This is a genomic window from Sedimentitalea sp. (assembly GCF_039973035.1).
GTDB lineage: Bacteria > Pseudomonadota > Alphaproteobacteria > Rhodobacterales > Rhodobacteraceae > Sedimentitalea.
Genome location: NZ_JBDWLR010000094.1, coordinates 228,382 through 286,052, shown reverse-complemented (window position 1 = coordinate 286,052; position 57,671 = coordinate 228,382). Strand labels below are relative to the sequence as shown.

The 57,671-nt window shown below is 59.0% G+C and carries 50 protein-coding genes and 1 pseudogene (2 of these 51 only partly in view); 21 read left to right on the top strand and 30 right to left on the bottom strand.

What is annotated here, in order from left to right:
- The 7 genes in view from ABJO75_RS26325 to metA are tightly spaced (at most 54 nt apart) and all read right to left on the bottom strand, a layout consistent with a single transcriptional unit that may run on beyond the window.
- Positions 1-3,252: the 5' portion of an error-prone DNA polymerase gene (locus ABJO75_RS26325; protein WP_348125467.1), read on the bottom strand. Its footprint begins 93 nt before the window's first position; the window shows 3,252 of its 3,345 coding nt (coding positions 1-3,252); it begins with the start codon at positions 3,250-3,252; its stop codon lies beyond the left edge, outside the window.
- A complete protein-coding gene (locus ABJO75_RS26320; RefSeq protein WP_348125465.1) occupies positions 3,249-4,727 on the bottom strand; it encodes a DNA polymerase Y family protein in 1,479 nt (492 codons plus the stop codon). The genes ABJO75_RS26325 and ABJO75_RS26320 overlap by 4 nt, the downstream gene beginning before the upstream one ends.
- Positions 4,642-5,229 (bottom strand): hypothetical protein, encoded by a 588-nt coding sequence (locus tag ABJO75_RS26315; protein ID WP_348125702.1) that lies wholly within the window; start codon positions 5,227-5,229, stop codon positions 4,642-4,644. Before ABJO75_RS26315 ends, ABJO75_RS26320 begins: the two co-directional genes overlap by 86 nt.
- Before the next feature lie 54 nt (positions 5,230-5,283).
- Complete coding sequence (locus tag ABJO75_RS26310; RefSeq protein WP_348125463.1) at positions 5,284-5,901, bottom strand: TetR/AcrR family transcriptional regulator; 618 nt, start codon at positions 5,899-5,901, stop codon at positions 5,284-5,286.
- Positions 5,894-6,763, bottom strand: a complete 870-nt coding sequence (ppk2, locus tag ABJO75_RS26305; RefSeq protein ID WP_348125461.1) for a polyphosphate kinase 2 — start codon at positions 6,761-6,763, stop codon at positions 5,894-5,896. The genes ABJO75_RS26310 and ppk2 overlap by 8 nt, the downstream gene beginning before the upstream one ends.
- 49 nt (positions 6,764-6,812) lie before the next feature.
- Positions 6,813-7,766, bottom strand: coding sequence for an alpha/beta hydrolase (locus ABJO75_RS26300; protein WP_348125459.1), 954 nt, complete (start codon positions 7,764-7,766; stop codon positions 6,813-6,815).
- 8 nt (positions 7,767-7,774) lie between these two features.
- On the bottom strand, positions 7,775-8,713 hold the full coding sequence (gene metA, locus ABJO75_RS26295) for a homoserine O-succinyltransferase (RefSeq protein ID WP_348125457.1): 939 nt from the start codon (positions 8,711-8,713) through the stop codon (positions 7,775-7,777).
- Positions 8,714-8,878: 165 nt separating this feature from the next.
- Here metA and ABJO75_RS26290 point away from each other — a divergent pair, with 165 nt between their 5' ends.
- Positions 8,879-9,454: a hypothetical protein gene (locus ABJO75_RS26290; RefSeq protein WP_348125456.1), complete on the top strand. Its 576-nt coding sequence runs from the start codon at positions 8,879-8,881 to the stop codon at positions 9,452-9,454.
- On the opposite strand, the gene ABJO75_RS26285 is transcribed toward ABJO75_RS26290, so the two are convergent.
- The 7 genes from ABJO75_RS26285 to ABJO75_RS26255 all read right to left on the bottom strand — a co-directional run bounded on the left by ABJO75_RS26285 (position 9,451) and on the right by ABJO75_RS26255 (position 16,576).
- The gene (locus ABJO75_RS26285) at positions 9,451-10,311 is read right to left on the bottom strand and encodes an ATPase (protein WP_348125454.1); all 861 of its coding nucleotides are present in this window, start codon (positions 10,309-10,311) and stop codon (positions 9,451-9,453) included. The two genes, ABJO75_RS26290 and ABJO75_RS26285, sit on opposite strands and share 4 nt — an antisense overlap.
- A gap of 45 nt (positions 10,312-10,356) precedes the next feature.
- Entirely contained in the window at positions 10,357-11,259 is a 903-nt protein-coding gene (locus ABJO75_RS26280) for a DMT family transporter (protein WP_348125453.1), read from the bottom strand.
- Between the two features lie 18 nt (positions 11,260-11,277).
- Complete coding sequence (locus tag ABJO75_RS26275; protein ID WP_348125451.1) at positions 11,278-12,168, bottom strand: DMT family transporter; 891 nt, start codon at positions 12,166-12,168, stop codon at positions 11,278-11,280.
- Positions 12,169-12,268: 100 nt separating this feature from the next.
- The gene (locus ABJO75_RS26270; RefSeq protein ID WP_348125449.1) at positions 12,269-13,114 is read right to left on the bottom strand and encodes an FkbM family methyltransferase; all 846 of its coding nucleotides are present in this window, start codon (positions 13,112-13,114) and stop codon (positions 12,269-12,271) included.
- A 320-nt stretch (positions 13,115-13,434) separates the two neighbouring features.
- Positions 13,435-14,274 carry a hypothetical protein gene (locus ABJO75_RS26265; RefSeq protein WP_348125447.1) on the bottom strand — a complete coding sequence of 280 codons (840 nt, stop codon included), beginning with the start codon at positions 14,272-14,274 and terminating at the stop codon, positions 13,435-13,437.
- A complete protein-coding gene (gene guaA / locus ABJO75_RS26260; RefSeq protein ID WP_348125445.1) occupies positions 14,265-15,836 on the bottom strand; it encodes a glutamine-hydrolyzing GMP synthase in 1,572 nt (523 codons plus the stop codon). Before guaA ends, ABJO75_RS26265 begins: the two co-directional genes overlap by 10 nt.
- 59 nt (positions 15,837-15,895) lie before the next feature.
- Positions 15,896-16,576, bottom strand: a complete 681-nt coding sequence (locus ABJO75_RS26255) for a DUF2270 domain-containing protein (RefSeq protein ID WP_348125700.1) — start codon at positions 16,574-16,576, stop codon at positions 15,896-15,898.
- 177 nt (positions 16,577-16,753) lie between these two features.
- On the opposite strand from ABJO75_RS26255, the gene ABJO75_RS26250 reads away from it, so the two are divergent.
- Positions 16,754-18,298, top strand: coding sequence for a trimethylamine methyltransferase family protein (locus ABJO75_RS26250; protein ID WP_348125443.1), 1,545 nt, complete (start codon positions 16,754-16,756; stop codon positions 18,296-18,298).
- Here the strand turns inward: ABJO75_RS26250 and ABJO75_RS26245 are convergent.
- On the bottom strand, positions 18,291-18,590 hold the full coding sequence (locus ABJO75_RS26245) for a DUF6477 family protein (protein WP_348125441.1): 300 nt from the start codon (positions 18,588-18,590) through the stop codon (positions 18,291-18,293). The two genes, ABJO75_RS26250 and ABJO75_RS26245, sit on opposite strands and share 8 nt — an antisense overlap.
- A 235-nt stretch (positions 18,591-18,825) precedes the next feature.
- Here ABJO75_RS26245 and ABJO75_RS26240 point away from each other — a divergent pair, with 235 nt between their 5' ends.
- Positions 18,826-19,980, top strand: a complete 1,155-nt coding sequence (locus ABJO75_RS26240) for a DUF6456 domain-containing protein (RefSeq protein ID WP_348125439.1) — start codon at positions 18,826-18,828, stop codon at positions 19,978-19,980.
- Between the two features lie 67 nt (positions 19,981-20,047).
- Here the strand turns inward: ABJO75_RS26240 and ABJO75_RS26235 are convergent, their stop codons facing one another.
- On the bottom strand, positions 20,048-21,034 hold the full coding sequence (locus tag ABJO75_RS26235) for a hypothetical protein (protein ID WP_348125437.1): 987 nt from the start codon (positions 21,032-21,034) through the stop codon (positions 20,048-20,050).
- A 231-nt stretch (positions 21,035-21,265) separates the two neighbouring features.
- Between ABJO75_RS26235 and lipA the strand changes: the two genes are divergently transcribed.
- Complete coding sequence (gene lipA / locus ABJO75_RS26230) at positions 21,266-22,219, top strand: lipoyl synthase (protein WP_348125435.1); 954 nt, start codon at positions 21,266-21,268, stop codon at positions 22,217-22,219.
- Positions 22,220-22,242: 23 nt separating this feature from the next.
- Here lipA and ABJO75_RS26225 read toward each other — a convergent pair whose 3' ends face one another.
- Both ABJO75_RS26225 and ABJO75_RS26220 read right to left on the bottom strand, forming a co-directional pair.
- On the bottom strand, positions 22,243-23,130 hold the full coding sequence (locus ABJO75_RS26225; protein ID WP_348125698.1) for a cytochrome c: 888 nt from the start codon (positions 23,128-23,130) through the stop codon (positions 22,243-22,245).
- A gap of 59 nt (positions 23,131-23,189) precedes the next feature.
- The gene (locus ABJO75_RS26220) at positions 23,190-23,675 is read right to left on the bottom strand and encodes a cytochrome c (protein ID WP_348125434.1); all 486 of its coding nucleotides are present in this window, start codon (positions 23,673-23,675) and stop codon (positions 23,190-23,192) included.
- Between the two features lie 94 nt (positions 23,676-23,769).
- Here ABJO75_RS26220 and ABJO75_RS26215 point away from each other — a divergent pair, with 94 nt between their 5' ends.
- On the top strand, positions 23,770-24,642 hold the full coding sequence (locus ABJO75_RS26215; protein ID WP_348125432.1) for a LysR family transcriptional regulator: 873 nt from the start codon (positions 23,770-23,772) through the stop codon (positions 24,640-24,642).
- Here ABJO75_RS26215 and hpt read toward each other — a convergent pair.
- Positions 24,639-25,175 (bottom strand): hypoxanthine phosphoribosyltransferase, encoded by a 537-nt coding sequence (gene hpt / locus ABJO75_RS26210; RefSeq protein WP_348125430.1) that lies wholly within the window; start codon positions 25,173-25,175, stop codon positions 24,639-24,641. The genes ABJO75_RS26215 and hpt overlap by 4 nt on opposite strands.
- Positions 25,176-25,252: 77 nt before the next feature.
- On the opposite strand from hpt, the gene ABJO75_RS26205 reads away from it, so the two are divergent.
- Together ABJO75_RS26205 and ABJO75_RS26200 are read left to right on the top strand one after the other, a co-directional pair.
- Positions 25,253-25,705: a type II toxin-antitoxin system RatA family toxin gene (locus tag ABJO75_RS26205; RefSeq protein WP_348125428.1), complete on the top strand. Its 453-nt coding sequence runs from the start codon at positions 25,253-25,255 to the stop codon at positions 25,703-25,705.
- 103 nt (positions 25,706-25,808) lie between these two features.
- Complete coding sequence (locus ABJO75_RS26200) at positions 25,809-27,110, top strand: MmgE/PrpD family protein (RefSeq protein ID WP_348125427.1); 1,302 nt, start codon at positions 25,809-25,811, stop codon at positions 27,108-27,110.
- Between the two features lie 34 nt (positions 27,111-27,144).
- Here ABJO75_RS26200 and ABJO75_RS26195 read toward each other — a convergent pair whose 3' ends face one another.
- The 4 genes and pseudogenes from ABJO75_RS26195 to ispF all read right to left on the bottom strand — a co-directional run.
- Entirely contained in the window at positions 27,145-28,326 is a 1,182-nt protein-coding gene (locus ABJO75_RS26195) for an ammonium transporter (RefSeq protein ID WP_348125425.1), read from the bottom strand.
- Positions 28,327-28,488: 162 nt separating this feature from the next.
- Positions 28,489-28,959 carry a CinA family protein gene (locus ABJO75_RS26190; RefSeq protein WP_348125423.1) on the bottom strand — a complete coding sequence of 157 codons (471 nt, stop codon included), beginning with the start codon at positions 28,957-28,959 and terminating at the stop codon, positions 28,489-28,491.
- Positions 28,953-29,453: a phosphatidylglycerophosphatase A gene (locus tag ABJO75_RS26185; protein ID WP_348125422.1), complete on the bottom strand. Its 501-nt coding sequence runs from the start codon at positions 29,451-29,453 to the stop codon at positions 28,953-28,955. Before ABJO75_RS26185 ends, ABJO75_RS26190 begins: the two co-directional genes overlap by 7 nt.
- A pseudogene (ispF, locus tag ABJO75_RS26180) lies at positions 29,450-29,929 on the bottom strand (2-C-methyl-D-erythritol 2,4-cyclodiphosphate synthase); the annotation flags it as partial. The pseudogene ispF and the gene ABJO75_RS26185, both read right to left, overlap by 4 nt.
- A 269-nt stretch (positions 29,930-30,198) precedes the next feature.
- Here ispF and dusB point away from each other — a divergent pair.
- The 5 genes from dusB to ABJO75_RS26155 all read left to right on the top strand — a co-directional run bounded on the left by dusB (position 30,199) and on the right by ABJO75_RS26155 (position 37,382).
- Positions 30,199-31,131, top strand: a complete 933-nt coding sequence (dusB, locus tag ABJO75_RS26175) for a tRNA dihydrouridine synthase DusB (RefSeq protein WP_348125696.1) — start codon at positions 30,199-30,201, stop codon at positions 31,129-31,131.
- A complete protein-coding gene (locus tag ABJO75_RS26170) occupies positions 31,128-32,210 on the top strand; it encodes an ATP-binding protein (protein WP_348125420.1) in 1,083 nt (360 codons plus the stop codon). The genes dusB and ABJO75_RS26170 overlap by 4 nt, the downstream gene beginning before the upstream one ends.
- Complete coding sequence (locus tag ABJO75_RS26165; protein WP_348125418.1) at positions 32,210-33,580, top strand: sigma-54 dependent transcriptional regulator; 1,371 nt, start codon at positions 32,210-32,212, stop codon at positions 33,578-33,580. The genes ABJO75_RS26170 and ABJO75_RS26165 overlap by 1 nt, the downstream gene beginning before the upstream one ends.
- 140 nt (positions 33,581-33,720) lie before the next feature.
- Complete coding sequence (locus tag ABJO75_RS26160; protein ID WP_348125694.1) at positions 33,721-35,970, top strand: PAS domain-containing sensor histidine kinase; 2,250 nt, start codon at positions 33,721-33,723, stop codon at positions 35,968-35,970.
- On the top strand, positions 35,967-37,382 hold the full coding sequence (locus tag ABJO75_RS26155; protein WP_348125416.1) for a sigma-54 dependent transcriptional regulator: 1,416 nt from the start codon (positions 35,967-35,969) through the stop codon (positions 37,380-37,382). Before ABJO75_RS26160 ends, ABJO75_RS26155 begins: the two co-directional genes overlap by 4 nt.
- A 30-nt stretch (positions 37,383-37,412) precedes the next feature.
- Here the strand turns inward: ABJO75_RS26155 and ABJO75_RS26150 are convergent, their stop codons facing one another.
- The 3 genes from ABJO75_RS26150 to ABJO75_RS26140 all read right to left on the bottom strand — a co-directional run bounded on the left by ABJO75_RS26150 (position 37,413) and on the right by ABJO75_RS26140 (position 40,098).
- Positions 37,413-38,072, bottom strand: a complete 660-nt coding sequence (locus ABJO75_RS26150) for a hypothetical protein (protein ID WP_348125414.1) — start codon at positions 38,070-38,072, stop codon at positions 37,413-37,415.
- A 2-nt stretch (positions 38,073-38,074) separates the two neighbouring features.
- Positions 38,075-39,475 carry a selenium-binding protein SBP56-related protein gene (locus tag ABJO75_RS26145; RefSeq protein ID WP_348125412.1) on the bottom strand — a complete coding sequence of 467 codons (1,401 nt, stop codon included), beginning with the start codon at positions 39,473-39,475 and terminating at the stop codon, positions 38,075-38,077.
- Positions 39,476-39,612: 137 nt separating this feature from the next.
- Positions 39,613-40,098, bottom strand: coding sequence for a hypothetical protein (locus tag ABJO75_RS26140; RefSeq protein ID WP_348125410.1), 486 nt, complete (start codon positions 40,096-40,098; stop codon positions 39,613-39,615).
- A 105-nt stretch (positions 40,099-40,203) separates the two neighbouring features.
- Here ABJO75_RS26140 and trkA point away from each other — a divergent pair, with 105 nt between their 5' ends.
- The 4 genes from trkA to hflX all read left to right on the top strand — a co-directional run bounded on the left by trkA (position 40,204) and on the right by hflX (position 44,761).
- Positions 40,204-41,580 carry a Trk system potassium transporter TrkA gene (gene trkA / locus ABJO75_RS26135; RefSeq protein ID WP_348125408.1) on the top strand — a complete coding sequence of 459 codons (1,377 nt, stop codon included), beginning with the start codon at positions 40,204-40,206 and terminating at the stop codon, positions 41,578-41,580.
- A gap of 2 nt (positions 41,581-41,582) precedes the next feature.
- Positions 41,583-43,121, top strand: a complete 1,539-nt coding sequence (locus ABJO75_RS26130) for a potassium transporter TrkG (protein WP_348125406.1) — start codon at positions 41,583-41,585, stop codon at positions 43,119-43,121.
- A 129-nt stretch (positions 43,122-43,250) separates the two neighbouring features.
- A complete protein-coding gene (gene hfq, locus ABJO75_RS26125) occupies positions 43,251-43,490 on the top strand; it encodes an RNA chaperone Hfq (protein WP_027260655.1) in 240 nt (79 codons plus the stop codon).
- A complete protein-coding gene (gene hflX / locus ABJO75_RS26120; RefSeq protein ID WP_348125404.1) occupies positions 43,490-44,761 on the top strand; it encodes a GTPase HflX in 1,272 nt (423 codons plus the stop codon). The genes hfq and hflX overlap by 1 nt, the downstream gene beginning before the upstream one ends.
- A 23-nt stretch (positions 44,762-44,784) precedes the next feature.
- On the opposite strand, the gene ABJO75_RS26115 is transcribed toward hflX, so the two are convergent.
- Positions 44,785-47,253: a penicillin acylase family protein gene (locus ABJO75_RS26115; RefSeq protein WP_348125402.1), complete on the bottom strand. Its 2,469-nt coding sequence runs from the start codon at positions 47,251-47,253 to the stop codon at positions 44,785-44,787.
- A 113-nt stretch (positions 47,254-47,366) separates the two neighbouring features.
- On the opposite strand from ABJO75_RS26115, the gene ABJO75_RS26110 reads away from it, so the two are divergent.
- A complete protein-coding gene (locus tag ABJO75_RS26110; RefSeq protein ID WP_348125400.1) occupies positions 47,367-48,239 on the top strand; it encodes an NAD(P)-dependent oxidoreductase in 873 nt (290 codons plus the stop codon).
- A gap of 84 nt (positions 48,240-48,323) precedes the next feature.
- Here ABJO75_RS26110 and ABJO75_RS26105 read toward each other — a convergent pair whose 3' ends face one another.
- The 3 genes from ABJO75_RS26105 to hemB all read right to left on the bottom strand — a co-directional run bounded on the left by ABJO75_RS26105 (position 48,324) and on the right by hemB (position 51,940).
- Complete coding sequence (locus ABJO75_RS26105) at positions 48,324-48,914, bottom strand: YSC84-related protein (RefSeq protein WP_348125398.1); 591 nt, start codon at positions 48,912-48,914, stop codon at positions 48,324-48,326.
- Between the two features lie 179 nt (positions 48,915-49,093).
- Entirely contained in the window at positions 49,094-50,713 is a 1,620-nt protein-coding gene (locus ABJO75_RS26100; protein ID WP_348125396.1) for a M10 family metallopeptidase C-terminal domain-containing protein, read from the bottom strand.
- Between the two features lie 228 nt (positions 50,714-50,941).
- Entirely contained in the window at positions 50,942-51,940 is a 999-nt protein-coding gene (hemB, locus tag ABJO75_RS26095) for a porphobilinogen synthase (RefSeq protein WP_348125394.1), read from the bottom strand.
- A 112-nt stretch (positions 51,941-52,052) separates the two neighbouring features.
- Here hemB and ABJO75_RS26090 point away from each other — a divergent pair, with 112 nt between their 5' ends.
- The 4 genes from ABJO75_RS26090 to proB all read left to right on the top strand — a co-directional run.
- Positions 52,053-52,580: a component of SufBCD complex gene (locus ABJO75_RS26090; RefSeq protein WP_348125392.1), complete on the top strand. Its 528-nt coding sequence runs from the start codon at positions 52,053-52,055 to the stop codon at positions 52,578-52,580.
- Between the two features lie 28 nt (positions 52,581-52,608).
- Positions 52,609-56,058, top strand: a complete 3,450-nt coding sequence (mfd, locus tag ABJO75_RS26085; RefSeq protein WP_348125390.1) for a transcription-repair coupling factor — start codon at positions 52,609-52,611, stop codon at positions 56,056-56,058.
- 171 nt (positions 56,059-56,229) lie between these two features.
- Positions 56,230-57,264 carry a GTPase ObgE gene (gene obgE / locus ABJO75_RS26080; protein ID WP_348125388.1) on the top strand — a complete coding sequence of 345 codons (1,035 nt, stop codon included), beginning with the start codon at positions 56,230-56,232 and terminating at the stop codon, positions 57,262-57,264.
- Positions 57,252-57,671, top strand: partial view of a glutamate 5-kinase gene (gene proB / locus ABJO75_RS26075; protein WP_348125387.1) — the beginning only. The gene runs 687 nt beyond the window's last position; the window shows 420 of its 1,107 coding nt (coding positions 1-420); it begins with the start codon at positions 57,252-57,254; its stop codon lies beyond the right edge, outside the window. Before obgE ends, proB begins: the two co-directional genes overlap by 13 nt.

Genomic DNA, 57,671 nt, shown 5'->3' with positions numbered 1-57,671 from the left:
GGCCTGTGGTTGGGTGATGCCGATGGCCTCGTCCAGTGGATGGCCGAGATCGGTCAGACAGTGCGAGAGATCCTCGATTGTACCCGCGATCAGATGCACCACGATGCCTTCGCGCTGGATCTGTCCGGTCACGCGCAACAGACGCCCGCCCATGACGATACGGCGATAACGTTCGTAAACCTTGGGCCAGACCACCACATTGGACACCCCGGTTTCATCCTCAAGCGTCAGAAAGATCACGCCCGAGGCGGTGCCGGGGCGTTGCCGGGTGATCACCAGCCCGGCGACCGAGGCTTGCCCCAGAGGCACCTGTGCCAGATCGCTGTGCAAGGTCAGACCGGGCAGGTCGGGGCGCAACAACTCCATCGGGTGCGCTCGCAGCGACAGGCGCATGGCGACGTAATCCTCGACCACTTCCTCGCCCAGATGCATCACTGGCAGATCGACGGCAGGTTCGGTCAGCCCTTCGCCATCCAGCGGATCCGCAAACAGCGGCAGGGGCGCGGGCGCGCGGATGGCGCGGACCTGCCAGAGGGCATCCCTGCGGGTCAGGCCGAGGCCCGCAAAGGCATCCGCCTCGGCCAACCTGTCCAGAACCGGAGGGGCCATGCCCGCCCGCAACCACAGGCTCTCGGGATCGGTATAACCATTGCCGCGCGCCGCCGTGATCCACCCGGCATCCTCCTTGCGGAATCCCTTGACCTGGCGAAACCCCAGCCGCAAGGCCAGCGCCCCGTCTGCGCGCCGCTCCAGATGATTGTCCCAATCGCTGTGGTTCACACAGACGGGTCGGATTTCGATCTGGTGTTCACGCGCGTCGCGCACGATCTGGGCCGGGGCGTAAAATCCCATTGGCTGAGAATTGAGCAGCGCGCAGGCAAAGATCGCCGGGTGATGGCGTTTCAGCCAGGAGGACACATAGGTGAGCATGGCAAAGGCGGCCGCGTGGCTTTCGGGAAACCCGTAATCGGCAAAGCCTTCGATCTGGGAAAAGCATTTTTCGGCCACCTCGATGGTATAGCCTTTGGCCAGCATCCCGTTGACGAACCGTTCGCGATGCGCGCCGATGGTGCCCATGCGCCGGAACGACGCCAGCGAGCGACGCAACCGGTCGGCCTCTTCTGCAGTGTACCCTGCGCCCACAACGGCGATCTGCATGGCCTGTTCCTGAAACAGCGGCACACCAAGGGTCTTGCGGGTAACCTCGGCGAGGGCAGGGCCAAAGGGTTCGGCCTTTTCCAACCCCTGACGCCGCCGGATAAAGGGTTGCACCATGCCCCCTTGAATCGGGCCGGGCCGGACGATGGCGACCTCGATCACCAGATCGTAAAAGGTGCGGGGCCGCATCCGAGGCAGGAAATTCATCTGCGCGCGGCTTTCCACCTGAAACACCCCAACCGCATCGGCCACACACAGCATGTCATAGGTCGCCACGTCTTCCTGCGGAATGGTGTCGAGGGTCAGGGTCTTGCCTTCATGCTGTTCGATCAGGCCAAAGGCCTTGCGGATACAGGTGAGCATTCCAAGGCTCAGCACATCGACCTTGAGAATGCCCAGCGTGTCGATATCGTCCTTGTCCCATTCAATGACGGTGCGATCCTCCATCGCCGCGTTCTCAATAGGGCAAAGTTCGTCCAGCCGGCCCTTGGTGATGATGAACCCGCCCACATGCTGGCTGAGGTGGCGGGGAAAGCCGATGATCTCGCCGATCAGCCCGATGGTCTGGGCAAGCCGCCGGTCGTTCAGGTCCAGCCCTAGCTCACGGATGCGGTCGGGATCGGCACCACCATTGGACATGCCCCATATCTGCCCCGACAGGCTTGCGGTCACGTCTTGGGACAGGCCCATCACCTTGCCCACCTCACGGATCGCGGCGCGGCTGCGGAAATGGATGACGGTGGCACAGAGCCCGGCGCGGTGGCGGCCGTATTTCTTGTAGATCCACTGGATCACCTCTTCGCGCCGCTCATGTTCGAAATCGACGTCGATATCCGGTGGCTCGCCCCGATAGCGCGACACGAAACGTTCAAACACCATGCCGATCTGGTCGGGGCTGACATCGGTGATGCCAAGCGCCCAGCACAGGATCGAATTGGCGGCTGACCCGCGCCCCTGACACAGGATGCCAAGAGATCGCGCATAGGCCACGATGTCATGCACCGTGAGGAAATAGGCGGCAAACCCGAGTTCCTCGACCAACTGCAATTCCTTGTTCACCAACGCATGATAGCGGTCTGGAATGCCGTCAGGGCAGCGCCGCGCCAGCCCCTCATCAGTCAACCGCATCAACCGCTCTTGCGGGGTTTCGCCGCCCTCGGCGATCTCGTCCGGGTATTCATAGCTGAGTTCGCTCAGGCAAAAGCTGCACCGCGCGGCGATTTCCAGCGTCCGGCGCAGGGCGGCAGGGTGGTTGCGATAGAGCCGCGCCATGTCGCTGCCCGCCTTGAGACGCCGTTCGCCATTGGGCAGGGCGCGGGTGCCGATTTCGTCGATAGTACAGCCTTCGCGCAGGCAGGTCAGAACATCGGCCAACTGCCGTCGTGCGGCGCGGTGCATCAGCACGTCGCCCACCGCCACCATCGGGGTTCCGACCCGCAGGGCCAGCCGCGCACAGGTATCAAACCACGCCTGATCGGACCCGTCATAGCGCGGCGCTGCGCCAAGAAATACGGAGCCGGGATAGCGGCGTTTGACGCTCTGGACGATGCGCGCGGTGGCGGCCTGATCGCTGGCCATGTCCACCGGGGGGAGGGCGATCAGGATCATGCCCTGACAGCCGTCTGTCAGGTCGCGCAGGTCCAGATGACACGCGCCTTTTTCGGCCCGGCGCTTGCCGTTGGTCAACAGGCGGGACAGGCGATGATAGGCGGCGCGATCCGTGGGCAGAGCGATCCACTGCACTGGACAATCCCGCAGCACCAGACGGCAGCCGGTGATCAGGCGCGGCAGGGTAATGCCTGCGGGGCGGGCAATGTCTTCGGGGCTGCCAACCTCTTGACGCGAGCAACTGTCGGTGCGGTGTTGCGAGCGGATTTGCACGGCCTCTTCGGCCTCACGCCGCAGTTCGTTCAGCGCGCTATAGGCCCGCACCACCCCGGCCAGCGAATTGCGGTCGGTGATGGCAATGGCGTGCAGCCCCAGTTCGGCGGCGCGCACCACCAGTTCCTCGGGGTGCGATGCCCCGGTCAGAAAGGTGAAATTCGTGGTCACACCCAATTCGGCATAACCCGTCAGCTCAGGGCGCGCGGTCATGCGAATTCTCCCTGCACGAACCAACCGGGGTTCTGCGGGGTGAAAAACATCCATAACCGCCGACCCTGACGCGTATCGACCTGCCAGTAATCGCGCACGCCGCTGCGCCAGCCGTCGTCTTCCATCCACCATTCCGGGGCGATGCGTTCCGGGCCGGTGGCGCGGGCGGTGTCCAACGCCATTCGCCGCCAGCGCAGACGCCGGGGCGGGCGGGGGCCGACTCCGGCGATGGGTTCCGGTGGAAACAGCCGCACCGGACGTGGGCGCGGTGCATGCCACGGCCCTTCGGGGCGGGCATAGGCCGCAGGCGCAATCAGGAAACTGCGTTCGGGGATGTGGCTGTCGGCAGGCAGAAACCGCTGGATGTTCTCCAGCCCGATCCGTGTGCCGATCCGGGTGATCAGATCGTCCAACTGCTGGGTGCTGCCTTCGCTGACCGAACTGATCTGCTGCACCGGCAGTGGTTCGACCTGCACCGCCTCAAGCCGCATCTGGTCGATGCCGAACCCGGCCTCGACCCCGGCAACCCCGCGCTCAAACAGCGGCAGGATGCGTTTCGGATCACGCATGGCGCTGGCCAGTCGCAGTTCCACCTGCTGGTTGCTCTGATCAATCCGCCGCAGGGTCAGGCAAAGCCGCCGTGCGCCGGTTTCCTGTTCCTTCAACCGCTCGCACAACCGGTCCAGCAGGCGGGCGGTGCCGGCCATTACATCGTCTACCAGCCCGATCGGTTCTGGCAGGGTCAGGCGCACCGCGTAATGGGGTGGGGCGGCCATCGGAGTGATGGTTTCGGGTTGCTCGCCAAGTGCCTGATCCAACCGCATCAACACGCCCCGGCCAAAGCGGCGGGCCAGCGGTGCCCGCGGTGCCACCGCCAGATCGGATATCCGCCGCAGGCCCAGCCGTTGCAGGCCGGTGATGGTGTCTTCGGGCAGGCGCAGTGCTGTTACGGGCAACCCGCCCAGGGCCGCGAGCGGATCGCCGGGTTCGGCCACACCTTCGCCGTGATGCGCCAGCGCCCAGGCCGCGCCACGGGTATCGGCAAGACCAAGTTGCAATGTCAGCCCGGCGCGCGCCATCCGCCTGCGCATATCCGCCAGCAGATCGGCTTCGCCCCCCAGCAGATGCGCCGCGCCGGTGATGTCCAGAACCAGACCGTCCTCGCCTTCGGGGCCAACCCAGGGGCAATAGCGCGTGGCCCAGCGACACAGGGTCGCCAGAAACCGGGCGTCGCCGCGCGGATCGGCGGGCTGGCTCAGCAGATCAGGGCAAAAGGCACGGGCATCCGAGAACGGCATGCCGCGCGAAAGACCAAGCTGTTCCGCCTGTCTGTTCAGGCAATACAGCCGGTCCGTATTGTTCTGTTTCAGCGTCAGCGCAAAGGGCGCGTCAACCGGACGGGCCCGCAGCACCCGGTCGCAGGGCAGGCGGGGAAACCACATCGAGACGACGCGCCGGGTGATCCCATCGAACATCCCAGGCTCCTAATGTTCCTGATTTGTTCTTTATAAGTTTCCACCGCATCAGTGTCGAGTCCTGCGGCACCGGATCATAGAGCGCGGCGGCATGCCAGCGGGTCTCGGCGGCATTGCTGCCCATGTCCTCGGAAATCAGGCACAGCCCGGTCGATCTGCCTGCCTTGGCGGCCAGTTGTAGGCGTCGCCCGGCAGTCAGGCCAAGCGGTTGGCTGAGTTCGATGATCACCAGTGGCACGCTGCCATCGCGCAGCGCCTCTTCGGCAACGGCGAGCGCATTGGTCTGATCCTTGGCCTGCGCCATCAGCAGCCTGTCGGGATCAAAGAACCGACAAAGCCCGACAGGGCTGGGCGTTTCATTGTGCCAGTTTTCGCGAATCCACAGCAGAGTTCCCGACGCGCGTGCGCAGGCCATGGCGACAAAGCCAGTGGCACCGGGGCCGCAGACCTCGTGAACGCGGGTTTTGCGCAATGGGAAACAGGTGTGAAAGGCAACGGACATGCGACCAAAATAGACCGGAATTCCGACGATAGAAACCACCGTTGATCCGGTTCTTTAGCTATCCGGTTCAATCAAGCCGAGGCCCCGCAGGTAAATCCCGATACCGGATTCCAGCAGTTCTTCGGGCGGAAAGGGCGAGCGGTTGCCCGGCGTGGCACGGGCATAAAGTTCGACAACCCCGTGGCTGAGCGCCCAGATATGGGCGCTAAACATGGATGCGGGCGGGCGCTTTTCCGGTGGGATGTGTTCTGACAGATCCGCGGCGGCGCGTTCCAGTACATCGCGGGCACGCGCCGAGGCGGCTGCCAGTTCAGGGGTTCGGTTCACGGAAATCCCGCTTTCAAACATTGAGATATAGTGACCCGGATGCTTTCGGGCAAAGGCCAGATAGGCGCGGCCCGTGGCCTCAAATGCGGCCAGTGCCGAGGGCTGGCCCGACTCATAGGCGTATTGCATGAGGTCGGCGAACATCTCGAACCCTTGGCGTGCAGCCTCGGCGATCAGATCCTCGCGCCCTTCAAAGTGACGGTAGACGGCAGCCGGGGTGACACCCGCCTGTTTCGCGGCCTCTGACAAGGTGAAACCGGTCGGTCCCTTGACCTCGATCAACTCCAATGCGGCGTCGATCAGGGCCTGGCGCAGGTTGCCGTGATGGTACCCGCGTTTAGACATCCCAGATGTCCGGCCCACCGCAAATTTTGTCGTCGATACGGCCCAGGGCCTTGCTGCTCTTGCGCTTGTAATCGACGGCATCCAGCACCTTGCGGATCGCATTCAGGCGGGCACGGCGTTTGTCGTCTGAGCGGATGATGGTCCAAGGCGTTATCTTGTTGTGTGTGCGGCTCAGAGTTTCGCTGATCGCATCGGAATAGGCGTCCCATTTTTGCAGACCCTCGACATCAATCGGGCTCAGCTTCCATTGCTTCAGCGGATCCGATTCCCGCGACAGGAACCGGCGCAATTGTTCAGCACGGCCAACGTTGATCCAGAACTTGAAGAGCAGAATACCGTCATCGACCAGCGCCTGTTCAAACGGCGTGACCTGGTGAAAAAACCGTTCGCGTTCATCGTCAGTGCAAAAGCCGTGGACCTTTTCAACAACGGCGCGATTGTACCAGCTGCGATCAAAAAAGGTGATTTCACCGGCCGAAGGCAGGTGATCGATATAGCGCTGGAAATACCACTGGCTTTGTTCTGCGTCCGAGGGTTTGGACAGTGCGATCACTTTGGCCCCGCGCGGGTTAAGATTTTCGCGGAACCGCTTGATGGTGCCACCCTTGCCCGAGGCATCGCGGCCTTCAAAGACAATGACAAGACGCTGGCCGCTTGATTTCACCCAAGCCTGCATCTTTACCAGCTCGATCTGCAGTGCGCGCAGCTCCTTTTCATAGACCTTGCGGGCGAGCCGTTCGCTGTGCGGATAGCTGGGAGACAGGATATCGCCCTTGTCCGCACGCTTGATGGCGTTTCGGATCTCTTCGGGAGCGTCGTTCTTGAAGTAGGCACTGATCGCGCCGTCAAATGGCAGTTCCATCGACAAGTCCTTTTGTCTGTCTTTTCAGCAATATGGGATGTTAAGGGGCTTAACGCAAACCCGCACGCATCGCGGCGCGGTCGATTGCGGCGACAATCTCATCCTCGGACGTGTGCTGCGGCATGTGGCCGATCCCCTCAAGGCGCGTCAGAACAGCGCCCGGTATCTGGTGAACGAGTTTTTCAGAATGAATGGACAGGCCAACCGTATCATCCGCCGTGCCGTGGACGATTTCCGTGGGCACTGCGATCTGCGCGTAATCGTCGACCTGCGCTTTGATTTCGTCCAGCAGATTGGCGCGCTGATCGGCATTGGCGCGCATGGACACGCGGCGCAGGGTCAGGCTGGCGCCGATTTGATCCGCATAGCCATCGGGCGGATTTTGAGGCTCAAAAACCGCTGCGATGGCCCTGTTGACGCGCTCCTCGCTCACAAAAGCGGTGATTATCGGCACGACGATCCGGCTGCCCCACCAGGAAGAAGTCACGCGATAAAGCGGGTCCAGCGGTGTGGTCCATGGGTTGGACGGCGCTGCAATCGGAACCAGGGCTGCGAGGCGATCAGGATGGTACGCCGCCCAGGCCAGAGCCACCGCGCCGCCATAGCTGTGGCCCACCACGATCGGCGCCTTGGCACCGAGTTGCCGTGCGGCTTGGCTGAGCAGGTCAGCCTGTTGGCGCAGGGTGGCTCCGGTTGTGTTCAGTCTGTCGGTGTACCCCAGTCCGGGGCGATCAATGACGTAGACGCGGTAATCCTCGGCCAGACGTGGCGCGAGAGAAAACACCATGTCGCGCGTGCTGCCGCTGGCACCATGGATCAGGACCACATCGGGGCCGTTGCCCATCACCACGGCGTGAGCATCGGTTTCCCCGACACGGATGATCTGCCCTTGCGGGGGAAACCGGCTTTCGGCCCGCGCCTCTTGGCGATGGGCACGCAACAGAACAAAGGCCCAGAACAGGGCCAGTGCCACGAGGATCAGGATGATTGCCTTTAAAGCCATACCCCTAATCAAGCGCGCAGATCGGTCGTTTCCAGTCCAATCTTTTCAATATCGAAAGGCGTGGTCTCGTACACCTCGTTGATCCAGTTGCCATAGAGCAGATGCGCGTGGCTGCGCCAACGGTTCTGCGGAGCCTTTGATGGATCGTCACCGGGATAATAATTGATCGGCACATTGATCGCGGTGCCCTCGGCCACGTCGCGGTCATATTCCTGTTTCAGGGTATCGCTGTCATATTCGAAATGGTTAAAGATATAGAGCGCACGATGCCCTCGATCCTCGACCAGACAGGGGCCGACCTCGTCGCTGCCCAACAACGTCTTCAGCCCAGTCGCGGCGTCAATTTCATCCTGCCGCATCTCGGTCCAGCGCGACACCGGGATCACGCAAAGGTCTGAAAACCCGCGCAGATAGGGCGAGGCCGGGGCAAGATTGTTGTGCCCGAAACAGCCGAACGCCTTGTGGTGCAGCATGTGTTTCTTGACGCCATGAAAGTGGTTGATCATCGCCATACCGCCCCAGCACACACCAAGAGTGGAATGCACGTTGGTCTGGGTCCACTCAAAGATTTCGGAAATTTCATCCCAATAGGTCACCTGATCGAATTCCAGATGTTCGATCGGTGCGCCGGTGATGATCAGCCCGTCGAATTTCTTGTCGCGCAGTTCTGAAAACGGGCGATAGAAACTCTCCATATGATCGGCGGCAGTGGTCTTGGTCTGATGCTCGGACATGCGGATCAGGCTGAATTCGATCTGCAGCGGTGTCGCTCCGATCAGACGGGCGAACTGGGTCTCGGTCTGAATCTTTTTCGGCATCAGATTCAAGAGCCCGATGTGCAATGGCCGGATGTCCTGGCGCGCCGCCTGATCCTCGGACATGACCATGACGCCTTCTTGGGTCAGTACGTCATAGGCAGGAAGGTCGGCGGGTATCTTGATGGGCATTGGCTCTGCTTTCAGGGAAAGTGAACGGGTTAGATAGTACGGTGTTGATGTGCTGCCAAGGGGGCTTGGCAGAGCAGGGTCGTTGTCAGGGGAAGACAGCCAAAGAAGCCGCTGCTAGTTCTATAAAGACAGATGGAGAGTGTGCTGTATGGATCGGAACGAGCGATGAGAGTTTTCTGGCTGGCGCTGTTGGCTTGCCTTGGAGCGCAAACAGCACAGGCGCAATCCGGGGACCCGATGGATTTGCAGCGATGCATCTGGCGGTGTCTGGCGGATTCCCCCGGCGCCCAAAGCCCGCGTTATCATCAATGCGTCGAAAGACTCTGTGTCACGCAACCAGCACCTCAGTACACCGCGCCAGCCACTGCGTCCCGTTGGAAGAGCGGTGTTGCCGCAGACGGAATCACGCGATTTGCCGGTGTGGATGTGGCGCAGGAAGGCGGTCCGGGGTTTTATTACATGTGTGATCGTCAAGGGCAGAGCTATGTCATGCTGTTTCGTCATCACGGTCCGCCGGGCCTGTTGCGGTTTCGTATCGGCGCACAGAACTTTACGGTTCCGTTTGACCGCACGCGCGGGGAATTGACCATGAACGTCATACCGGGCGGTCAGTTTCTGAACGCGCTATCTTATGGCCAAACTGCCTGGATCAGCGACATGCAGGGACGTCATGTCATGAATGTAAACCTGCAGGGCGCCACTGCGGCCATGCGAGGCGCGATTGCGGCCTGCCGAGGCTAGGATCGTTCGGCAACTGCGTTGGCGATCAGGGTGTCAAAACCCTGTGCATCCTGCACCGATGCGATTTGGTCTGCCGTTACTGTTACGCCCCATCGCGCCATCGCCTCGTACCGGGGCTGGCGGTGTGCCAGGGCCTGCGCATAGGTCCAGCGGATAAAGGCGTCTGGATCAACATCATCTTCCAGGCAATTGTTATCGCTCAGATATGTGTCCCACATTCGCGAGAGAAATTCTGGCTGATAGGACATCGGTTTGGGGGCCTTGTCGAAGCGGCGGATCAGATCCTGAGTGTGCGCTTCGTCGCCTTTGATCCAGACCATCAATGTATGCTGTGACAATTCGGACAGGATCGGATCATCGGGATCATCTGCATTGACCCATTCGCAGATCGATCCGCCAGTGTCGCAGATAAAATTGGAATATCCATACAGTCGTTGGGCGCGGTCGATGAAATACTCCGTATCCAGAAGCGCATGAATTTCCGCTTGCCGGAACTGTTCCTGACGGCGGCGGTACTCTTCCATGCTGAGCCCGCCCTTATCGGGATTGCCGGGCTTTCCGAGATAGGCGGATACCGGCGTCAGGTTGGCAAAACTGATGTTTGATCCGATATAAATTGAGTCAGACAGCAGGAGGTCGCGCAGGAATGGGACCTTCATCGCCTCGGCCTTGGCGTTATCAGCGATGTATTCGCCCATGTAACGGGTGCCGATGCGATAATCGATGCTGTAGTGAAACCAACCGCCGGCATCGCGGAGCATCTGGCTGATGTGGGTCTTGCCGAGGCCGGACATGCCGAAGAACAGAATGCGCTTTGTCGGTGCCGCGCGCCAATCCTGCGCTGTTTTATAGATCATGAACCCGTCCCCTTTTCGCCTAGCTACTCAGCGGCGCGGGCGGGGTCAATTGCGCCGTTTTCCAATCGTTCCGTTCAGGATCAGCAAACCCAGGGCCAGTAAGGCAAAGCCGGCATATGCACGGGGGTGAAGCTCTTCGCCAAGGACAAGCGCCCCGAGAATGATGGCCACCGGCGGAATCAGCAGCGTAACCAGCATGAGATTGCCGCTGCCGGCCATCGTAAGCACCCGGTAATATAGCAGGTAGGCCCCGGCCGTGGCGATCAGTGCATAATAGGCGATGGCGGCCCATGTGACCGGTTGCAAATCAAAGGCGACAGGTCCGTCAAGGATCAAGGCGCCGGGCAGCAGGATCAGGGTCGAACCGGTCAGCATTCCGGCGGCGGCGACTTGCGGTGCCAGATGGCCAAGACGCGCCCGTGCCCAGGCACTCGCAAGGGCATAGCTGACCGTACCCGCGAGAACCGCAAGCTGCGCGGTGCTGCGCAGATCAAAGGTCGCGAGGTTCGTCAGGCCTATGGCCGTGGCAACTCCCAGAAAGCCCAGACCGACCCCGATGACCTTGCGCAACGTCAGGCGCTCGTCGGCAAAGACGAGGGCCGCCACAAGCACGCCAAAGATCGCGGTGGCCGCGTTCAGGATCGAGGTCAGGCCAGTTTCGATATAGAGTTGCCCCCAGCTCATCAGACCAAACGGGATCACGTTGTTCAGCAATCCCATGATCAGAAATGCGCCCCAGACGCGCGGTTCGCGCGGGATCGGCAATCGCGAGGCCAGAACCACAATCCACAAGACAAGCATCGCCCATCCGGTCCGGTGCAACACGGCAGTGACCACCGGAACTTCGTCAAGTGCGACGCGGATCGCCAGAAAGGAGCCGCCCCAAAAAAGACCCAGCAGCGAGAGTTCGGCCCAAGCCCGAGGGGATATGGTTTTTTGATCTGTCATGCGGCCATATGGCTGAGTTTAATTGCCCACGGCGACCCGGATCTTGCGGGTTTCCGAAAGTATGTTGAGATAGTTGGCCGCAAAGATCACCGCCGCCCCGACAAACACCCAGACATCCAGCGCTTCGTTATAGAGGAGCATGCCGACCACCGCGATGGTGGGCAGCCGGGCAAAGTCGATTGGCATGACCACGGTTGCGGGCGCGATGGCCAGTGCGTTGGTGATGCAGAAATGCGCGAGCAATCCGCCAAGTGCGATGACGATCAGCCACGGCGCAGTCTGCATGTCGGGCAGGGCGATATCGCCATCAAATCCGGCGGCCAGCAGGCCAAAGCCCAATTGCATCACTGTCAGCCAGAACATGATGCAGCCAACGCTGTCGGTGCGAGTCAGCCGCTTGGTGAACATCCCTGTGAAGGCAAAGAAGATTGCCGCGGCCGCCGCAGCCATGATGCCGACATTGATGGTCTCGGGGCTTGGCCGTGCGATGATGAGAATGCCCACAAAACCCATCGCCGCCGCAAAGACACGCATCGGTGTAAGCCGTTCGCCAAGCACCAGCGGCGACAGGATGATGATCCACAGAGGCGACGTGAATTCGAGCGCAAAGACCTGCGCCAGCGGGATGAGTGTGATCGCATAGAACCAGAGGTTCTGGCCGCTGAAATGAACGAGATTGCGCAGAAAATGCAGACCGATCCGCTGGCGCGAGATTTGGCCCATTTTGCCCGTCAGGGACAGGATCGCGACCACGATCACCACGCCAATGGCGCTGCGGTACATCATGATTTCGAACGTATCGAGCGCAAAGCTGACCTCGCGACCTGCCACTGCCATCGACGAGAACGAAGCAATCGCCCCGGTCATCCAGAGGGCGGCCTTTAAGGTTTGGGCGGGTTGTTCGCTCACAGATGGGCCAGATGTATGGGCCTGCGGCGCGAGCAGTTGTATCTCATGAAACCTCCACTAACCTTTCTCCCGATCGGTGTCGGTCACAAATTTCAAAATGTCAAAGTTGCAGCCACGGGTTTCCGCCTTTGCGCTCAAGGTCCGATATCAGATCGGCGCGCAGAAACACAAAGTTCGAGAACATGAAAATATTTGAAAGAGGGTCCTTGGGATCTCGTCGCGCCAACCCTCCGGGTACCAATTGGAAAACCTCATACCCCGGGATGGATGCCGCGAGCATTTGCAGTGAATGGCCACGGAACATGTGATGCCAGTTAAATTCCATATGGACGCCAACGGGCTTGTGCCGAGCGATCAGGTCTTGGGCGCCAGCCAGGACCTCGAACTCAAATCCTTCGGTGTCGATCTTGATGAAATCGACGGTCTCACTGCCAAGTCTCTCGTTGGCGAAAATGTCGAGAGTAATGACGTCAATCAGGTCCGTTTGGGTGTTTTTGACGTAGGGCACTTCGCTCGCTTCTGCCGCGAACGAGGCATGCGATGATGCGCTCTCTTCATAGTGAAGTTTGAGCTTTCCCAGTTGACTGCCAACGCCAACGTTAACTGGCGTAAAGCGATCTCCGTATTCCAGTGACAATTGGCTTAGCGTTGCAAAAGTCGTGCCAAGTGGCTCAAATGCATAGACTTTTTCATTAGGAAAGGACTTTAGAAACTTGCGGCTGTAGGTTCCGACATTCGCACCGACATCAAGCATGGTTTTCGGATCGAACTGTTTGAGGACATGTTCAAATAGAAAATTTTCGGCGGCATCGGTCGTATCTGGGTCGTTTTCATATCCATAGGCCCTGAGCGCACGAAGGATGTTTTTTCGGTTCTTCCGCTGCAATTCCGGTCGGCTGTAGCGTTCAATATATTTTTGGGTCAGGTAGTTGGACAGCCAGCTCATAAAACGTCATTCCAATTGTCACACAGGTGTTGATCTTGTTGGGGTAATACCGGGCGCGTGGAGATCATGATTCGCAATTCCACTCGATGAAATTTGGCGGAACCAACGCAAGGTCAATTTTGGCGCGCTCGCGCGCCGTTGGAGATACTTTCATAAATTGATTCAACCCAAAGCGCTCAGGTCGCCGATACTCTGTTTGGGTCCAAAGCTGCCACAAAACCCTCATATCATTGTTTCTTGATATCATGCGTAGGTGACAGCCTTGCCGAAATGTTTCTGCAGTGATGGCTCAAGTCGTTAAGAGCCTACTAACTGTACTCTCACAACGAGTCAGACGGAGCGTCAACGCTAATGTAGTCGGCCGGGTAACGATCTCTGAAATCGTCCGGCAGATAGCCATGTGCGACAGGTACGCCACCGATCATGGCCGCAACAAGACAGAATGAACTTGGAGCACCTGCAAGAAGGATGAGGCTGCAGCGCGATAATGCGAAGAGGTCGCGATATTCGTCTGGGACCAGATCACCGATGGCTGAATTAACGCTAGGGCGATGTTCTATCTTGGTAAAAGACTCTTGAGTGTCGAAGACAAGCTGAGGTTCGTCTGAAAAAAACATGACACTCATGTCTTGGATACTTTTCAGGTAAGCTAGGCACTTGCCGATATTTTCGGTCAGTTCGGAGCGCGACTTTAGAAAATGTGGTCCTGCATTCGGGTCGATCCGATCACTTGCCCGAATGTGAAAGCCGGCGATGGATTGATCCGGAAAGCTCTCAAAGTTGAATTTTGGCGTGATCTTGCGCGCGCTTGCTCTGACGTCATTTGAACTAACCATGCAGCGAAGCGAGGCCAGATCTTTCACGGTGAGGCAGTTCTTCAGGTCGAACCGACGACGGATATTGAAGAGCTTTATTGAACTGCTCCCCGCGACTTTCAACGTGACGCGCGGATTTTGTAGATCAAACAGGATCTCGTAGCTGCGATCTTCTCGTGCACCGACGTTATGGAAGAGATATGTGACGTCGCACCCGTATTTGGTGGCCAAGGCACTGAGAACAATGATCTCTTCCAGTCTGTTTCCCAGGCCGTCATTGCGGCCCAAATAAACAAACGAGTCAGGTGGCGTGGCAGGGTCGCGCGATTTCTTCTTTACTCCCATTCAATCGTGCCCGGGGGCTTGCTGGTCACATCATAGGTCACGCGGTTGATACCCTTGACCTCGTTAATGATCCGGGTGGCGGTTTCACCAAGGAAATCATGGCTGAACGGGTAATAGTCCGCTGTCATTCCATCTACCGAATTTACCGCACGTAGGGCGCAGGCATAATCATAGGTGCGCCCGTCGCCCATGACGCCGACCGTGCGCACAGGCAGGATCGCGACAAAGGCCTGCCAGATGTCGTCATAAAGGCCGTGCTTGCGGATCTGGTCGATATAGACGGCATCGGCTTTGCGCAGGATTTCCAGTTTTTCTCGGGTGATTTCACCGGGGCAGCGAATGGCAAGGCCAGGGCCGGGGAAGGGGTGCCGTCCGATGAAGCTGGCAGGCAGGCCAAGCTCATGACCCAATATACGCACTTCATCCTTGAAGAGTTCGCGCAGGGGTTCGACCAGCTTGAGACCCATCTTTTCCGGCAACCCGCCGACGTTGTGGTGGCTCTTGATGGTGACCGACGGTCCACCCGAGAACGACACCGATTCGATGACATCCGGATACAATGTTCCTTGGGCGAGGAATTCCGCACCCTCGATGGTGTCAGCGTATTTCTGGAACACGTCGATAAACAGCTTGCCGATGATCTTGCGCTTGGTTTCCGGGTCACTGACGCCGTCAAGCTCTCCGAGAAACAATTCGCTTTCATCCGCGTGGATCAGTTGCAGATTGTAGTGCTCGCGGAACATCGACACGACTTCCTGCGCCTCGTTCATCCGCAACAACCCGTGATCGACAAAGACGCAGGTTAGCTGATCGCCGATGGCCTCGTGAATCAGGACCGCCGCGACAGAACTATCGACACCTCCGGAAAGGGCGCAGATGACTTTTTTGTCACCGACTTGCTCGCGGATCTTGCGGATCATCTCTTCGCGATAGGCGCCCATCGTCCAGTCGCCGGTGAAACCAGCAGCGCGAACGAAGTTCTCGTAAAGCGTCTTGCCGTTGGGCGTGTGGTGAACTTCGGGGTGAAATTGCACCGCATAGAAATTCCGGTCCAGATCGGCCGTGATCGCAAAGGGCGCGCCGGGCGAAGTCCCGCAGACTTCGAAACCGGGGGCGATTTCAGAGACATGATCGCCATGGCTCATCCAGACCTGTTCACGGCCGGAGCCATCCATGAACCAACCGTTTAGAAACTCGCTGCGTTTGTCCGACGGCGTGACATAGGCGCGACCAAATTCGGCGGTGGCATTTTCGCCGGCTTCAACCTTGCCACCAAGATCGTGCATCATGACCTGTTGGCCATAACAGATGCCCAGAATCGGGACGCCGAGTTTGTAAACGGTTTGGGGGGGGCGTGGGCTTCCCTCGCGCATCACCGAATCCGGCCCGCCGGAGAGAATCACGGCTTTTGGGTCAAACTCGGTCAGAAACGCGTCGGAGACGTTCTGATAGGGGTGGATTTCGCAATAGACGTTCAGCTCTCGCAGGCGGCGGGCAATAAGCTGCGTCACCTGGCTGCCGAAGTCGATGATGAGGAGGCGGTCATGGCTGGTCTGGGTCATGTGCAGCCTTTAGGGCGACGCGGGCATCGTGGCAAGAGGGATGGCAGCAAGAGGTGGGGTTAGCCCATCGAATCCGAGCTTTGCTTGCCGCGTTGTGCGGCGCGGTTGGTATCGACCCGATAGCTCCAGAACGCGATGGCCGACCAAGTCAGAATGTAGAGTATGCCAACCCCGACAACGACGATACCGGGCAAGGGGCCGACATCTGCGCGGCTGAGCGCCTGATCCAGCGAGGTGACCGGGGTGGGATGTACGGCGAGCTTACCGGCAAAGGCGATAGACTGGATCAGCAGAATCCATAGATAGTTTCGGCGGATCCGCCGACCAACCGCGATCAATAGCCCGACATGATAGCGGGGATGCATGTAGTCCCGCGCCAGAATTTGTTGCCAATGATCCTCCATATGCAGGTCGCCGTCATAGAGCAGCGGTGCGTAGAAATGGGTCTCCAGCCACCGGGCACGGGCGCGCCAGACGCTGAAATAACGATAGCGACGCGCTTCGAGCATCAGGAAGAGAATGATCAGAACACCCACCAGAACCAACGGCAGAGGCGAAGCTTCGGGTGAGGCAAAAGAGATCGACAACGCCACGCCGAGTGTCACAACCGCCCAGTTGGTGGTTGTGTCGAGCCGGGTCCGCCAGATTGTGCTGCGATAGACCTCGCCCCGGTAGAGATGCGCGACCGCGCCAATCTCGGCAGCGTTCAGGGTTTTGCGTTCTGATTCTGTTTCTAAAATTGCGCCGCCCTCCCATGGCTGGCGATCATAATGCCCCGGCGACTTGCGCGGGTCAAAGTATTCGCCACAGCCCTATATGTCGCTTTTCCCCCGCATCCGCCGTAATCTTTCCCGGCAAGGTGACGCGGTTGCGATAAACCACAGACGCAGAAGCTGTTTTCAACAGGGAGCGCGGGCATGACCGAAGCAAATACAAAACGCAGGGCACGGGGTGGCGGCGGCGCAGCGCGGCGGGCCGAGCGGACCGCGGTGAGCGTTGAAACGGCCAAGTACATCGAGCGGAACATTCCGAATTTTGAGATTCTGACACCGGAAGCGCTCGAGATCATCGAGGCCAATGCCGAAAAGGTACTGGCGGAAATCGGCGTGAACTTTGTGAACAACCCGGTCGCATTGGAGCGCTGGCGCGAGGCCGGTGCCGAGATCGACGGGGAAAGGGTGCGCATTCCGCTGGGGCTGGCGCGCAAGCTCTGTGAAACGGCACCTTCAAGCTTTGTTCAGCATGCCCGCAACCCGGCCCGCAATGTTGAGATCGGCGGCAAGAATCTGGTTCTCGCGCCGGTGTATGGCCCGCCTTTCGTGCGTGATGCGCAGGGTGGCCGCCGCTACGCGACTATGGATGATTTCCGTAAATTCGTGAAGCTCGGGTACATGTCCAAATGGCTTCACCATTCCGGCGGCACCGTTTGCGAACCCACCGATGTGCCGGTGAACAAGCGCCATCTCGACATGCTGCTGGCCCATATGACACTGAGCGACAAGCCATTCATGGGCTCGGTGACAGAGCCAAGCCGCGCACAGGATTCCGTCGAGATGTGCGAGATCCTGTTCGGCAAGGAGTTCATTCAGCAGAACACTGTGATGACATCGCTGATCAACGTGAACTCGCCGCTGACTTTTGATGATGTGATGATGGGCGCTCTTGAGGTCTACGCCAAGAACAACCAAGCCTGCATCATTTCACCGTTCATCGTAGGTGGTGCGATGGCGCCGGTCTCGGTTGCAGGCACGCTGACTCAGGTGTTGGCCGAAGTACTGGCAGGGATTGCCTATTCGCAGCTAATCAGACCCGGCGCACCGGTTATCTTTGGCGCCTTTGTGACATCGATCGACATGAACAGCGGCGCGCCAACGTTCGGCACGCCCGAAGCCAGCCAGATTCTGTATGGGGCAGGGCAGCTTGCACGCCGCATGGGGCTGCCGTTCCGCTCTGGTGGCGGGCTGTGTGCGTCGAAACTGCCGGACGCGCAGGCCGCTTATGAGACTGCGAATACGTTGAATGCGGCGCTGTTGGGTGGGGTCAACTTCATGCTCCATGCCTGTGGTTGGCTGGAAGGCGGACTCGTCAGCAGTTTCGAGAAATTTGTCATGGATGCGGACCAGCTTGGCGTGTTGCACAAACTTGCCCAGGGCGTAACTGTTGACGAGGATGCGCAGGCGATGGGCGCCATCGCCGAGGTCGGGCCAGGCGGGCATTATCTGGGGTGTGAACATACACAAGCCAATTTCAAGAGCGCGTTCTGGCGTTCGGACGTTTTGGATTACAAGCCTTTCGAGACGTGGGAAGAAGAGGGTGCGCGTGATACGCAGACCCTTGCTTCAAACCGGGTTGCCCGCCTTTTGGAGACTTACCAGCAGCCGGCACTCGACCCGGAAATCCAGGCCGCGCTCGAGGCCTATGTCGCCGCCAAGAAAGAGTCGATGCCCGACGCCTTTATGTAGCGATCTCTGATCGCGCGGAGCGCAGCAACTGCGCTTCGCCCATCATGGCAATCAGAACATCGACATGCTGTGCCAACGCGTAACCGGCATCGTCGCTGTTGCGCTGATCATTGAGCGTACGTTCAATTTCAATCAGGCGCAGAACTGCCGCTGCCGGACGTGGCAATGCGCCGTACCCAAGCAAGCGTTGCAGATGCCTGTCGCGGCGGTACTCTCGTGCCCCAAACTGGGCGGCGCGGATCAAAATCTGTGGGCGGCGCAGTGCGCTCAACATGCTCATTACATCTTGCATTTTCCGAAATCCCTTTCCCTCGGTTTCCTGATGGGTTCGATCTATTGCACAACCTTTGCGGGTGTTGCGCTCTTACCGAAACCATCGTTCGCCGTTTTCACTACTGTTTATCATTTAAAAACAATGGTGAACGGGTGAGTGCTCCATTAACACTAGGGTAACAGAATCGTTCATAGGTTGTTGGTTAATGAATAGGTAACCGTAACTGCCCTGACGATTTTGAGGACAGATCAACATGCAAAATCAAGCGCTGGAGACCCTGCCAATCTGGGTTCCAGAGAGTGTTCAACGCTATCTGGCACATACCGAAGCGGGGCAACCGATCCGCGATCTAGCCCGAAGAGCGCAATGCCATGCTTCCACCATTCTACGGCAAATCCGCAAGGTAGAGACACGCCGCGACGATCCGCTTGTTGATGCAGCTTTGGCGATGCTTGCAGATATCCATTTCTCCATACCTCGGTGCTGCGCCACAGACGCCAGCGGCCCAAGTAACGCGACAAAGGACAATACATTAATGACCTATAGTGAAAAGTTAACAGTTCCCGCGCCCGACGCCGCCACACTGGAAAGCGAGGCGCGCCGTGTTCTACGACGCTTGTGCGAGGCTGGCGCTGTGCTGGCCGTGGCCGAAAATATGGACAAGGCCGTGATCGTTCGCGATGGAGAAGGTACGGCGAGCACGCGTACCGCTGTTGTGGACTGTGCCGTTGCTCAGGCCATGGCGTTAAAAGACTGGATCGCTTGCGCAAATCCAGGCCGTATCAGCCGCTATCGTATCACAGCGACGGGTCGCACTGCGTTGGGGCAGTTGTTGGCGGATCAGGAAAATCGTGCCCGCAAGGAAAAGGAGAACGGGTTTGCTGAGGCTCAAACCCCCTTTTGCGTAAGGGGCGAACCGGGTTCGTCAGAAGCCAGTGGGAAAGACGCTCCACCAAGACGGACACGCTATAACCTGTCGGAGAGTCCGTTGATCGCGTTAGCACGGCGCAAGGATCGCGACGGAAAGCCATTTCTCGAAGATGCTTTGGTACGCGCGGGCGAGCGGTTGCGTGAGGATTTTGAACTGGCCCAGATGGGACCGCGCGTGGCACAGAATTGGGATCATTTTCTGACTGGAGGCGGCGGTCACGGCGGAAATGATGCGGGTGTTGATATGGGGACGCGCTCTTGTAAAGCGCGAGACTGCGTGGCGCGGGCCTTGTCTGATCTTGGCCCCGGCCTCAGCGATGTGGCGCTGCGCTGCTGCTGCTATCTGGAGGGGCTTGAGACCGCAGAAAAGAAGATGGGCTGGTCCGCACGCTCGGGCAAGATCGTTCTGCGGATCGCGCTGCAGCGACTGAAACGCCATTACGACGGGTTGAATGAACCCGGCCGCATGATCGGGTGAACCGCAGGGCAGGTGGGTCGCGGCCCGATCTCTCTGTGCGAGCAGATCAAACAACAGGCGAACACGATCAGAGTTTGCTATCTGCCTCCTCGACAAGGTCTTCGACAGCATTGAACGCATCTTCTCCGGCCTTGTGCTGGTCGGCAACCGCCTTGATCAGGGCGTTCATCTTGCCTTGGTCATTGTGCGCCGCGATCAGTTTCGCCTGCTTTTTCTTCGCAGCCTGAAGGTCCTTGTTGAGACCTCCCAGATTTTTCAGATGCTCCGAGGCCTTTTTCAAACAGGCCTTGGCGTTCTGTACATCTTTTTCCAGTGCGTTCTTGCCCGGGACATCGGCGGGGATCGACGCGAACTTTTCCGGTGCGCAAAGCGACTTGGCATGCGTTGTGAATTTTTCGATATTCCGCCCCAGGCGTTTCGCCTTGGTGTCCGTTTGCTGACGCTTGGCATTTTCCAGAAGCATATCTGGCAATTCGTCGCCTTTGCCTTCCTTCAAGGCCTTGGTGACAACCACATCTCTTGATTTCTTGAGGTTCGCGCCAAAGTACGCTTCTTTTGCCGACAGCGTGCCGAATGCATCCTTAGACAGGGTGAGTTCGGACAGAATCGTCGAAGACTTGTCCATCCATTTCTTGACTGTCTTGTTAGACTTTTCCGTTTCGCCCGCCTTTTTCATCTCCTTGGCAAACTCATCTCGCGCGCGCTTGAACTCCTGAAACCGTTTTTTTGCGTTGTTGCTCAGATCCTCAAGTGACTTGACCAGATTTTGTTGTTCGGCCAGCGATGACTCCCAATCCGCCAATGCCTTCTTGAAGTCATTGTCACCAACAAAGTCTTTCCATTTCTTGCCGGTGACGCCTTTCTTGATCGCCGCAGGGATCGCTTCAGACAGTTTGTCTTCCCGGTCGTAGGCTATCTTTCGATTGGCCTTCATCTTTGCCTTGATCGCAGGCGAGTCTGCCGCTGGACAATGCTTGGCGACGTCCTTTTCCATCGCGATGCATTTCTTTTCAAAGATCTTGGCCTTCAATTCCCATGCTTCAATACTCGGCACAGCATCACCTCTCTATCGGTTCGCGCTGCCTTGGACATGTCGGCAGCCAGAAAAAAATTACAATCTGCGAATCAGTATCGCGGCAGAGCGGTATTCAAACAAGGATTTGGTTCACATAAGGAAATATGTGTGCGGGGCTTGGGCGCATACCACCCATGTGTCGCTGGTGGTTCTCATGACGCGGCGTTATGGTAGGGACTGACCCAATCTACCCAGCAGACCGGAACAGACATGACGCGTGACCTGAAAATCCCCGAAAAGCGCCATCCGGAAAAGGCGCACCGGCCCGACAACGTTCAGCCCAAGAAACCTTCGTGGATTCGCGTCAAGGCGCCGGGGGGCAAAGGATATGCCGATACCCGCAAGATCATGCGCGATAACAATCTCGTCACGGTTTGCGAAGAGGCGGGATGCCCCAATGTCGGCGAATGCTGGAGCCAGGGACACGCGACCATGATGATCATGGGCGAGATTTGCACGCGCGGCTGCACCTTTTGCAACATCGCTACCGGTCGCCCAGATACGCTGGATGCGTTCGAACCGGGGCGGGTGGCGCATGCGGTTGAAAAACTGGGGCTGAACCATGTGGTGATCACATCGGTGGATCGCGACGATCTGAATGATGGCGGTGCTGATCACTTTGCTCAGACCATCCGTGCGATTCGCCACCGCAGCCCGAAAACCACGATTGAAATCCTGACACCTGACTTTTTGAAATGCGATCCCTCTGTTCTGGAGGTCGTTGTCGAGGCGCGGCCCGATGTATTTAACCACAATCTGGAAACAGTACCGGGTCTCTATCCGACCGTGCGCCCCGGCGCGCGCTACTTTCATTCGCTGCGATTGTTGCAGCGGGTCAAGGATCTTGACCCCGGCGTCTTTACAAAATCCGGCATCATGGTGGGGCTGGGCGAAGACAGTCAGGCCGTGAAACAAGTGATGGACGACATGCGCGCGGCGGACGTGGATTTTCTGACGATTGGTCAGTACCTGCAACCGACGCCAAAACATCACCGCGTGGATCGTTTTGTGACGCCGGAGGAATTTGAGACTTATGAAAAGGCCGCCTTTGGCAAGGGGTTCCTGATGGTCTCCGCAACGCCTCTGACGCGGTCATCCTATCACGCAGGGGATGATTTTGCCCGCTTGCGCGACGCGCGGCAGGCCAAGCTGGGGCTTGTTTAACCCGTCGCGATCAGCACTGCACCTCAGTTGGTTTCGGGCAACGCCTTGAGATAGGCGGCAATCGCACTGCGATCTTCGGAGCTCAGATGCGCGATGCTCTCTACCACCTTCGTCATTTGGCCACCGGCGCTGTCATAGTCAGGCGTGAATCCGGTTTCCAGATAATAGGCGATATCCCCCGCGCTCCACTTAAGTGATTGCGGGTCAATCGCCGGTATCTTGCCTTTGCCTGACGGATTCGGTGCGCCCTGCATCCATTGGCTGCGATCCAGCCCACCGGTCACGTCGCGCGGCGTGTGGCATTCGCCACAGTGGCCGAGTGCCTCTACCAGATAGCGGCCACGTTCCACCTCCGGGCTGGGCGGATCGGTCAACACCCAATCCGGGGTCAGGTTGACCAGCTTCCACAGGCCAAGACCACGGCGGATATTAAAGGGAAAGCTCAGCTCATGGGTCAGGCTCGGCTGATCGGAGACCGGCAATGTGTCAAGAAACGATTTCAGGTCAGCGACATCCTGAAGCGACATTCGAATGTAGGTCGTATAGGGCAGAGACGGGTAAAGATGTGTATTCTCCGGCGACACGCCGGCCTTGAGCGCGTTCGCCAGATCCAGCGAGCTCCACCCAGCGAGGCCTGCAGGACCCGGAGATATATTGGGGGCAATGAATGTTCCGAACGGGCTGTCGATACGATAGCCGCCGGACAGGACCAGCTTGTCTTCACCCTTGGCGTCCGGGTCGGCATGGCACGAGGCGCAGCCACCCGCCCAGAACACCATCTCGCCGTTGTCCGGATTTCCGGTTAACCCGGCCATCGCGTCATTCGCGAGAGGCACAGGTCGACTCAGCACCCAAAGGGCGATTGCAGAAACGCCTGCCAGCAACAGGCAAACACTCAGAAATTTGCGCATCATTGCCTCAACTTCCGGGGGCGCAACAGCTGCCCCCGGCTCAATTCATTTGAAACGGATCAGTCGTTGGCCTTGCGGTAATTTTCATGACAAGCGCCGCAGGCTTTGCCAACCGGGCCGATCGCCCCACGCAGCGCGTCAAGCCCGTCGCCTGCCGCCGCTTGCATCGCTGCCGTAGCTTCGACCAATGCCATCGCGTCGTCACCGATCTTGCTGTCCGCCGCCCAGATCGCCGGGAGCGCTTCTGTCACGTCGTCGCCCAATGCAGCGTTGTCTGAACCCGGAGGCCACATGCGCGATTGATCCATCGCTGCCAAGGCCGCGAGGTTGGTGGCGGCAGCGGTGGCCGCCTCGGCATTGTATTCAACGTCGCCTTTGGCCATGCCTCCAAGCAGGCCGATATTGAAGGCCTGTAGCGACATTAGCGATTGCCGCGCTTTGACCGCTGACAATGTTGCCTTGTCCGCGTGCGATTCGCTGATCGCGGTCGTGCCGATAACGCCGGCGGCAATGATGCCAGCGATTAAAGTAGGTACATATTTCATTCAGTGTCTCCCAGAAAAGCCTGTCGAGTACCCCGAGTATACATGTGTTTTTTTGTGGATATACTGCCAAATTATGCAAAAGGACTCTTAATTCTTGCACAGCTCCAACTGGGATAACCTGCGTTATGTGCTGGCGGTGGCAGACATGGGAAATGTCAGCGCCGCTGCCCGGTCCCTGGGCGTCAACCATGCGACCGTCCTGCGGCGCGTCGCGGCGTTTGAGGCGGATCACGGTGGCGCAGTTTTTGAACGCACGGCAACCGGCTATCACGTTTTGCCTGAACGAGCGCGGGTGATTGAGGCCGCGCGCGAGGTCGAAAACGGGGTTCTATCGGTCGAACGTATGATGCATGGGGCCGTCGCCCCCTTGCGTGGCGAGGTGCGCGTGTCGTCAACGGATTCGATTTGCCAGATGCTGTTGCCCCCGTTGGTCGCAGCACTCCATGCGGAATCCACGGAATTGCAGCTCAATCTGCTGAGCACCAACAACCATGCCGACTTTGCGCGGATGCAGGCCGACATCTCGGTGCGTCCGGCATTGGCGCTGCCTGATGAGATGACGGGGGAAAGCAGCGCAATGCTTGCATTTCGGGCCTATCATGTCCCCGGCGCGAGTGATCGCTGGCTGAGCTTGTCAGGCGCATTGGCAAGATCGGCGCCTGCGAAATGGATGGACACCCAAATCTCGCCCGAGCGGATCGCCAAGGGGAGTGACAGCTTTCTGGTGTTGCGTGAATTGGCGAAATTGGGATTGGGAACGGCGATCCTGCCGGTCTTTGTTGGCGACAGGACGCCCGAACTTGTGTCTCATCCCGACAAGATGCCGACACTATCGGTGCCGATCTGGGTCGGAACCCATTCCGATCTGCGTGATGTGCCAAGGATACGCATCGTCCGCGAGCGCATTCTTGACTTCCTCGCTGCGTGCGCGCCGATGCTGGACGGCACAGGTCACGACGGTGCCTAGGTGAACCGGACCTTGCCGATAAATGGCAGGTTGCGATTACGTTGGGCAAAATCAATGCCATATCCGACGACGAACTCGTCCGGGATTTCGAACCCGATCCAGTCGGCGCGAAAATCGACTTCTCTCCGGCTCGGCTTGTCCAATAACGCAATGGATTTCAGGCGCGCGGGTTTGCGGCTGTTCAGCAGGCCGATGACGTGATTCAACGTGTGCCCGGTGTCAACGATATCTTCAACAACCAGCACGTCACGTCCTTCAATTGCACCTCTCAAGTCTTTGAGAATGCGCACTTCTCGACTGCTCTCGGTGCTGTCTCCATAGGATGACGCCTCGAGGAAATCGACCTCAATCGGCATATCTAACTCGCGCACTAGATCGGCGATAAAGACAAAACTGCCCCGCAACAGCCCGACCACGACAAGTTTGTCGGTGCCGTCAAATTCCGCGCGAATGTCGCGGCACAGCTCTTCGATCCGCGCGGCAATCGCCTTGGCAGAAATCAGTTCATCGATGACATATGGCCGCTTTGACATGGTCGCCCCTTGATCTTTTGGCCCAACCATACGACATGACGCGCCACTGTCATCCCTGAACTGCCGGTGCCGAGGATATGCCAACCCATTCGGAAACCCGACCCATGCCCTACACGGCCCAGCAGATGTACGATCTGGTGGCCGATGTTGCGTCCTATCCCAAATTTCTGCCTTGGTGTGCCGCTGCACGCGTGCGCAGTGTGACGCCGCAGGGTGAGGCCGAAGTGATGGAAGCGGACCTGGTGATCAGCTTCAAGGTTTTTCGCGAACGGTTTGGCAGCCGGGTCACATTGTGGCCCGAACAGAAGAAAATCGACACAGAATATATCGACGGCCCTTTCAAGTTCATGAAGTCGAACTGGTCGTTCGCGGATACGGAAACCGGGTGCGATGTGTCCTTTCACGTTGATTTTGAGTTCAAGAACGCGATCCTGCAAAAGGTGATCGGCCTTGTGTTCAACGAAGCCATGCAACGGATCGTGCGAGCATTCGAAACACGCGCCGCTGATCTCTACGGACCCGGTGCCTGACGCAAAGCCGCGAGCTTAAGCCGGGCCAAAGTGCATCTTGCACGGTCTGCGCCAACTGAGAAAACACCCTTTACGGGTCGCCCCAAACGGGTAACGTGACGCCATGACCGACACGTTAACAACTCGCCTTGCCGCCTTTGCCGCAGGCCCCGTTTCCGCAAGCCCCCTCGCACAGCGCGTGACATGTCTCTCAGCACTCGACTGGCTGGCCGTTGGTCGGGCGGGTGCCGAAGAACCGGTTTCAAAAATTGTCCGCGAGATGGCGCAAGACGAAGGCGGAGCAGGGCAGGCGCAAGTGTTTGGAGGCGCAGAGGCATTGCCCGCACGTGCCGCTGCTTTGGTCAATGGCACGATTTCGCACGCGCTTGACTATGACGACACGCATTTCGCCCATATCGGTCATCCCTCGGTGGCGGTGTTCCCGGCGGTTCTGGCGTTGGCAGAGCAGCGGGATTGCGCGACCGTCGAAATTCTCGAGGCCGCCCTAGTCGGCATGGAAGGCTCCATCCGCGTGGGGCTATGGCTGGGACGTTCACACTACCAAACAGGCTTTCACCAGACCGCCACGGCGGGTGCGTTCGGGGCCGGATTGGCAGCCGGACGCATTCTCGGGCTATCGGCAGATGATATGGCACAGGTGCTTGGGCTGATCGCAACGCGTGCTGCAGGTCTCAAGGCGCAATTCGGAACCATGGGCAAACCGTATAACGCTGGTCTTGCGGCTAGCACCGGGGTCGAGGTCGCCTTGTTGGTAGCGCGCGGGTTCCAGTCGAACCCGGACGCCTTGGCTGGGGCGCGCGGTTTTGGCGAGACCCACCATGGCGAGGCCAACGAAATCATCGCGCTCGACGGTCTCGGAGAAAACTGGTTGTTCGAAACCGTAAGCCACAAGTTTCATGCCTGTTGCCACGGGCTACACGCAGCGCTTGAAGCTGCGCGCGATCTGGATATCGCGGCACCGGAAATCGAAGAGATGACGGTGTGGACACATCCCCGCTGGATGAGCGTTTGCAATCAACACTCCCCGACCACCGGTCTCGGGGCCAAGTTCAGCTATGGAACTGTGCTGGCGATGCGGGCCGTTGGGTATAACACCGCGCGGTTGGAGAGTTATTCGGACAGGGTTTGCGCCGACCCGCGCATCATCGAACTGCGCAATCGGATCACCGTGAAATCGGATGACAGCCTGAGCGAGACACAGGCCGTGCTGTCAGTGCTGCGCCGGGATGGTGTGCGCGATGAGGCCACCCATGATCTGCAAAACCTGCCAGAACTGGCCGAGCGGGAAGGGCGGGTCCGTCGCAAAGCCACGCTCTTGATCGGGGCAGAGCGTGAAAACCTCGCCTGGTCGATCCTGAAAGGTGACGGACGCGCTCAGGGGTTTGCCGGGCTTCTGAACGATTGACGGCGGACCTTGACCCGCCGTCGGTTTGGTTCGCTCAGCTTGTCATGTCATAGGCACGCTCGCCATGGACAGCGAGGTCAAGCCCGTTGGTTTCGGTTTCCGCGTCCACCCGCAAGGGCGTGATCAGCGCCACGACCTTCACCAGAATGATCGTAACGACCAGAGTGAAGGCACCGACAATCGCGAGGCTGCCAAGCTGTGCGGTCCAGGTGCCCGCACCAAACACCGCAATCATGATCGTGCCGAAAATGCCGCCGACGCCATGAACCGCGAACACATCAAGTGTATCGTCGATCTTGAGAACCTGCCGCATCAAAACCACAGCCTCCTGACACAGCAGCCCGGCAATCGCGCCGATGATCAGGGCTTCGACCGGACCGACAAAGCCGCTGGCCGGGGTGATCGAGGCAAGTCCGGCGATCGTGCCTGTGACCATGCCGACCAGCGATGCCTTACCGAACTTGATCCGTTCCCACAGCGCCCAGGTCAGGGATGCCGTCGCGGCCGAAATATGGGTCACGGTCAACGCCATCGCGGCTCCGCCGTCTGCAGCAAGCTGGCTGCCACCGTTAAATCCGAACCAGCCGACCCACAGCATTGCGGCGCCGATCATTACAAAGCCGGGGTTGTGCGGTGGTGTCGTCTGGTTCTTGCGTGGCCCGAGGAAGAAGGCGATGACCAAGGCGGCAAGCCCAGCCGTTTCATGCACGACGATACCGCCGGCAAAGTCCCGCACACCGGTTTCGCCAAAGATGCCACCATCTGACAGAAAACCACCGCCCCAAACCCAATGGACCACCGGCGCATAACAAATCAGCATCCAAAGCGCTGAGAACACCAGCACAAAACCAAACCCGATCCGTTCGACATAGGCGCCGACGATCAAGGCCGGGGTGATGATGGCAAAGGTCATCTGGAACGCAAAGAACAGGATTTCCGGCAAGGTGCCGGCAAGGTCATCTGGGGTCATCCCGATCAAGAGCAACTTGTCCAGACCACCCCAATAGCCCGAGGTGCCGCCGCCAAAAGCGATGGAATACCCTGCGACAAGCCACAGAACGCTCATCAGGCATGCAATGGCAAAGCAATGCGTGAATACGCTGAGCACGTTGCGTGCGCGCACCAGCCCGCCGTAAAACAGTGCCAATCCCGGCAAAGTCATGAATAGGACCAAGGCCGTAGCCACGATGATCCATGCTGTATCGGCTCCATTCATGATGCCGCTCCTCCCCTCGTTTTCCTCATTACGCGGATAGACCCCAAAGCGAGTCGAGGAAAAAAGAAGCAAGTTCGTCCGGACGGTACAAAATGCGGGCGATTTAGGTATTGACATGAAAGTAGGCGTTAATCGGGGCTGTACGCCAAAAATTTAGCCTGTCTACGAAAGGGCGCGCGCCAGAAGTGTCAGCGCATGATCGCATGCCGCACGGCGCACCCGGGCGCGACCCAATGCGCCGAATTCGACGATTTCGGTTTTGGTCAGTTGGCCTTTCATTGCCAACCCGAAACACACCCGGCCTTCGGGTTTGAACTCTGATCCCCCTGGGCCGGCGATGCCGGTGATAGATACCGCCAACTCTACAGGCGCATGGGCGAGGGCGCCGTCTGCCATTTCGCGGGCGACGTCTTCGGACACCGCTCCAAGCCGGTCCAGCGTTTCTGCGCTGACCCCGAGCATCTGCTGTTTGGCCTCGTTGGAGTAGGTGACAAAGCCTCGGTCCACCACATCGGATGATCCGGCAAAATCAGTAAGCGCTGCGGCCACCATTCCGCCGGTACAGCTCTCGGCGGTGGCGATCCGAAGCCCCGCGTTGCGGGCTCGTGCGAGCAGGGACGCGACATCTACCATCCCATCACCCCATGCCACAAACCGGCGAGGACGATCACTCCAAGTGCCGCAAACACCCCGGCAATCACATCATCAAGCATCACGCCGAGCGGATCATTGCGCCGGTCCGCCCAACCGACCAGCCAAGGCTTGCTGATATCAAACAGGCGGAACAACAGAAACGCCGCGATCCAGCCGGGCCAGAGTTGTGTGATGTTCAAACCCATCGACCAGGCCGAATAGCTAAGCGGTGCCAGCGCAATCAACTGACCCGCGACCTCGTCAATGACGATTTCGGACGGATCGTGGTCCGCGCTCTCTCGTGTCATTACTCGCGTCGCCCAAAGCCCCTTGAAGAATGTGGCAACGATGGCCAGCAGAAACAGCGGAAAGCCTCCGATCAGATGAACAAGCCAACCCAGAGGCAAGGCGACCAGAGATCCCCATGTTCCCGGTGCGGGCCGCAGATAGCCGACACCGCAGACCGTGGCGATAAGTTGCGCCAACCGGGTCATACCGACACCAGCGAAGCAGTGGCAATCGACGCGATGCCTTCACCGCGCCCGGTAAAGCCCAACCGTTCCGAAGTGGTCGCCTTGACGGAAACGCGCGCGACGTCCATCCCCATGATCTCGGCAAGGCGGGCGCGCATCGATGCCGCATGTGGTCCGATCTTGGGCGCTTCGCAGATCAATGTGACGTCGACATTGCTGATCGTCAGGCCCATCTCGGCGGCCAGATCGACCGCGTGGCGCAGAAAGATGTCGCTTGCGGCCCCTTTCCATCTATCGTCGCTGGGCGGGAAGTGCTGGCCAATATCACCGCGCGCCAAGGCGCCATAAATCGCATCCGTCAGCGCGTGCATGCCGACATCCGCATCGGAGTGGCCTTGCAGGGCGCGATCGAACGGAATGTCGATCCCGCACAGGGTGACGTTGCTGCCAGGTTCGAACCTGTGCACGTCAAATCCGTTTCCAAGCCTTATATCCATGCCTATGCCTCTGTAATCTCGTGCTGCGACCGGAGCGACTCCGGGCAGAACCTGCGTTTCGTGTTTAGGCTGTGGGTCAATCTGTGGCAATCACCCCAAGTATACTGCCTAATTTTTACGCACCTGCAATTTGTGGCGGCAGTTAACGTGCGCTGAACGTTGTATGCGTTGGGTGTCTACTCTAAACCGGAGGCAACTGCACAAGGATTGGGCGCTTGACCCCACGACTAAACACTGCCGTCCTGACCCCTCCGGTTGTATTGGCACCGATGGCCGGAATCACCGATCGGCCGTTTCGCGACCTGGTCCAGAGCTTTGGTGCTGGGCTGGTGGTCAGCGAAATGGTCGCGAGTCAGGAAATGGTTCAGGCCAAGCCCGGCGTGCGCGAGCGGGCCGAGTTGAGCGCCGATGTTGCAAACACAGCCGTTCAGCTTGCCGGGCGCGAGGCGCATTGGATGGCCGAGGCGGCCCGTCAGGTCGCTGACCGGGGAGCGGCGATCATAGACATCAATATGGGGTGCCCAGCCAAAAAGGTGACCAATGGCTATTCCGGCTCTGCATTGCTGAAGACTCCCGATCACGCGTTGCGCCTGATCGAGGCGGTCGTCGCGGCGGTCGATGTGCCGGTCACATTAAAAACCCGACTCGGCTGGGACAGCGATTGTCTGAATGCGCCTGATGTTGCGCGCCGCGCCGAAGCTGCGGGGGTACAGATGATCACCATTCACGGGCGCACCCGCTGCCAATTCTACAAAGGCCGCGCCGATTGGGAGGCCATCGCTCGCGTAAAGGAACAGGTCAATGTTCCGGTCATTGCGAATGGGGATATCACCGGCACGACCACCGCTCGCAAGGCGCTCGCACAATCCACTGCCGATGGTGTGATGGTCGGACGCGGAGCACAGGGTAAACCGTGGCTGCTGGCGCAGATCGCGCATGATTTATGGGATGCGCCTGCGCCGGACGTGCCAGATGGTGCCGCGTTGGTGCGCCTTGTTAGCGGGCATTATGAGGCGATGTTGTCCTTTTACGGATCGGACCTGGGTCTGCGCGTCGCGCGCAAACATCTGGGTTGGTATATGGATACCGACGGTGCGCCTGCCGGACTTCGCCGGATGATCCTGACGTCGAAAGATCCGCAAGAAGTGCTGCGGCTCTTACCTGATGCGCTTTCCCAACAGCCAGAGGATGCCGCCGCATGATCTCTGATGCAAACATCTGGGCCTCTTTGCCCATCCCGGCCTTTCTGATCGATGCCGATGACAAGATCATCGATGTGAATTCGGCAGGCGAAGGGTTCCTGAATCTCTCGGCCAAGTCCGTTATCGGAACCCCGGTCTGGGACCAGATCGCAATTGATGCGCCGATCGAAGATGCCTTTGCCCGCGCTCGAAAGAACGGCACGCCGCTTTTTGTCAATGATATCGACGTCGGGTCGGGCAGCCGTGCGCCCTTGCAATGCGCGTTGCAGATTGCCCCGCTGATTGTCGAACCTACCACGATGATCATGATGATCTCGCCGCGCGAACTGGCCGGGCGTATGACGCAAAGCCATTCGGTGAAATCCGCCGCACAATCAGCGATCGGGATGGCCGAAATGCTCGCGCATGAGATCAAGAACCCCTTGGCTGGGATCACCGGCGCTGCGCAGTTACTTAGCATGAATTTGCCGCCAGAAGACCTTGAACTTACAGATCTTATTGTCGCCGAGGGACGCCGGATCGTAAAGCTTCTTGAGCAGGTGGAACAGTTCGGAAACCTGTCGACGCCCGAATTCCGCGCGGTGAACATTCACGATGTATTGGACCGGGCGCGCCGTTCTGCGTTGCTTGGTTTTGGCGCGCATATGCGGATCGTCGAAGATTATGACCCGTCGCTGCCATTGGCCTATGGGGACCCGGATCAGCTGTTGCAGGTCATCCTGAACCTTCTGAAAAACGCCTCCGAAGTGGCCGATCGATCCGGCGGAAATATCCGCATCCACAGCTATTACGAACATTCCTTTCGCCTGCGCCGCGCCGACGGTAGCGGTCAGTCCCTGCCGCTCCAGGTCGAGATTATCGATGATGGTCCGGGCTTGCCGGAAGAAATCCGCGCCGACGTGTTTGACCCATTCGTATCCGGGCGCGAGAACGGCACCGGGCTTGGATTGGCGTTGGTGAGCAAGATCATTTCCGACCATGGTGGCTGGATCTCGGTCACTTCGGTGCCCGGGCGAACAGTGTTCCGCCTTTCGCTTCCGCGGGTGCCCCGCAACCTTGATAACGAGGAGACTTCCTGATGGACGGCACGGTACTTGTCGCCGATGACGACCGCACGATCCGCACGGTTCTGACGCAGGCCTTGACCCGCGCAGGGTGCAAGGTGCACGCCACAAGCTCGCTGACAACGCTGATGCGATGGGTCAGCGAGGGTAAGGGCGATGTCGTGATCAGCGACGTGATGATGCCCGATGGCAACGGACTGGAGATGTTGCCCAAGATCGCCGAGGACCGACCGGGTCTGCCGGTAATCGTGATTTCGGCGCAGAATACGATCATGACCGCCATTCAGGCCGCCGAGGCCGAGGCCTATGATTATCTGCCCAAGCCCTTTGATCTGCCCGACCTGATGAAGCGGACGTCGCGAGCGCTTGACCTCAAGCGGCACACCCCGACCGGAGCGGTTGAACCCAGCGTCGATGAGCGCCCCGAAGATCTGCCGCTGGTGGGCCGGACACCGATCATGCAGGCGCTATATCGGCTGGTGGCCAAGGTGATGAACACCGATCTGCCGGTGTTGATCTCGGGCGAAAGCGGCACCGGAAAATCCCTCATCGCGCGGGCGATCCATGACTTTTCCGACCGCCGAACCCTGCCGTTCATTTCGGTGACAAGTGCTGATCTGCAGGAGCTCGAAGGGCCTGCGAGGGTCCTCGCAAGGGTCAAGGGCGGTACCGTCCTGATTGACGAGGTCGCGGATGTCGATGACGAAATTCAGGCGCGTATCGTTCGCATGATCGATGCCCCGGGGGATCACGTCCCGCGCTTTATGGCGACCGGGCAGGGCGATCTGGCCGAGGCGATGGAAAAGGGCAGGCTGCGCAAGGACCTCTATTACCGGCTCAGCGGTGCAACATTGAATGTGCCGGCCCTGCGCGAACGCGTTGATGATATCGGGCTGCTATCTGAACATTTCCTGTCACGTGCTGAACGGGATGGGTCGGCCAAGCGCTGGCTCAGCGAGAGTGCGCTGGATATGTTTCGCGCCTATAGCTGGCCCGGTAATGTCAGACAGCTGGAGAATGCGATTCGCCGGTTGGCCCTGACCAGCCGCGCCGACGAAATCACCCGCGCCGAAGTCGAGGTCGTGCTGGGTAATCAGCCCGAGATGGAACCGGTGTTGGGGCAGAGCAGCGCGGAAAAACTGTCGGCCTCGGTTGAACGGCATCTGCGTCGCTACTTTGATCTGCATGGCAATATTTTGCCGCCACCGGGACTTTACGCGCGGATCCTCAAGGAAATGGAGACACCGCTGATCGAGATCGCCCTTGAGGCGACAGGCGGAAATCAGGCCAAATGCGCCGATCTCCTAGGCATCAACCGCAATACTTTGCGCAAGAAGATCACGGATCTCGATATAGAGGTGACACGGCGCCGCAAATTGATGTAAAACCGCCACATAACCGTGGCAGGCCGGTGTCATTCAACGCTGACACCGGGACAAGACCACGAAATATGGCGGTACGCCGCGCGAGCGGCACATCAATATGAGGGCAACACGTGACAACCCGGTCACAGAACAGGCCGTTCCTGACGTTTAACCGGTGGCGCAAGACCAGACGGGCCAAGAATGCGGGCACGTTGGGGCTGGTGCTGTTGGGGCCTGCGCTTGCGTTGGCCACGTTCATGGTTTTGGGGCCGTTTGATCAACACGCGTCCTCTCCGGCGCTGCGTTTCATCCTGCTGGCGGATCTGGTCTATATTCTAGTCGTGGCGACGCTTGTGCTTGGGCAAGTGGCGCGTCTGATCGCGGCGCGGCGGGCGCGATCAGCGGGGTCGCGGTTGCACCTGCGGCTGACGGCGGTGTTTGCGCTGCTGGCCCTGATCCCCACCGTGATCGTCGCGGTGTTTGCCGGTTTGACCGTTAATATCGGACTTGAGGGCTGGTTTTCCGAACGCGTTCGTCAGGTTGTTGGATCGTCGTTGTCGGCGGCCGAGGCCTATGAGCAGGAACATCGTGAAAACCTGGCGCAGGATGCGCTCGCGTTGGCGCGGTTCCTTGCGACCACGCGACAGGTCAATGTTTTTGTGAACGATGCCGAATTGCGCCAGTTTCTCGGGCAAGGACAGGCCCAGATTCAGCGCGGGTTGCGTGAGGCCTATGTCATTGATGGAACAGGCGAAATCCGGGCGCGGGGCGAAGGTTCTTATCTGTTTGATTTTGAACGTCCGACACCCGCGCAACTGACCGAAGCCAGTGAAGACAACATTCTGATTATTCAGGACTGGGACAACAACGAATTTCGCGCGCTTCTGCCGCTGGAGACATTTGTAGACCGTTACCTTTATGTGAGCCGCGAAGTTGATGGCGATATACTGAGTCTGCTGGACGAGACCAAGGAAACCGTGGTGCTCTATCAGCAATTGGAAAATGAACGCGGCCGCGTGCTGTTTGAATTCGGGCTGCTGTATCTCGGCTTTGCGTTGATCCTCGTGTTGGCGGCAATCTGGTCTGGTCTGTGGTTCGCTGAACGGCTCAGCCGACCTGTCGGACGGCTGACGACTGCTGCGCAAAAGGTCGGTGCAGGTGATCTGGATGTTCAGGTGCACGAAGAGGCCGGTGATGATGAAATCGCTCTGCTTGGCCGGTATTTCAACCAGATGACCTATCAGCTCAAAGGCCAACGAGAGCGTTTGCTGGACAATACCCGCCAGATCGAACGCCGCCGCCGGTTGTTTGATTCCGTTCTGACTTCGGTAACCTCGGGGGTTGTCGGCCTTGATCCTGATGGCAAGGTGACATTCGTGAACCGGTCTGCAGAACGCCTTCTGGATTGGGCAGGAAACGAACAGGAAGTTGCCTTGACCGTTGCCGTCCCGGAATTCGGAGCATTGTTTGAAACCCTGAGAACCGGAACCGGCGAGGTTGCGCAAAGCGAAATCAAGGTGTCGCGACAAGGCCGGATGGAAAATCTGCTTGTGCGGATGTCGACCCGGCGCGAGACAGATGGTAGCCTTGAAGGGTATGTGGTTGCCTTTGACGATGTCACAGATCTTGTCAGTGCCCAGAGAATGGCGGCTTGGGGCGACGTGGCCCGTCGGATTGCGCATGAGATCAAGAACCCGCTAACGCCGATCCAGCTAAGCGCCGAGCGCATCAAGCGCAAGTTCGGCCCTGTCGCGGGCGAAGAGCGCGAGAAGCTTGAGGCGATGACCGATGTGATCGTCCGTCAGACCAACGACCTGCGCCGCATTGTGGACGAATTCAGCAAATTCGCCCGAATGCCCGAGCCTGATCGACGGAAAGAGGATTTGGTGGCACTGGTCCGTGATGCGGTCCTACTGCAACAGACAGGCCAGCCGGATGTAAAGGTCAGCGCAACATTGCCAGAGGAGCCGATTTCGGCAGAACTGGACGCAACGATGATGTCCCAAGCGTTGACAAACCTGATCAAGAACGCCGGGGAAGCGATTGAAACGCTGCAGAAAAGCGGCGCTCCGGAGGGGCTTGTTCCCGAGATACAAGTGTCGCTCACCACATCTGGACGAGGATGCGAGATTACCATCGCCGATAACGGGATTGGTCTGCCGGAAGATCGGGCCCGGCTGTTTGAACCCTATGTTACCACACGGGACGAGGGCACAGGGCTGGGTCTGCCCATCGTTAAGAAAATTATCGAAGAGCACGGCGGAACGCTGTCCCTTGAGGACGCGCCGGTGTTTGCCGGGCAATCCCACTTTGGCGCGATGGCGGTAATCCGGCTGGCGACCATGACATCAATTGAACCAAACGCCGCCAAGGCAGGCGAGGCAGAGGCAGAAAGAGCAGGAGCGATATGAGTGATATTCTGATCGTCGATGACGAACGCGATATTCGGGAACTTGTTGGTGATATCCTCGAAGACGAAGGATTTGCCACACGGCTGGCGGGCAACTCGGATGACTGCATGTCGGCCATCAATACCGAGGCGCCGGCGCTGTTGATCCTCGATATCTGGCTGAAAGATAGCAGGATGGACGGCATCGACATCTTGAAGGCCGTCAAACGTGACAACCCGGATGTGCCGGTGGTGATCATTTCAGGGCATGGCAACATCGAAATTGCCGTCGCCGCGATCAAGCAGGGCGCCTATGATTTCATTGAAAAGCCGTTCAACATCGATCAGCTTCTGGTCGTGATCCGTCGCGCGATGGAAGCGTCGCGACTTCGCCGGGAAAACAGTGCGCTCAAGCACCGCGATGGTGCGGTGGCCGAAATGATCGGCATCAGTTCCGCTTTTCGTACATTGGTCAGCAACCTTGACAAAGTCACCAAGTCCAACGGCCGCGTGATGCTGACCGGACCGGCCGGATCAGGCAAGGAAATCGCGGCGCGTTACATCCACTCGCATTCCAACCGGGCCAGCGCTCCGTTTGTGACCGTCAATTGCGCCAGCATCGAACCGGAGCGGATGGAAGAGGTTCTGTTTGGCCGCGAGAATGCCGAACGTGGCGTTGAACCCGGCCTGCTAGAGCAGGCCCACGGCGGCGTGGTCTATTTTGACGAAGTTGCCGATATGCCGATCGGGACGCAGTCCAAGATTTTGCGGGTATTGGTTGATCAGCAGTTTCATCGCGTTGGTGGCAATGACAAGGTCCGTGTCGATCTGCGGGTTATCTCCAGCACGAACAGGAATCTGGAAGAGGAAATCCAAGCAGAACGCTTCCGGCAAGAACTGTTTCATCGCTTGAACGTCGTGCCAATCGCCGTACCGTCGCTCGAAGAACGGCGCGAGGACGTGCCTGTACTGGCAGAGTATTTCATCGAGGCTTGCCACAAGAGTCAGGGGCTGCCTCAACGGACGATTTCGGATGAGGCGATTGCGCTCATGCAAACAATGGTCTGGCCCGGGAACGTGCGTCAGCTGAAAAACCTGATCGAGCGGGTATTGATTTTGGGCGAGGGCAATGGGCCGATCGAGGCACGTGAATTGCCCGGTGATGAAGTGCAGCCAGCCGATGAAGGCCGCGTGGTTCTGTCTGGGGCCTTGGCGACCTTGCCGCTGCGCGAAGCGCGCGAGGCGTTTGAGCGGGAGTACCTGCTGACCCAAATCAACCGGTTCGGAGGCAATATCAGCCGCACCGCGTCATTCGTCGGGATGGAGCGCAGCGCGCTTCACCGCAAGCTGAAATCTCTGGGGGTTGTCACATCCAGCAAATCGGGAGCGCGGGTTGCGCATGTGGAACAGGAAACCGCTGAAGCCGCAGAGTAGGCGAAGATCGGGCGGCGGCATCGCCGCCCTTCAATACGCCATCCAAATCGCCAGCGTGCCGACAGTAACAAGGCTCAGCGACCAAAGCACATCCATATTGAACCAAGCCTTGGACAGAAACTTCAGGCCAAGCCAAGTATAAACACCAAAGGCGATGGCCCCGCCGGATAAGGTCATGGCCGCAGTGTGCACCAATGCAACGGTCAACGAGATGTCCAGATTGCTCAGCATCAGGTCTGCCGCTGCCCGATGCCCACCCGCTTCTGCTTCGTCGATGCCACACAGACCCAGATAGATCGGCAACAGCATCAGCCCCGCACCATGCGCCATCGCCGCGAGAAATGACCACAGCGCAAGACGGGTCGGCTTGATCCGCGCCAATGCCCTCGGATGACGTCGATTGATAAAGAGGTATAGGCTGGCGGCGATCACCAGAACGCCGGCTCCGATACGGATTTCACGTTGCCAGTCGACCAGCGCAAAAATCATCGTGAATGGCAGCAAAATCGCCGACATCGCCAGAAAGTGGCCAAGCGCAAGCAGCAGCAGCGCCTTGCCGAGCGCTGCGCGACGCCCTTCCATGAGCGCCGCAGAGACCGACAAAGGCCAGCCCATTCCCGGATTTATGCCGTGATAAACACCAGACGTGATGACGGCCCACCACAGGGCTGCCACAGATGGTTCATCCACGCCTAGCTGTTGGGATAGCAGAAACTGTCGGTCGAACAGTCGCCGCCCTCAAGGCGAATTTGGTGACTCCGATATCCATCGGGGAACTCCACCCAAAACGCCTCGTCCAGCGTGAGGCCACCAGTCTCGGAGGCATTTGCCATCACCATGGCCGCGCCGCGCTCGCCCGGATAGAACTGGTCGTCCCAAGTTGAATACAGCGAATTGGTCCAATAGATCCGTTTACCATCGCGGCTGATCTCGACCATCTGCGGGCCATAGCCGAACGCCTTGCCATTGGGATGCGGGGCCTTCTTGACGATGCCGCCAATCTCGACCTTACCGGCGAGAACAGGGTTCATCGGGTCAGAGACATCGTATTGATGCATCTCGCCCGTGCCCCAACAGGCAACGTAGAGAAATTTGTCATCTAGGCTGAGGTCGATATCCGTCACCAAGGGCGGAACCGCGCCAAATCCCTTTAGCAGATCGGGCAAGTCTTCGGCATCGGCGGGCTGTGGGTCGATAGTGACGGTTTTCTTGGCCTCGAATGTGCCATCATCATTGCGCCACCATGTAAAGATCGCTCCCTGCAAATTGGTGGTGTCCACCACGACACCGCAGAACCCGTATTGCTTGGCAGGATCATGTGCAGGGCGAATTTCGAGCGCCATCTGGTGGTTCTCGCCAAGGTCTATGGTCTGGATGTTGCGACGACCGCGCAAGTCCCAGAAATGTATGCTGTGACCGTATTTGTTGCTGAGAAGATCCTCAGCGACGATGCCGTTTTCGAACTGCGGCGGCAGGCCCCATTCGGAACTGACCATATAATCGCGAGGCAGGTTCCACCAGAAATCGTAGTGCTTGTCCTGAACACCGCGGTCCATTTCATAGCGACCTAGAATTTCAAAGGTTTCGCAATCCATGATGAAGATGCCCGGAGGACCGTCGGTGCCATCTTTGCCTCCGCCGCCCAGGGTGGACACATAAATGCCCTCGGGGCCGCAATGGATGGTGTGAGGGCGGGAATATCCTGTTTTCTCAAACAGTTCTTCGGGTTCGATGATTTTGTGGATCTTGGCCTTCAACGGTTCTTTGACGTCAATGATGTAAATACGGCTTGACCGGATGCCGGGGATGATCAGATAGCGGCGCTCAAGAAACGCGTGTCCGGTCAGCGGGCTAAGCGAGGAAGAACAGGCGTTCCAGCCGAAATGATGAAACTCATCACCGGTGTTGGGCATGATGACCGAATGCACGACGTTGCCGTAGGTTTTGGACGTCGGATCCACATCAACCACGGCGAGACCATCAGGTTGCGATCCATCCGGACTGAGCATGAGCGTAAAGGCGAGCTTTTCAACAGGTGCGGCCATGGCCAGTCTTGGCGTGGCGTGAAACGTTGGATCAGGTCTCAAGTTCATAACGCTTTTCCTCCCAGAAAGTGATGTTCGTTGAAATGGTTCTGTAATGATGCTGCCTTTTGGAACGCTGTTATCGTCAAGTAACAATCTTTCTTGACGCTCCGTCAATAGAAACAGAGGTGGAGCGTAGAGGCGCGTTACTCCGACGCTGTCGGCGCCTGCGGTGTTACGATTTGCCAACTGCCGTCGTCATATCGTATCGCGCAGGAGGTTTGCGACAGGGCGGGCAAGGTAGAGGTGGCGGCACGCGGCGCCACAGAGGCGACATTTGCGGAACAGCGCGGGATGCTGATCGGGCGATAGCCCTTTTCCGCCATGCACATGTCCAGCACGCGCCGCCGCAGGTCCTGATTCACATCAACCGAATAGAGACCTCCATCCGCCCAGTAGCCGGGATTGTAGTAACAGCCGTTTCCGGTGCAATAGCGGTTGCCGGGAAAGTAGATGGGGGGGCGCTGCCGGATCTGGTTGGCCACCGGCGCGTCCCTGAGCGCCTCGACCTCGCAGCGAGTCGCATCAGACTGCATCCGGGTGACCTGTATGCCGGGTTTATAGTAGAGCGACAGCGGTCCGCATGCGCCAACCACAAGTCCCGCCACGATGATCCGCATCAGTGTCTTCATGGTTTCAGTCTGCATCAACCGAAGGCGGGTGACAATTGAATTGACCCTACAGGGGGCTTCTGTCATGCCAATGAACGCAGAACACCGGACCGAGGGTCAAAGCGCATGAAGGTCATCATTTGCGGTGCCGGTCAGGTTGGCTGGCAGATTGCGCGTCACCTGTCAGGCGAATCCAACGATGTCACCGTTGTGGACAGTAACCCTGATCTGGTACGTCGCGCGACAGATTCACTTGATGTTCAGGGGATTGCCGGTTTTGCCAGCTATCCGGACGTGCTCGACCGGGCAGGGGCGCGAGACGCGGACATGATCATCGCCGCCACCTATTCAGACGAAGTGAATATGGTGACGTGTCAGGTGGCGCATTCGGTGTTTGCGATCCAGCGCAAAATTGCCCGGTTGCGCTCGCAGTCCTATCTGACGGCAATCTATTCCGATCTCTATCGTCGCGATCATCTGCCAATTGACGTTGTTATCAGCCCCGAGCGCGAAGTTGCCGCTGCCGCGATGCAGCGGTTGGCGGCACCCGCAGCGTTTGACACCGAAACCTTCATGGACGGCAAGGCGCAGTTGCTGGGCATTGCCATTGATGACGAATGCCCGGTGATCAACACTCCTCTACGGCAGTTGACCGATCTGTTTTCGACACTGCGTTCAATCGTGGTGGGCGTGCGCCGGGAGGGCACGTTGTTCGCGCCAGAGCCGAACGATCAGCTGTTTGTCGGTGATGAATGTTACGTCTTTGCCCATGTCGATGATGTCGGACGCACGATGGAAATTTTCGGCAAAGAACAGTACAAGCAAGAGCGACTGGTCATCGTCGGCGGCGGAAACGTTGGACTGACGGTCGCCAAGACCCTGGAAACACGCCAGAAACGCACGCGTGCCAAGGTGATTGAAAAAAGCCGGAAATGTGCGGAGCTGGCCGCCGATGCGCTTGAGCGGACCATCGTTCTGCATGGTGACGGGTTGGATGCGACCTTGTTGCGCGAGGCTGGGATTGACCGGGCCGATGCGATGCTGGCGGTGACCGATGACGACAAGACCAACATGCTGGCGGCGGTGCGCGCCAAGTCCGAAGGCTGCCCCTATGCCATTGCCTTGATCAACGACCCGACACTGGTGCCAATGATGGCCCCGCTGGGGATTGACGCCTACATCAACCCGCGCGCCACCACCGTCAGCTCGATCCTGCGCCATATCCGGCACGGGCGCGTCCGTGCAGTCTATTCTATCGGTGATGCCGAAGCCGAAGTGATTGAAGCGGAAGTGATGTCGACCTCACCACTGGCTGGCCAGCGGATCCGCGATATCGACTTTCCGGAGGGCGTCCTTGTGGGCGCGATCATGCGCGAAGGCGAGGTCATGCGCCCGACCGGAGGCCTGCGGATCGAGGAAAAAGACGTGATCGCCCTGTTTGCAATGGCTGATGATGTGCCCGAGGTCGAGCGGCTGATGCAGGTCTCGATCGACTTTTTCTGATCATGAGGGCCGAACAAAATCCCACCGGGCCGCTATGGCGTTTGCCGCTGTCCCTGTTGATGTGGGGCGTCTTCTCGGCCTCCATGTTTGTACCCGCCGCCTATGCGGTCGTGCGGAATAACCATCCGGCGTCACAATCGTTTTTCTATTCCGGATTGCTGGGAATGATCTGCGTCATCCTTATCGGGCTGGCGCTTGGCGATCGGAAACCGCGCTTTGGCACCCTCGGGCAGCTTCTGTCGCTGCTGTTCGCTTTTGCGATTTTGCCGGTGTTCCTTGCGATTCCACTGCATGACGCGTTGCAGACAACGTCGTTTCTGAATGCCTATTTCGACATGGTCAGTGCCATCACGACCACGGGCGCCGATCTTTTTGCCGACCCCGAACGGTTGTCACCACCCTTGCACCTGTGGCGGGCGCAGGTCGGTTGGATGGGTGGCTTATTGATGTGGATCGCGGCATCGGCAATCCTTGCGCCATTGTCGCTTGGCGGCTTTGAGGTAACGACACGGGGCGAGCCTGGCCGAGCGGCCTCCGGCCCCAGCATGATTGCCCGCGCGGACTCGCGCAAACGGTTGCTCCGGTCGACGGTGATCCTTGCCCCCATCTATATCGGGTTGACCCTGACCTTGTGGGTGTTGCTGCTGATGTCTGGCGAACGATCGCTGACGGCGCTGTGTCATGCGATGTCCGTCATGGCCACATCGGGCATTTCGCCGGTCGGCGGGATCGAGGGCTCGACCTCTGGGATCGCTGGCGAGGCACTGCTGTTCCTGTTCATGTTCTTTGCTCTGTCACGCCTGACATTTTCGAACGATACGACCAACACGACGGGCTTCCGGCGGCTCGAAACCGATCCGGAATTCCGCATTGGCTTGCTTTTGGTTTTTGGTCTGCCGACGCTGTTGTTCCTGCGTCATTGGCTGGCATCGCTCGAGGTGACCGAGGGCGAGAACTTCATGCTGGCGCTGCGTGCCTTCTGGGGGTCGATGTTCACGGTGATCTCCTTTCTGACCACCACAGGGTTTGAAAGTGCCGACTGGCAAGAGGCGCGGCAATGGTCCGGCCTTGGAACACCCGGTCTGATCCTGCTTGGCCTGTCGGTCATCGGAGGTGGCGTTGCGACCACAGCGGGTGGGGTCAAGCTGTTGCGGGTTTACGCGCTGTATCTGAACGGGCTGCGCGAGATGGAAAAACTGGTCCATCCTTCGTCGGTCGACACAGTGCATCGCGCGGCCCGGATCCAGAAGAACGGAGCGTTCATCGCCTGGGTCTTTTTCATGCTGTTCGCGATGTCGCTGGCGGTGATCAGCCTCGCGCTCGCAGCACTCGGGGTCAGCTTTGAACATGCCATCGTCCTCAGCATCGCAACGCTGTCCACCACCGGGCCGCTGATCGAGTTTGCACCCGAAACGCCGATCAAGTTGGCCGAATTGGGTGATGTGGCCAAGGTCATCCTGTGTGCCGCGATGATGCTCGGCCGCCTTGAAACACTGGCGATCATCGCACTTTTTGCGCCCGGCATGTGGCGCAATAACTAGCTCGATCCACGCCGCGCGTAACAGGCTGATTTTTTGGGTGGAAGTTCCCTGCGTGCCACGACATACTCACGCCTTAGGGGCAATGCCGGTCCGCGGCATTCGGCAAGAACAATGGCGAGAATTTCAAGTATGGCATCCGACAGACAGAATCTTCAGGACGCATTCCTGAATCATGTGCGTAAGACCAAGGTTCCGGTCACCATTTTCCTTATCAATGGCGTTAAGCTGCAGGGCGTTATCACGTGGTTTGACAACTTCTGTGTGTTGCTGCGCCGCGACGGGCAATCCCAGCTGGTCTACAAGCATGCGATCTCGACGATCATGCCTGCACAGCCAATCAGCCTTTACGAGGGCGAAGACGCCACTTGATGGACCATGAACGGGTAGCGACCCGAGCCTGGGTGCTGCATCCAGATATCCGAACCGATCCAGATCGCCGCGCGAGTGCGCCGGCGCTTGAGGAGGCTATTGCGCTGGCCGCGGCGCTTCCTGATCTGGACGTGGAAGGTGGGCAAATCGTACCTTTGCCCAAGGCCCATCCGGGTATGCTCTTTGGCAAGGGCAAGATCGAAGAACTGAAAGCACAGTTTCACGCGGCCGAAATCGAGCTCGTTTTGATTGATGGGCCGGTGACGCCGGTCCAGCAGCGCAACCTCGAAAAGGCCTGGGGTCTCAAGCTTTTGGACCGCACCGGGTTGATCCTCGAGATTTTCAGCGACCGCGCGCGCACCCGTGAAGGTGTGTTGCAGGTCGAAATGGCCGCGCTGTCCTATCAGCGGACCCGACTGGTGCGGGCGTGGACGCACCTTGAACGGCAACGCGGCGGACTCGGATTTGTTGGCGGTCCCGGTGAAACCCAGATCGAAGCTGACCGCAGGGCAATTGACGATCAGTTGGTGCGCCTGCGGCGGCAACTGGAAAAAGTGGTCAAGACCCGCGAGTTGCATCGCAAGGCGCGCGCCAAGGTACCGTTTCCGATTGTTGCGCTGGTCGGATACACCAACGCGGGCAAATCAACCTTGTTCAACCGCCTGACCGGGGCCGAAGTGATGGCAGAGGACATGCTCTTTGCGACGCTCGATCCGACCATGCGCCGTGTTGTGCTGCCGGACGGTCCCGAGGTCATCCTGTCTGATACCGTTGGTTTCATCAGCGATCTGCCAACCGAGCTTGTCGCCTCTTTCCGCGCCACGCTGGAAGAAGTGCTTGCTGCCGACCTGATCGTGCATGTACGCGATATAAGCCATGCCCAGACCGAAGAGCAGGCGAGGGATGTCGAGACGATCCTCAGTTCACTGGGCGTTGATCAAGAGCGCGCCCAGATCGAAGTCTGGAACAAGCTCGATTTGCTTGACAGCGAAACACAGGATGCACTGCGGGCCCGCGCGGCGCGGGACGATGGGTTGTTCTGTTTGTCGGCCCTTACCGGCGATGGGATCGACGCGCTGCTCGCCGCGATTTCCGAGAATTTGCAAGGCACGCGCTTTGCAGAAGACCTGCATCTGAGCTTTTCCCAAGGCCGCCAGCGCGCATGGCTGTTTCAGCAGGATGTGGTCCAGACCGAAACTCAGACCGATGACGGGTTTGACATTTCAGTGATCTGGACCGCGCGCCAGCAAGCTCAGTTCAACGGGCTCTAGACACGTTCACGCCGGTGCGGCAATCACGGCTCCTTGGGTTCAAGGATTGTCGTGCCCACAGCTGCTGCGCGCGCAAGGTCCTGGTCCAGCGACATCGGTATGTATTCACCGCGTCGCCAGAGTTGTGCCAGATCATCGTAGTGGCGCGACAGGAAATGTCCTGACTGCCCGGTGGAAATGATGAACACTGAACTGTCCGGATCCGCAAAGTCATAGACACCGCGATAGCCGGCACCATGCACATTCTCAAAAGGTGCGGGGTCTTCGCCTGAGGTCAGCCCACGCAGCAGCGTGTTGTCTCCACCACTGGTCGATTGGCGGATATTGACGAAATATCGCAAAATTGGAACGGTGCCCAGAACTGGGTGGTCATGGGTCGCCTGATGGGCGTCGCCCCAACGCAGGCTTTCCAGAGCCGTGCCATAGGTGTCACCAATCCAGTACAGCGCGTCGTCAAGAGCAAGGCGCGCCATGTCGGTACAGGTTTCTACCGGGGCGCTTTGGCGCACGTCACACCACACGCTGGCCCCGTCGATGTCGCGATAGACCCGCTCGATGAACAGCGGGTCCACATGATTGAATTCATCCGCCAGCGGCCCCAGTTCATCGCGCATCAATCGTTCGTTCAGCGCCCGCAACCATGCCGCATAGATCAGCGGTTCCGGCAGATGCTCGTTCATTTCGCCGTTCCAATCGGCTAACAGAGACAACGCAACCTGTCGCTGCCTATCCTGCGTGCCCTCGGGCGCGGATTCGCCGGTGAACCACAAGTCGGCCCCGATCAACGGGAGCAGTGATCGGGCGGTAAAGCTGACCGGATCAAGTTGTGCCTCGATGAAACTGTCGCGTGTGTGGACTTCGCGCGTTTGCATGAGGCGCTGCCAACGGTTCACCCGCTGGGTGTCGCCCCAGACAAATGAAATGTGATCCGGAAATGGCCGTTCGATGATCTTGTTGTTGGTATTGCCGAGAATGCCACCGCGCGGTGAAATAAACTCGGGGTTGGAGGCATAGGGCATCCGGCCTTGCCAGCGGTTTTCCAGCCGCCAGCCCTGCGACGGCATGCGCCCCCGGCTCTGATGCTTTGGATCCCGACGCGGAACCGCGCCGATCAGCTTCAGGGCGATGGTGTCCTTGTCGATCAAGGATAGGTTCTGCGCCGGTCCGATATAGCCCTCGTTGAGCTCGATCGCTTCCTGAACCGACTTTGCCTCCATCATTGCCATCGCAGCGGACAGCGACGTGTCATGAGGGCTGAGGGCCGTCCAACTCAGCGAAACCACATGGCCCGGAGGGGTGATCGTGTCCAGATCATATTGGCTGCCGGGTAGCACCGGTCCGTTGTCGGTCCAGCGCAAGGTCAGGGTGATCGGCGGTGCGTCCTTGATTTCAATGATCGATGGGCGGCTTTCGAAGGGTTTGTAGCCGTCCGGCGTCAGGTATTCTTCCGGGTTGTCGGGATTCAACTGTTCCATGAACAGGTCTTGATCATCGAGGTAGGAGGAGGTCAGCCCCCATCCGAGCGTATCGCTGCGCCCGGTCATAATCACCGGAATGCCGGGAATGGTGCCACCGATCACGCCACCACTGGCAAGCTCCAGTCGCGCCAGATACCAGATTGACGGGGCGCTGAAACCAAGATGAGGATCATTGGCCAGCAGCGTCCCACCGGCGGCAGAGCGAAACGGGGCCGCCGTCCACGCATTTGACGCCCCGGCCATTCCCCGCGCCGCGACCGGCGACAAGAGGGAACGCTGTGATTGCGACGCTTCGGCATAGCGGGGCAGGCCGGGAAACAACTCGGAATACTCGGGCAGGGAGGCGACGCCTGTCCCCGGCGCATCAGGAAGCACGTCCAATATCCGCGCCGGGTCGTTCAGCATCAGCGAGACCCGCGCCCGCAGAACCTCGTCGACGGCGTGTCCCGACAGTTGCAACGCCATCAGCTTTACAATGGCGAGCGAATCCGTCGGGGTCCATGGGGCGATCGGAGCGTTGAACAGGAACATCTCTGGCGCACCTCGGCCCAGAGCATCCTCGTTGATCTCGGCGAGGCGGGCGTTGACGCCTGCCGCATAGGCATTCAGCGCCAGCAAAGTCTGGTCATCCTGAGCGCCGACCGAACGCGCCGCAAGCCGATAGATATCCAGCCGGCGCAACAATCGGTCGGTCGAAACCGTACGCTGGCCGAACACCTCGGACAATCGACCCTGCGCCGTGCGCCGCATGGTGGTCATCTGCCACAAGCGGTCCTGCGCATGGGCATAGCCCAGACCAAAGAACACATCCGGGTCGGTTTCAGCAAAGATATGCGGTACATCGGCGTTGTTTCGCACGATCTCGATCGGCGCGGATGGCCCGACGACCCGCACGGTCCGATCATAGTCGGGCAGGGATTGACCCGCCAGATAATAGATCAGCACGACCATCATCACCACCAGCCCGATCAGCACGGCGGCGATACGCAACAACCAACGAAAAACGATGCTCATACTGTCCTCACGATGATCGTCGACTCAAGGTCGGCATTTGGCGATTTTGTCTGCTTAGGATGCCTGTTAGATACTGTCGCAATCTATTTCAAACGGGTTCGAAGGGAAAGCACATGGCGAAACTGGCGTTTCTGGGTCTCGGGGTCATGGGATACCCCATGGCCGGGCATCTCAAGACGGCCGGGCACGAGGTGACAGTGTTCAACAGAACACCCGCCAAGGCCGAGACATGGGTCGCGGAGCATGGCGGCGCGCAAGCCGACACGCCACGCGAAGCGGCGCAAGGTGCCGAGTTTGTGATGTCCTGTGTCGGCAACGACGATGACCTGCGCAGCGTCTGCCTTGGCGAAAACGGGGCGTTTGCGGGCATGGAGCCCGGATCGGTTTTTGTCGATCACACCACAGTGTCGGCAAAAGTCACGCGCGAGCTCTATGCCGCCGCCGAAGAGGCCGAGATCGGTTTTGTCGACGCGCCAATCTCGGGTGGGCAGGCCGGGGCCGAAAACGGGGTGCTGTCGGTCATGTGCGGTGGCGATGCCGCGATCTATGACCGTGCGGAACCGATCATCGGGGCCTATGCCCGGATTTGCCGGCGAATTGGTGACAGTGGTGCTGGCCAAATGACCAAGATGTGCAACCAGATCGCGATTGCGGGGCTGGTGCAGGGATTGTCCGAGGCGTTGCATTTTGCAGAAACGGCGGGGCTTGACGGTCGGGCGGTGGTCGAAGTGATCAGCCAGGGCGCGGCAGGGTCGTGGCAAATGGCCAACCGTTATGAAACGATGCTGGACGATCACTTTGAACATGGGTTTGCCGTCGACTGGATGCGCAAGGATCTTGATATCTGCCTTAGCACGGCGGATGAAACCGGCGCATCCTTGCCTGTGACGGCACTGGTCGATCAATTCTACAAGGACGTGCAGCGGATGGGTGGTGGTCGCTGGGATACGTCCAGCCTGATAAGGCGACTTCGCGCAGCAGATTGACGGCGCTCAACCCGACTAAGGTTAGAAAACCGAGCCTTGTTGTCGCGTCGCCCATTTGCAGGGCGACGCGCGTTCAACCGTAGATCAGGGAATGATGCGGGTGTACTTGGCGCCTTCGAGCGAGGCACCGGCATAGAGCCCCGCCTGACCAAAGATCGCCGCCAAGATCGGTGCCGTCAGTACATTGGTGTCCGTCGAGGCGGATTCGCCACCTTCTGGGGTCACATAGTCAATCTCGGCCCCGGCTGTCCAACCGCTGGAACGACGGAAGCCCTCAAGCGCATCCTGCGTCATGAAGAACAGGACATGCGCGTATTGCTTGGCCCCGATCTGAAAACCGGCGCTGGCCTTGGTATTGGAATAATAATCCACTGTCACGTCATTGACCCGAAGTGCACCGCGCCCATAGCCGCCGCCAAAGCCGAACCCTGCTTCGGTCACCAGCGGCATGATCAGCATGCCGTTGGATTTTGCCGCGAGGTCGCGCGTATTGGGATAGGTTCGATACATCTGAGCCAGAGTGGCATCGACGCGCGCGTCGATGGTCGCGGCGCCATTACTGCCGATTCCGTTGCCGCAGGCGGCAATCAGTGTCGCTCCGGCCAACGCGCCGAGGGTAAATCCGCGCCGGGTCAAGGCCACAGGTGGCATGGGGTTTTTGATGATGCTGCTCATGTTAATTTTGCCTGTAAATGTTTACCTGTTTTGGCCGTTTTGATCGGCCTTGTCGCAAAATATACGCAAGATCTCGCGCATTGTCACGATACAAGGGGGGCGACTCGGCGACTTATCGCTGCCAGTTATGGCGTGACGGGCGCAAATCGGACTGGTCCGCGACGCGTTTGATGACCCGTTCAGAGTATAAAGTCCGCCTCGGTCAAGTCGATCAACCCGGTAAGGTTGATCTGCATGTCCGCCAGTTGATCGCCGTCCAAATCTGCCTGCACCCGCGTTTCGCCTGCATCGTGGGAATAGGTGACGCTGGCCAGTCCGGCTTGGAAGCTGCCCGTGCCGCCGTATGCAAGTGTGGAACCAGCCAGAGGTGACAAGTCAATTCGGTCGTGACCCTGCTCGAAATCACGGATCAGATCGGCTTCTGCGCCAACCGCGCTATCTTCAATGCTTTGAAACAGGAAATGATCGTCGCCTTCATTCCCGGTCAACTGATCTTTGCCCTTTCCGCCAGCAATCACGTCGTTACCCAGTCCACCCTTCAGGTCATCATCGCCCTTGCGGCCAAACAACCTGTCGTTCCCGGCACCTCCGCGCAGGAGATCGCAGTCGGTGCCACCGGAAAGCCAGTCATCGCCATGCCCACCGATCAGCCTGTCGTCGCCGCTTCCGCCTTTGAGCAAGTCATTGCCCAACTGGCCCAGCGCAAGATCATTTCCGCGTGCACCATCAAGCACGTCATCCGCAGAGCGGCCTTCGAGGGTGTTATCGGCGTCGTTTCCGATGATCTCATCCGCGCCGGATCCGCCAATCGCATTTTCGATAAGCGACTGGGGATCACCTTCGTACTGCAAGGCGTTGTATATGTTCCCTTTTGCGTAGATATTTGGCCCCAATTGCGCCAGTTGCGCATCGCCAAAACTCGAATGCTCGCCTGGCGCAAGATCTACCGTTACCGGGGCCTCATAGGCGCTCAGGTCATAGGTGTCTTCGCCGTCACCATCCCAGATTGTTGCAAATATCCGGTTTCCAGCGGCTTCGAGGGCGCTGGTCCCATCGACAAAGGTGTCACCTTTTTGGGGCATCCATGAATAGACGGTGTCCCCGTCGTTTGTATCGAAATTCGCGCCATAGAGATACTGCAGGGCGGCGATGTCCAGCATCATGAAACTTTGCGCATATCCAATAGCTTCGTTGCTATATGGTCCTGCAGCGGCCCCTTCGTATGATCGATAGGTCATCACCGTGTATTCCATCGAGTCAAATTCCACGGGCACTGTGCCGAATGCAGTGCCCTCGTGCCCGTGGACAAGCCCCAGAGTATGTGCGGTTTCGTGGATCAGGGTATGATGGGCATAATTGCCGGGTCTGGGGTTGGTATAATCATAGACGTCGGTATGAACCCAGACGTCGCCCGAGGTCTGGAACGTGCCCGGGTAATACGCCCATGCAGTGCCAAAGTTGTATGGGTCCATACCGGTCTGGGCCAATCTTATGGTTGCGCTTGATGCCGGGCCGGGGGCGATGTCTAGCGCAGTGAAACCTTCGACGGCAAATCCGCTATGGGCTCCGCTGCCGTCATCAGCGTCGAGACTTTTTGTGAATGAGTCGATCATGAGGGGCGACGCAGGCAAAAATTCTTGATTTTCGCCGCCACCATACCCCGGCATGTAGGCACCGACATGGCGCGGAAGGCTGTAAGTGATCTCGTCACCGAACCAGTGTTGAGTGTGCAATATGCCGTCGATACGTATATCGCCCGATGCGCGAACCGGCCCGACCAATGCGTTGACGCCGCTCACGGCGCCGTTCCATCAAAGGAAAACTGATCCAAAAACATGATGCATACCGCCTATTAAAAACCAACTACAGAAGCATCGGAGAAATAACCGACGCACATACAAACAAAGCCCGCCCAGCGGGATAACCGGCCGGGCATCCACAACACAAATGTGCCGGATTCCCGATTAGAGACAAGGTAGTGGATCTCCTACCTTGGCACAACGACCTCACAAATGGGTGACAAGTGCCTAAGCGCTCATCAATCGCGCTGCGTCAGGGGCGAAATAGGTCAGGATGCCGTCACAGCCCGCGCGCTTGAACGCCATCAGGCTCTCCATCATCACCCGTTCACCATCGATCCAGCCGTTTTCCTGCGCCGCCCGGATCATCGCGTACTCGCCGCTGACCTGATAGGCAAAGGTCGGAGCGCCAAAGCTATCCTTTACGCGACGGCAGATATCCAGATAGGGCAGGCCGGGTTTGACCATCACCATGTCGGCACCTTCATTCAGATCGCGTTCGATCAGGCGCAGCGCCTCGTCCGAATTGGCGGGATCCATCTGGTAGGTCTTCTTGTCCCCACTCAACGCGGCCGAAGCGCCCACCGCATCGCGGAACGGGCCATAAAAAGCACTGGCATATTTTGCTGCATAACTCAGGATCATCACGTTCTGATGTCCTGCGTGCTCAAGAGCGGCACGGATTGCACCGATGCGCCCGTCCATCATGTCACTGGGGCCAATGATGTCCGCCCCGGCATCGGCCTGCGCCAGTGCCATCTTTACAAGGGCCTCGACGGTCTGGTCATTGACGATTTCACCTTCAACCACAAACCCGTCATGGCCGTTGATGTTGTAGGTATCCAGCGCCACGTCGGTCATGATCGCGATTTCGGGCACCGCAGCCTTGATCGCGCGAATGGCGCGGTTGGTGTGATTGTCCGGATCCCACGCCCCGGCACAGTCTTCTGTCCGCTCTTCAAGCCCAGTGTACGGAAAGAGGCAAATCGCCGGAATGCCGAGATCGGCAGCCTCTCGGGCGGCAACGACCGCCTTGTCGACACTGCGACGCATCACGCCGGGCATCGATGGAACCGGTTCTTCGATCCCGACGCCCGCACGCACAAAGATCGGCCAGATGAGGTCCTGGACCGACAGCGCATTTTCTCGCACGAGGCCGCGCAGCGCGGCAGACTGGCGCGTCCGGCGCAGGCGCGCCGCGGGAAAGGGGGCAACGGTGGGTTTCATGGCGCACTCTCCTTGAACAATCCGTCATTGGGTGGCATGGAATGCCGTCATCGGCAAGAGCAACGCGGGTCCGCCTGCAAATCGAGCCGACAAGCGGAACCGAGGACAGCGCGTGGATTGGTACACATCCATATTCGAACTGATCGACATGCGGTCCTTCTCGAACCTATGGTTCTGGATCGCTCTCGCCGTGTTCTGGTCGTCGGCCAGCCACTGGGTGATCGGTGTCCCCTTTGACATGGTTCTACGCGCCCGGCGTGTCGGCGGACAGGCCGAGCAGGATCTGGAGACGATCACGCGGGTCAACGTCAATCGGCTGCTCTATATCGCACGGGTCTCGGGCATCTGGCTTCTGGGGTTGACCTGTTTCATGCTGTCAGGGCTCGCGATGCTGGGCTTCTGGTATCGGATGGAGTTTGCGCAAGCAGTGCTTTTCCTGATGTTTCCAATGTCACTGGTCGGGGCGATGAGCTTTGCGACCGCCCGCCGGATCGAACAGGAGTCTGCCAAGGGCGAGCTATTGCGAAAACGTCTCGCACGGCACCGGTTCTTTACGCAGGTGATCGGGATGATCTCTATATTTTTCACGGCGCTCTGGGGCATGTACCAGAACCTGACCATTGGCGTCCTGGGCGGCTAAGACAGCAAACCGAGCGGAGCAGAAAGAGATGAAGCCATCGGGACATATCACCGTCGGCGGAGCCCCCGAAGGCTTTGACGCGCGACTTATCCTCGACGAGGTCGCGCGCGAGAACGCCCCGGTGATTCATATCGCCCGTGATGACAAGCGTCTCGTGGCCTTACGGGCGGCGTTGGCATTCTTTGCGCCCGACATGCCGGTCATGACCTTTCCGGGCTGGGATTGCCTGCCTTATGATCGCGTCTCACCGCATGCGGACATTTCGGCGGCGCGGATGGCGACACTGGCGGCATTGGTACACCAGATGCCCGATCGATTCGTCCTTTTGACCACGCTCAACAGTGCCACACAGCGGGTGCCGGCCCGCGATGTCCTGCGCGACGCTGCCTTTACCGCGCGCGTTGGAGACCGGATCGACGAAACCGCGCTGCGCCAGTTCCTTGTTCGGATGGGTTTCAGCCAAAGCCCGACCGTCATGGAGCCGGGCGACTATGCGATCCGCGGTGGAATCATCGATATCTATCCGCCGGGCGAGGGTGGGCCGGTGCGGCTCGACCTGTTCGGCGATGTGCTGGACGGGGCCCGTCGTTTTGACCCGGTGAGCCAGCGCACGACCGAAAAGTTGGACGTGGTTGAACTGGCCCCGGTCTCCGAAGTCATTCTGGACGAGGCGGCGATCACCCGGTTCCGTCAGAATTACCGGATCGAATTCGGGGCAGTTGGCACCGATGATCCGCTATACGAAGCCGTCAGCGCCGGACGCAAGCATCAGGGGATTGAACATTGGTTGCCGTTCTTTCACGACCGTCTGGAAACACTGTTTGACTATCTGCCCGGTGTCGCAGTCACGCAGGACGATCAGGTAACGCCCTCGCGGCTGTCCCGCTGGGAGGGCATTCAGGATCAGTACGAAACCCGCAAACTGGCGATGCAGGCAAAATCGCGGATCGACAGCGTCTATAAACCTGCGCCGCCGGAATTGCTCTACCTGACGGACCTGGCGTGGCAGGACGCCATCGCCGACCGACGCGTGTTGCAGTACCACCCGTTGCCGCAAGCGACAGGACCGGGCGTCATCGACGCGGGCGGGCGCATCGGCCGCAATTTTGCGCCCGAGCGGCAACAGGAACAGATCAGCCTTTTTGGCGCGCTGGCCGATCATATTCGCGCCAGAATGCAGGTGGGTCCGGTTGTTATCGCGTCTTATTCCGAAGGTGCGCGCGAACGTCTCTCCGGGCTCATTGAGGATGAAGGTCTGGCCGAGACCATCGCCATCCCCAATGCGCCACGCATCGGCAAACGCGGGCTGCATCTGGCGGTCTGGGCGTTGGAGCACGGGTTTGAAACCGCAAACCTCACGGTGATCGCCGAACAGGACGTGCTGGGCGACCGGCTGATCCGCACGGCTCGCAAGCGCCGCAAGGCCGAGAATTTCCTGACTGAGACCCAATCACTCAGCCCCGGCGATCTGGTGGTGCATGTCGATCACGGCATCGGACGCTATCAGGGGATGGAAGTCATCACCGCCGCCGGTGCAGCACATGAATGTCTGTTGCTGGACTATGCCGAAGACGCGCGGCTGTACCTGCCTGTTGAAAACATCGAATTGCTCTCGAAATACGGGCATGAAGAGGGGTTGCTCGACCGTCTTGGCGGCGGTGCTTGGCAGGCGAAAAAGGCCAAGCTCAAGGAACGTATCCGCGAGATGGCCGACCGGCTGATCCGGGTTGCCGCCGAACGTGCCCTGCGCAAGGCGCCGGTGCTGGAATCCGAGCATCACGCCTGGGAGGCGTTCTCTGCCCGGTTCCCATATCAGGAGACCGACGATCAACTTGCGGCCATCGCTGACGTTCTTGGCGATATGGTCAGCGGTAAGCCGATGGACCGGCTGGTCTGCGGCGATGTCGGCTTTGGCAAGACCGAGGTGGCAATGCGCGCGGCCTTTGTCGCGGCGATGTCCGGTGCTCAGGTGGCGATTATTGCCCCCACGACCCTGTTGGCCCGCCAGCACTATGCGAGCTTTGCAGAACGGTTTCGCGGTTTTCCCTTTCAGGTCAGGCAATTGTCGCGATTCGTTTCCGCCAAAGAGGCGCAGCTTGCCCGCGACGGGTTGGCACGCGGAACCGTGGATATCGTCATTGGCACCCACGCCCTGTTGGCCAAGGGCGTGCGGTTCAAGAACCTCGGGCTTCTCATCATCGACGAAGAACAGCATTTCGGCGTCACGCACAAGGAACGCCTGAAACAGCTGCGCAGCGACCTGCACGTGCTGACCCTGACCGCCACGCCGATCCCACGGACGCTGCAACTGTCACTCTCTGGTGTGCGCGATCTGTCGATCATCGGCACGCCACCGGTCGACCGCTTGGCGATCCGCACCTATGTCAGTGAATTTGACGCGGTAACCATCCGCGAGGCGCTGTTGCGCGAACATTATCGTGGGGGGCAATCGTTCTACGTGGTCCCGCGCATCTCGGACCTGCCGGAAATCGAAGCCTTTCTGAAAGAGCAACTGCCCGAACTCACCGTTGTTGTCGCACATGGTCAGATGGCGGCGGGCGAGCTGGATGACCGGATGAACGCGTTTTACGATGGCAAGTTCGACGTGTTGCTTGCGACGACCATCGTGGAATCCGGCCTTGATATTCCGACCGCCAATACGATGATCATTCACCGCGCGGACATGTTTGGTCTGTCGCAGCTCTATCAGATTCGGGGGCGAGTCGGTCGCTCCAAGACCCGCGCCTATGCCTATCTGACCACCAAGCCGCGCGCCAAGTTGACGGCCACTGCAGAGAAACGCCTGCGCGTGCTGGGGAGCTTGGATACGCTGGGGGCAGGGTTTACACTGGCCAGTCAGGATCTGGATATTCGCGGGGCTGGGAACCTGCTGGGTGAAGAACAATCCGGCCAGATGCGCGATGTGGGCTATGAACTCTACCAATCCATGCTGGAAGAGGCGATTGCCAAGATCAAGGCCGGTGAGCTTGAAGGTCTGAGCGACGCAGACGATCAATGGGCGCCGCAAATCAACCTAGGTGTACCGGTTTTGATCCCGGAGACATTTGTGCCGGATCTGGATGTGCGTCTTGGTCTGTATCGCCGTCTGTCTGCGCTCTCGACCAAGGTCGAACTCGAAGGGTTTGCCGCAGAGTTGATTGACCGGTTCGGAAAGCTGCCCAAAGAGGTGAACACCCTGCTTTTGGTGGTGCGGATCAAGGCGATGTGCAAGCGTGCGGGCATCTCCAAACTCGATGGTGGCCCCAAGGGCGCGACGATCCAGTTCCACAACGACAAGTTCGCCAGCCCCGAGGGGCTTGTCTCGTTTATCCAAGACCAGCGCGGAATGGCCAAGGTGCGCGACAACAAGATCGTCGTGCGTCGCGATTGGAAAAAGGACAGCGACAAGATCAAGGGCGCCTTTGCCATCGCCCGCGATCTTGCGGAAAAGGTGATCAAAAAGAAGAAGGCAGGGTGAGGATTTGAAGCGATCAGGCCGGGTTTTGAGAAACGGCCATTGACGATCATTCATTGCACAGCCCCTTGCCTCGGGACCGAACGATGTGGCACAGCGATGCAACGCAAGACCAAACTGCCGTGCGTGGTAAGGTCAGAGGTCACAAACCCTTGAAAATAAGGTGTTAGAGTTATGAAATTCCTGGACCTCGCAAAGGTCTATATCCGGTCTGGTGCAGGTGGAAACGGCTGTATCAGCTTCCGCCGCGAGAAATATATCGAATATGGCGGTCCCGACGGTGGTGACGGCGGCAATGGTGGTTCGGTCTGGGCCGAGACCGTTGACGGGCTGAATACGCTGATCGATTTTCGGTATCAGCAGCATTTCTTTGCCAAGAATGGCCAGCCGGGCATGGGGCGTCAGCGCACTGGCAAGGATGGCGACCAGATCGTGCTGCGCGTTCCGGTCGGGACCGAGATTCTGGACGAGGATCAGGAAACCGTCATCGCCGACATGACCGAAGTCGGTCAGCGCGTGCAACTGGCGCGTGGCGGCAACGGTGGGTTTGGCAACCTGCATTTCAAATCCGCGACCAATCAGGCACCGCGCCGGGCAAATCCCGGTCAGGAAGGCGTTGAACGCACGCTGTGGCTGCGCCTGAAGCTGATCGCCGATGTCGGATTGCTTGGGCTGCCCAATGCAGGGAAATCGACGTTTTTGGCGGCAACATCAAATGCCAGACCCAAGATCGCGGATTACCCGTTTACCACGCTGCACCCGAACCTTGGCGTCGTAGGCGTTGATAACGTTGAATTTGTCATTGCCGATATTCCCGGTCTGATTGCCGGAGCGCATGAAGGGCGCGGCATTGGTGACCGTTTCCTGGGGCACGTAGAACGCTGTGCCGTGCTGCTGCACCTTGTGGACGGAACGTCCGAGAGCATCGTTGAGGATTACCAGACCATCATCGGCGAGCTTGAAGCCTATGGCGGCGAACTGGCGGACAAGCCGCGCATTACCGCGCTCAACAAGATCGACGCGCTGGATGACGAAGAACGTGCCGCTGCACTTGCGGAACTGGAGCAGGCAACGGGCGGTTCAGTAATGACCATGTCAGGGGTGAGCCGCGAGGGTGTGCAGGACGTGCTGCGCAACCTGCGCTCGCAAATTGACGCGGATCGGCTGCGCCACAAGCCCGATACCGAGGCGGAACCGTGGCGTCCCTGACAAGTGCCCGACGTGTCGTCGTCAAGATCGGATCGGCACTGCTGGTTGATCGCAACACTGGCGCACTGCGGGCGGATTGGCTGAAAACACTTGCCGATGACGTGGCCTGGCTGAAGCGCGGCGGGGCGGATGTGATCCTTGTGTCATCCGGGTCCATTGCCTTGGGACGCGGTGCACTAGGGCTGCCAGCCAGCGATCTGGCGCTGGAACAGTCACAGGCCGCTGCAGCGGTAGGCCAGATCCGCCTTGCCCGCGCTTATGAAGAGGTGCTCGCCCCACATGGCATCACCACGGCACAGGTCTTGGTCACACTGGAAGACAGCGCAAACCGGCGACGGTATCTGAACACACGGGCCACGCTGGAAACGCTGCTCGGACTGCAAGCGATGCCGATCGTCAACGAGAAT

What these genes read in the sequence shown, in the direction of transcription:
- ABJO75_RS26320 (WP_348125465.1), bottom strand. Translation starts at nt 4,727, where the DNA reads ATGTTCGATGGGATCACCCGGCGCGTCGTCTCGATGTGGTTTCCCCGC.
- ppk2 (WP_348125461.1), bottom strand. Translation starts at nt 6,763, where the DNA reads ATGGAACTGCCATTTGACGGCGCGATCAGTGCCTACTTCAAGAACGAC.
- ABJO75_RS26170 (WP_348125420.1), top strand. Translation starts at nt 31,128, where the DNA reads ATGATCTCTGATGCAAACATCTGGGCCTCTTTGCCCATCCCGGCCTTT.
- ABJO75_RS26245 (WP_348125441.1), bottom strand. Translation starts at nt 18,590, where the DNA reads ATGCAAGATGTAATGAGCATGTTGAGCGCACTGCGCCGCCCACAGATT.
- ABJO75_RS26200 (WP_348125427.1), top strand. Translation starts at nt 25,809, where the DNA reads ATGACCGACACGTTAACAACTCGCCTTGCCGCCTTTGCCGCAGGCCCC.
- ABJO75_RS26205 (WP_348125428.1), top strand. Translation starts at nt 25,253, where the DNA reads ATGCCAACCCATTCGGAAACCCGACCCATGCCCTACACGGCCCAGCAG.
- ABJO75_RS26225 (WP_348125698.1), bottom strand. Translation starts at nt 23,130, where the DNA reads ATGCGCAAATTTCTGAGTGTTTGCCTGTTGCTGGCAGGCGTTTCTGCA.
- hpt (WP_348125430.1), bottom strand. Translation starts at nt 25,175, where the DNA reads ATGTCAAAGCGGCCATATGTCATCGATGAACTGATTTCTGCCAAGGCG.
- ABJO75_RS26130 (WP_348125406.1), top strand. Translation starts at nt 41,583, where the DNA reads ATGAGGGCCGAACAAAATCCCACCGGGCCGCTATGGCGTTTGCCGCTG.
- ABJO75_RS26240 (WP_348125439.1), top strand. Translation starts at nt 18,826, where the DNA reads ATGCAAAATCAAGCGCTGGAGACCCTGCCAATCTGGGTTCCAGAGAGT.
- ABJO75_RS26220 (WP_348125434.1), bottom strand. Translation starts at nt 23,675, where the DNA reads ATGAAATATGTACCTACTTTAATCGCTGGCATCATTGCCGCCGGCGTT.
- trkA (WP_348125408.1), top strand. Translation starts at nt 40,204, where the DNA reads ATGAAGGTCATCATTTGCGGTGCCGGTCAGGTTGGCTGGCAGATTGCG.
- metA (WP_348125457.1), bottom strand. Translation starts at nt 8,713, where the DNA reads ATGCCCATCAAGATACCCGCCGACCTTCCTGCCTATGACGTACTGACC.
- ABJO75_RS26310 (WP_348125463.1), bottom strand. Translation starts at nt 5,901, where the DNA reads ATGTCTAAACGCGGGTACCATCACGGCAACCTGCGCCAGGCCCTGATC.
- ABJO75_RS26285 (WP_348125454.1), bottom strand. Translation starts at nt 10,311, where the DNA reads ATGATCTATAAAACAGCGCAGGATTGGCGCGCGGCACCGACAAAGCGC.
- ABJO75_RS26270 (WP_348125449.1), bottom strand. Translation starts at nt 13,114, where the DNA reads ATGAGCTGGCTGTCCAACTACCTGACCCAAAAATATATTGAACGCTAC.
- dusB (WP_348125696.1), top strand. Translation starts at nt 30,199, where the DNA reads ATGGCCGGAATCACCGATCGGCCGTTTCGCGACCTGGTCCAGAGCTTT.
- ABJO75_RS26140 (WP_348125410.1), bottom strand. Translation starts at nt 40,098, where the DNA reads ATGAAGACACTGATGCGGATCATCGTGGCGGGACTTGTGGTTGGCGCA.
- ABJO75_RS26185 (WP_348125422.1), bottom strand. Translation starts at nt 29,453, where the DNA reads ATGACCCGGTTGGCGCAACTTATCGCCACGGTCTGCGGTGTCGGCTAT.
- mfd (WP_348125390.1), top strand. Translation starts at nt 52,609, where the DNA reads ATGAAGCCATCGGGACATATCACCGTCGGCGGAGCCCCCGAAGGCTTT.
- ABJO75_RS26280 (WP_348125453.1), bottom strand. Translation starts at nt 11,259, where the DNA reads ATGACAGATCAAAAAACCATATCCCCTCGGGCTTGGGCCGAACTCTCG.
- ABJO75_RS26300 (WP_348125459.1), bottom strand. Translation starts at nt 7,766, where the DNA reads ATGGCTTTAAAGGCAATCATCCTGATCCTCGTGGCACTGGCCCTGTTC.
- ABJO75_RS26105 (WP_348125398.1), bottom strand. Translation starts at nt 48,914, where the DNA reads ATGAGCAGCATCATCAAAAACCCCATGCCACCTGTGGCCTTGACCCGG.
- hflX (WP_348125404.1), top strand. Translation starts at nt 43,490, where the DNA reads ATGGACCATGAACGGGTAGCGACCCGAGCCTGGGTGCTGCATCCAGAT.
- lipA (WP_348125435.1), top strand. Translation starts at nt 21,266, where the DNA reads ATGACGCGTGACCTGAAAATCCCCGAAAAGCGCCATCCGGAAAAGGCG.
- hemB (WP_348125394.1), bottom strand. Translation starts at nt 51,940, where the DNA reads ATGAAACCCACCGTTGCCCCCTTTCCCGCGGCGCGCCTGCGCCGGACG.
- ABJO75_RS26250 (WP_348125443.1), top strand. Translation starts at nt 16,754, where the DNA reads ATGACCGAAGCAAATACAAAACGCAGGGCACGGGGTGGCGGCGGCGCA.
- ABJO75_RS26290 (WP_348125456.1), top strand. Translation starts at nt 8,879, where the DNA reads ATGAGAGTTTTCTGGCTGGCGCTGTTGGCTTGCCTTGGAGCGCAAACA.
- ABJO75_RS26190 (WP_348125423.1), bottom strand. Translation starts at nt 28,959, where the DNA reads ATGGTAGATGTCGCGTCCCTGCTCGCACGAGCCCGCAACGCGGGGCTT.
- guaA (WP_348125445.1), bottom strand. Translation starts at nt 15,836, where the DNA reads ATGACCCAGACCAGCCATGACCGCCTCCTCATCATCGACTTCGGCAGC.
- ABJO75_RS26110 (WP_348125400.1), top strand. Translation starts at nt 47,367, where the DNA reads ATGGCGAAACTGGCGTTTCTGGGTCTCGGGGTCATGGGATACCCCATG.
- ABJO75_RS26195 (WP_348125425.1), bottom strand. Translation starts at nt 28,326, where the DNA reads ATGAATGGAGCCGATACAGCATGGATCATCGTGGCTACGGCCTTGGTC.
- ABJO75_RS26315 (WP_348125702.1), bottom strand. Translation starts at nt 5,229, where the DNA reads ATGTCCGTTGCCTTTCACACCTGTTTCCCATTGCGCAAAACCCGCGTT.
- obgE (WP_348125388.1), top strand. Translation starts at nt 56,230, where the DNA reads ATGAAATTCCTGGACCTCGCAAAGGTCTATATCCGGTCTGGTGCAGGT.
- ABJO75_RS26145 (WP_348125412.1), bottom strand. Translation starts at nt 39,475, where the DNA reads ATGAACTTGAGACCTGATCCAACGTTTCACGCCACGCCAAGACTGGCC.
- hfq (WP_027260655.1), top strand. Translation starts at nt 43,251, where the DNA reads ATGGCATCCGACAGACAGAATCTTCAGGACGCATTCCTGAATCATGTG.
- ABJO75_RS26115 (WP_348125402.1), bottom strand. Translation starts at nt 47,253, where the DNA reads ATGAGCATCGTTTTTCGTTGGTTGTTGCGTATCGCCGCCGTGCTGATC.
- ABJO75_RS26265 (WP_348125447.1), bottom strand. Translation starts at nt 14,274, where the DNA reads ATGGGAGTAAAGAAGAAATCGCGCGACCCTGCCACGCCACCTGACTCG.
- ABJO75_RS26155 (WP_348125416.1), top strand. Translation starts at nt 35,967, where the DNA reads ATGAGTGATATTCTGATCGTCGATGACGAACGCGATATTCGGGAACTT.
- ABJO75_RS26165 (WP_348125418.1), top strand. Translation starts at nt 32,210, where the DNA reads ATGGACGGCACGGTACTTGTCGCCGATGACGACCGCACGATCCGCACG.